At 70.4% G+C, this 55,418-nt stretch carries 63 protein-coding genes (1 of these 63 running past the window's edge); 53 read left to right on the top strand and 10 right to left on the bottom strand.

The window, feature by feature from the left end; translation table 11 throughout:
* Window positions 1-84 carry the beginning of a hypothetical protein gene (locus tag NUV38_RS11610; protein WP_257729263.1) on the bottom strand. The gene continues 1,038 nt to the left of window position 1, outside the view, so the window shows 84 of its 1,122 coding nt (coding positions 1-84); it begins with the start codon at window positions 82-84; its stop codon lies beyond the left edge, outside the window.
* A 172-nt stretch (window positions 85-256) separates the two neighbouring features.
* Between NUV38_RS11610 and NUV38_RS11605 the strand changes: the two genes are divergently transcribed.
* The 32 genes from NUV38_RS11605 to NUV38_RS11450 all read left to right on the top strand — a co-directional run bounded on the left by NUV38_RS11605 (window position 257) and on the right by NUV38_RS11450 (window position 24,185).
* A complete protein-coding gene (locus tag NUV38_RS11605) occupies window positions 257-1,012 on the top strand; it encodes a GntR family transcriptional regulator (protein ID WP_257729262.1) in 756 nt (251 codons plus the stop codon).
* A complete protein-coding gene (locus tag NUV38_RS11600) occupies window positions 1,009-2,328 on the top strand; it encodes a hydroxyacid-oxoacid transhydrogenase (RefSeq protein ID WP_257729261.1) in 1,320 nt (439 codons plus the stop codon). Before NUV38_RS11605 ends, NUV38_RS11600 begins: the two co-directional genes overlap by 4 nt.
* Entirely contained in the window at window positions 2,322-5,189 is a 2,868-nt protein-coding gene (locus tag NUV38_RS11595) for an FAD-binding and (Fe-S)-binding domain-containing protein (RefSeq protein WP_257729260.1), read from the top strand. The genes NUV38_RS11600 and NUV38_RS11595 overlap by 7 nt, the downstream gene beginning before the upstream one ends.
* Window positions 5,190-5,678: 489 nt before the next feature.
* A complete protein-coding gene (gene rpsL / locus NUV38_RS11590) occupies window positions 5,679-6,053 on the top strand; it encodes a 30S ribosomal protein S12 (RefSeq protein ID WP_257729259.1) in 375 nt (124 codons plus the stop codon).
* Window positions 6,053-6,523 carry a 30S ribosomal protein S7 gene (rpsG, locus tag NUV38_RS11585; RefSeq protein ID WP_055964258.1) on the top strand — a complete coding sequence of 157 codons (471 nt, stop codon included), beginning with the start codon at window positions 6,053-6,055 and terminating at the stop codon, window positions 6,521-6,523. Before rpsL ends, rpsG begins: the two co-directional genes overlap by 1 nt.
* 71 nt (window positions 6,524-6,594) lie before the next feature.
* Window positions 6,595-8,706, top strand: coding sequence for an elongation factor G (gene fusA, locus NUV38_RS11580; RefSeq protein WP_257729258.1), 2,112 nt, complete (start codon window positions 6,595-6,597; stop codon window positions 8,704-8,706).
* Between the two features lie 107 nt (window positions 8,707-8,813).
* Window positions 8,814-10,007: an elongation factor Tu gene (tuf, locus tag NUV38_RS11575; protein WP_055964264.1), complete on the top strand. Its 1,194-nt coding sequence runs from the start codon at window positions 8,814-8,816 to the stop codon at window positions 10,005-10,007.
* A gap of 955 nt (window positions 10,008-10,962) precedes the next feature.
* A complete protein-coding gene (gene rpsJ, locus NUV38_RS11570) occupies window positions 10,963-11,271 on the top strand; it encodes a 30S ribosomal protein S10 (protein WP_055964267.1) in 309 nt (102 codons plus the stop codon).
* 16 nt (window positions 11,272-11,287) lie between these two features.
* The gene (gene rplC / locus NUV38_RS11565; RefSeq protein WP_257729257.1) at window positions 11,288-11,944 is read left to right on the top strand and encodes a 50S ribosomal protein L3; all 657 of its coding nucleotides are present in this window, start codon (window positions 11,288-11,290) and stop codon (window positions 11,942-11,944) included.
* Window positions 11,945-11,947: 3 nt separating this feature from the next.
* Entirely contained in the window at window positions 11,948-12,931 is a 984-nt protein-coding gene (gene rplD / locus NUV38_RS11560; protein WP_257729256.1) for a 50S ribosomal protein L4, read from the top strand.
* A gap of 2 nt (window positions 12,932-12,933) precedes the next feature.
* A complete protein-coding gene (rplW, locus tag NUV38_RS11555) occupies window positions 12,934-13,236 on the top strand; it encodes a 50S ribosomal protein L23 (protein WP_257729255.1) in 303 nt (100 codons plus the stop codon).
* Window positions 13,237-13,249: 13 nt separating this feature from the next.
* Window positions 13,250-14,077, top strand: a complete 828-nt coding sequence (gene rplB, locus NUV38_RS11550) for a 50S ribosomal protein L2 (protein WP_257729254.1) — start codon at window positions 13,250-13,252, stop codon at window positions 14,075-14,077.
* 32 nt (window positions 14,078-14,109) lie between these two features.
* Complete coding sequence (gene rpsS / locus NUV38_RS11545) at window positions 14,110-14,391, top strand: 30S ribosomal protein S19 (RefSeq protein WP_055964284.1); 282 nt, start codon at window positions 14,110-14,112, stop codon at window positions 14,389-14,391.
* The gene (rplV, locus tag NUV38_RS11540; RefSeq protein WP_257729253.1) at window positions 14,388-14,825 is read left to right on the top strand and encodes a 50S ribosomal protein L22; all 438 of its coding nucleotides are present in this window, start codon (window positions 14,388-14,390) and stop codon (window positions 14,823-14,825) included. Before rpsS ends, rplV begins: the two co-directional genes overlap by 4 nt.
* 1 nt (window position 14,826) lies before the next feature.
* Window positions 14,827-15,669, top strand: a complete 843-nt coding sequence (gene rpsC, locus NUV38_RS11535; RefSeq protein ID WP_257729252.1) for a 30S ribosomal protein S3 — start codon at window positions 14,827-14,829, stop codon at window positions 15,667-15,669.
* A complete protein-coding gene (rplP, locus tag NUV38_RS11530; protein ID WP_055964290.1) occupies window positions 15,669-16,091 on the top strand; it encodes a 50S ribosomal protein L16 in 423 nt (140 codons plus the stop codon). The genes rpsC and rplP overlap by 1 nt, the downstream gene beginning before the upstream one ends.
* A gap of 2 nt (window positions 16,092-16,093) precedes the next feature.
* Complete coding sequence (gene rpmC / locus NUV38_RS11525) at window positions 16,094-16,318, top strand: 50S ribosomal protein L29 (protein ID WP_055964293.1); 225 nt, start codon at window positions 16,094-16,096, stop codon at window positions 16,316-16,318.
* Window positions 16,315-16,620, top strand: coding sequence for a 30S ribosomal protein S17 (rpsQ, locus tag NUV38_RS11520; RefSeq protein ID WP_055964297.1), 306 nt, complete (start codon window positions 16,315-16,317; stop codon window positions 16,618-16,620). Before rpmC ends, rpsQ begins: the two co-directional genes overlap by 4 nt.
* 7 nt (window positions 16,621-16,627) lie before the next feature.
* Entirely contained in the window at window positions 16,628-16,996 is a 369-nt protein-coding gene (gene rplN, locus NUV38_RS11515) for a 50S ribosomal protein L14 (RefSeq protein WP_055964301.1), read from the top strand.
* 1 nt (window position 16,997) lies between these two features.
* Window positions 16,998-17,372 (top strand): 50S ribosomal protein L24, encoded by a 375-nt coding sequence (rplX, locus tag NUV38_RS11510; protein WP_257729251.1) that lies wholly within the window; start codon window positions 16,998-17,000, stop codon window positions 17,370-17,372.
* A gap of 2 nt (window positions 17,373-17,374) precedes the next feature.
* On the top strand, window positions 17,375-17,938 hold the full coding sequence (gene rplE, locus NUV38_RS11505; protein WP_257729250.1) for a 50S ribosomal protein L5: 564 nt from the start codon (window positions 17,375-17,377) through the stop codon (window positions 17,936-17,938).
* 1 nt (window position 17,939) lies between these two features.
* On the top strand, window positions 17,940-18,125 hold the full coding sequence (locus NUV38_RS11500; protein ID WP_055964310.1) for a type Z 30S ribosomal protein S14: 186 nt from the start codon (window positions 17,940-17,942) through the stop codon (window positions 18,123-18,125).
* Window positions 18,126-18,226: 101 nt separating this feature from the next.
* Window positions 18,227-18,634: a 30S ribosomal protein S8 gene (gene rpsH, locus NUV38_RS11495; protein ID WP_055964313.1), complete on the top strand. Its 408-nt coding sequence runs from the start codon at window positions 18,227-18,229 to the stop codon at window positions 18,632-18,634.
* A gap of 16 nt (window positions 18,635-18,650) precedes the next feature.
* Window positions 18,651-19,193 (top strand): 50S ribosomal protein L6, encoded by a 543-nt coding sequence (rplF, locus tag NUV38_RS11490; RefSeq protein WP_257729249.1) that lies wholly within the window; start codon window positions 18,651-18,653, stop codon window positions 19,191-19,193.
* Window positions 19,193-19,576 (top strand): 50S ribosomal protein L18, encoded by a 384-nt coding sequence (gene rplR, locus NUV38_RS11485; RefSeq protein ID WP_055964318.1) that lies wholly within the window; start codon window positions 19,193-19,195, stop codon window positions 19,574-19,576. The genes rplF and rplR overlap by 1 nt, the downstream gene beginning before the upstream one ends.
* Window positions 19,577-19,619: 43 nt before the next feature.
* The gene (gene rpsE, locus NUV38_RS11480) at window positions 19,620-20,237 is read left to right on the top strand and encodes a 30S ribosomal protein S5 (protein ID WP_257729248.1); all 618 of its coding nucleotides are present in this window, start codon (window positions 19,620-19,622) and stop codon (window positions 20,235-20,237) included.
* Window positions 20,237-20,419, top strand: coding sequence for a 50S ribosomal protein L30 (rpmD, locus tag NUV38_RS11475; protein ID WP_055964323.1), 183 nt, complete (start codon window positions 20,237-20,239; stop codon window positions 20,417-20,419). The genes rpsE and rpmD overlap by 1 nt, the downstream gene beginning before the upstream one ends.
* 1 nt (window position 20,420) lies before the next feature.
* Window positions 20,421-20,861, top strand: a complete 441-nt coding sequence (gene rplO / locus NUV38_RS11470; RefSeq protein WP_055964326.1) for a 50S ribosomal protein L15 — start codon at window positions 20,421-20,423, stop codon at window positions 20,859-20,861.
* A 214-nt stretch (window positions 20,862-21,075) separates the two neighbouring features.
* Window positions 21,076-22,380 (top strand): preprotein translocase subunit SecY, encoded by a 1,305-nt coding sequence (secY, locus tag NUV38_RS11465; protein ID WP_257729247.1) that lies wholly within the window; start codon window positions 21,076-21,078, stop codon window positions 22,378-22,380.
* On the top strand, window positions 22,377-22,943 hold the full coding sequence (locus tag NUV38_RS11460) for an adenylate kinase (protein ID WP_257729246.1): 567 nt from the start codon (window positions 22,377-22,379) through the stop codon (window positions 22,941-22,943). The genes secY and NUV38_RS11460 overlap by 4 nt, the downstream gene beginning before the upstream one ends.
* Window positions 22,944-22,965: 22 nt before the next feature.
* Window positions 22,966-23,802: a type I methionyl aminopeptidase gene (gene map / locus NUV38_RS11455; RefSeq protein WP_257729245.1), complete on the top strand. Its 837-nt coding sequence runs from the start codon at window positions 22,966-22,968 to the stop codon at window positions 23,800-23,802.
* Window positions 23,799-24,185: a hypothetical protein gene (locus tag NUV38_RS11450; protein WP_257729244.1), complete on the top strand. Its 387-nt coding sequence runs from the start codon at window positions 23,799-23,801 to the stop codon at window positions 24,183-24,185. Before map ends, NUV38_RS11450 begins: the two co-directional genes overlap by 4 nt.
* An 11-nt stretch (window positions 24,186-24,196) precedes the next feature.
* On the opposite strand, the gene NUV38_RS11445 is transcribed toward NUV38_RS11450, so the two are convergent.
* Window positions 24,197-26,089, bottom strand: a complete 1,893-nt coding sequence (locus NUV38_RS11445; RefSeq protein WP_257729243.1) for a CHAP domain-containing protein — start codon at window positions 26,087-26,089, stop codon at window positions 24,197-24,199.
* Window positions 26,090-26,201: 112 nt separating this feature from the next.
* On the opposite strand from NUV38_RS11445, the gene NUV38_RS11440 reads away from it, so the two are divergent.
* From NUV38_RS11440 to NUV38_RS11415, 6 genes are all read left to right on the top strand, one after another.
* On the top strand, window positions 26,202-26,762 hold the full coding sequence (locus NUV38_RS11440) for a TetR/AcrR family transcriptional regulator (RefSeq protein WP_257729242.1): 561 nt from the start codon (window positions 26,202-26,204) through the stop codon (window positions 26,760-26,762).
* A gap of 223 nt (window positions 26,763-26,985) precedes the next feature.
* The gene (locus NUV38_RS11435) at window positions 26,986-30,765 is read left to right on the top strand and encodes an HtaA domain-containing protein (RefSeq protein ID WP_257729241.1); all 3,780 of its coding nucleotides are present in this window, start codon (window positions 26,986-26,988) and stop codon (window positions 30,763-30,765) included.
* Window positions 30,762-31,925 carry a hemin ABC transporter substrate-binding protein gene (locus tag NUV38_RS11430; RefSeq protein ID WP_257729240.1) on the top strand — a complete coding sequence of 388 codons (1,164 nt, stop codon included), beginning with the start codon at window positions 30,762-30,764 and terminating at the stop codon, window positions 31,923-31,925. Before NUV38_RS11435 ends, NUV38_RS11430 begins: the two co-directional genes overlap by 4 nt.
* A gap of 10 nt (window positions 31,926-31,935) precedes the next feature.
* Window positions 31,936-33,021, top strand: coding sequence for an iron ABC transporter permease (locus NUV38_RS11425; RefSeq protein WP_257729239.1), 1,086 nt, complete (start codon window positions 31,936-31,938; stop codon window positions 33,019-33,021).
* Window positions 33,018-33,830 carry a heme ABC transporter ATP-binding protein gene (locus NUV38_RS11420; RefSeq protein WP_257729238.1) on the top strand — a complete coding sequence of 271 codons (813 nt, stop codon included), beginning with the start codon at window positions 33,018-33,020 and terminating at the stop codon, window positions 33,828-33,830. The genes NUV38_RS11425 and NUV38_RS11420 overlap by 4 nt, the downstream gene beginning before the upstream one ends.
* Window positions 33,831-33,867: 37 nt before the next feature.
* Window positions 33,868-34,512, top strand: a complete 645-nt coding sequence (locus NUV38_RS11415; RefSeq protein WP_257729237.1) for a heme oxygenase (biliverdin-producing) — start codon at window positions 33,868-33,870, stop codon at window positions 34,510-34,512.
* Between the two features lie 27 nt (window positions 34,513-34,539).
* On the opposite strand, the gene ddaH is transcribed toward NUV38_RS11415, so the two are convergent.
* Complete coding sequence (gene ddaH, locus NUV38_RS11410; protein WP_257729236.1) at window positions 34,540-35,415, bottom strand: dimethylargininase; 876 nt, start codon at window positions 35,413-35,415, stop codon at window positions 34,540-34,542.
* A 153-nt stretch (window positions 35,416-35,568) separates the two neighbouring features.
* Between ddaH and NUV38_RS11405 the strand changes: the two genes are divergently transcribed.
* A complete protein-coding gene (locus NUV38_RS11405) occupies window positions 35,569-36,009 on the top strand; it encodes an Lrp/AsnC family transcriptional regulator (RefSeq protein ID WP_055964351.1) in 441 nt (146 codons plus the stop codon).
* Window positions 36,010-36,021: 12 nt separating this feature from the next.
* Here the strand turns inward: NUV38_RS11405 and NUV38_RS11400 are convergent, their stop codons facing one another.
* A complete protein-coding gene (locus tag NUV38_RS11400) occupies window positions 36,022-36,735 on the bottom strand; it encodes a VOC family protein (protein ID WP_257729235.1) in 714 nt (237 codons plus the stop codon).
* A 231-nt stretch (window positions 36,736-36,966) separates the two neighbouring features.
* Between NUV38_RS11400 and infA the strand changes: the two genes are divergently transcribed.
* The 8 genes from infA (at window position 36,967) to NUV38_RS11360 (ending at window position 43,278) form a co-directional block, all read left to right on the top strand.
* Window positions 36,967-37,188: a translation initiation factor IF-1 gene (infA, locus tag NUV38_RS11395; protein WP_007078610.1), complete on the top strand. Its 222-nt coding sequence runs from the start codon at window positions 36,967-36,969 to the stop codon at window positions 37,186-37,188.
* Between the two features lie 72 nt (window positions 37,189-37,260).
* Window positions 37,261-37,374 (top strand): 50S ribosomal protein L36, encoded by a 114-nt coding sequence (rpmJ, locus tag NUV38_RS11390; protein ID WP_008361054.1) that lies wholly within the window; start codon window positions 37,261-37,263, stop codon window positions 37,372-37,374.
* Between the two features lie 185 nt (window positions 37,375-37,559).
* Window positions 37,560-37,928 (top strand): 30S ribosomal protein S13, encoded by a 369-nt coding sequence (rpsM, locus tag NUV38_RS11385; protein ID WP_055964358.1) that lies wholly within the window; start codon window positions 37,560-37,562, stop codon window positions 37,926-37,928.
* Between the two features lie 5 nt (window positions 37,929-37,933).
* Entirely contained in the window at window positions 37,934-38,332 is a 399-nt protein-coding gene (gene rpsK / locus NUV38_RS11380; RefSeq protein ID WP_257729234.1) for a 30S ribosomal protein S11, read from the top strand.
* A gap of 41 nt (window positions 38,333-38,373) precedes the next feature.
* Window positions 38,374-38,982 carry a 30S ribosomal protein S4 gene (gene rpsD / locus NUV38_RS11375; RefSeq protein ID WP_055964365.1) on the top strand — a complete coding sequence of 203 codons (609 nt, stop codon included), beginning with the start codon at window positions 38,374-38,376 and terminating at the stop codon, window positions 38,980-38,982.
* Between the two features lie 59 nt (window positions 38,983-39,041).
* Window positions 39,042-40,052 (top strand): DNA-directed RNA polymerase subunit alpha, encoded by a 1,011-nt coding sequence (locus NUV38_RS11370; protein WP_055964368.1) that lies wholly within the window; start codon window positions 39,042-39,044, stop codon window positions 40,050-40,052.
* A gap of 43 nt (window positions 40,053-40,095) precedes the next feature.
* Window positions 40,096-40,707, top strand: coding sequence for a 50S ribosomal protein L17 (gene rplQ, locus NUV38_RS11365; RefSeq protein ID WP_257729233.1), 612 nt, complete (start codon window positions 40,096-40,098; stop codon window positions 40,705-40,707).
* Window positions 40,708-40,866: 159 nt separating this feature from the next.
* Window positions 40,867-43,278: a S8 family serine peptidase gene (locus NUV38_RS11360; protein ID WP_257729232.1), complete on the top strand. Its 2,412-nt coding sequence runs from the start codon at window positions 40,867-40,869 to the stop codon at window positions 43,276-43,278.
* A 1-nt stretch (window position 43,279) separates the two neighbouring features.
* On the opposite strand, the gene NUV38_RS11355 is transcribed toward NUV38_RS11360, so the two are convergent.
* Together NUV38_RS11355 and NUV38_RS11350 are read right to left on the bottom strand one after the other, a co-directional pair.
* Window positions 43,280-43,873 carry a class I SAM-dependent methyltransferase gene (locus NUV38_RS11355; RefSeq protein WP_257729231.1) on the bottom strand — a complete coding sequence of 198 codons (594 nt, stop codon included), beginning with the start codon at window positions 43,871-43,873 and terminating at the stop codon, window positions 43,280-43,282.
* Window positions 43,874-43,928: 55 nt separating this feature from the next.
* Entirely contained in the window at window positions 43,929-44,774 is an 846-nt protein-coding gene (locus tag NUV38_RS11350) for an endo alpha-1,4 polygalactosaminidase (RefSeq protein WP_257729230.1), read from the bottom strand.
* A gap of 159 nt (window positions 44,775-44,933) precedes the next feature.
* Here NUV38_RS11350 and NUV38_RS11345 point away from each other — a divergent pair, with 159 nt between their 5' ends.
* On the top strand, window positions 44,934-45,773 hold the full coding sequence (locus tag NUV38_RS11345; RefSeq protein WP_257729229.1) for a DUF4394 domain-containing protein: 840 nt from the start codon (window positions 44,934-44,936) through the stop codon (window positions 45,771-45,773).
* A gap of 34 nt (window positions 45,774-45,807) precedes the next feature.
* Here NUV38_RS11345 and truA read toward each other — a convergent pair whose 3' ends face one another.
* Window positions 45,808-46,620: a tRNA pseudouridine(38-40) synthase TruA gene (gene truA, locus NUV38_RS11340; protein ID WP_257729228.1), complete on the bottom strand. Its 813-nt coding sequence runs from the start codon at window positions 46,618-46,620 to the stop codon at window positions 45,808-45,810.
* A gap of 29 nt (window positions 46,621-46,649) precedes the next feature.
* Here truA and NUV38_RS11335 point away from each other — a divergent pair, with 29 nt between their 5' ends.
* On the top strand, window positions 46,650-47,954 hold the full coding sequence (locus tag NUV38_RS11335; RefSeq protein ID WP_257729227.1) for a metallophosphoesterase family protein: 1,305 nt from the start codon (window positions 46,650-46,652) through the stop codon (window positions 47,952-47,954).
* 4 nt (window positions 47,955-47,958) lie between these two features.
* On the opposite strand, the gene NUV38_RS11330 is transcribed toward NUV38_RS11335, so the two are convergent.
* From NUV38_RS11330 to NUV38_RS11320, 3 genes are all read right to left on the bottom strand, one after another.
* A complete protein-coding gene (locus NUV38_RS11330) occupies window positions 47,959-49,506 on the bottom strand; it encodes a pilus assembly protein TadG-related protein (protein WP_257729226.1) in 1,548 nt (515 codons plus the stop codon).
* The gene (locus NUV38_RS11325) at window positions 49,503-50,003 is read right to left on the bottom strand and encodes a TadE family protein (RefSeq protein ID WP_257729225.1); all 501 of its coding nucleotides are present in this window, start codon (window positions 50,001-50,003) and stop codon (window positions 49,503-49,505) included. The genes NUV38_RS11330 and NUV38_RS11325 overlap by 4 nt, the downstream gene beginning before the upstream one ends.
* Before the next feature lie 288 nt (window positions 50,004-50,291).
* Window positions 50,292-51,617 carry a citrate synthase gene (locus NUV38_RS11320; protein WP_257729224.1) on the bottom strand — a complete coding sequence of 442 codons (1,326 nt, stop codon included), beginning with the start codon at window positions 51,615-51,617 and terminating at the stop codon, window positions 50,292-50,294.
* Between the two features lie 327 nt (window positions 51,618-51,944).
* On the opposite strand from NUV38_RS11320, the gene rplM reads away from it, so the two are divergent.
* Genes rplM through NUV38_RS11300 form a run of 4 tightly spaced genes read left to right on the top strand, consistent with a single transcriptional unit; the run spans window position 51,945 to window position 55,253 of the window.
* Window positions 51,945-52,388: a 50S ribosomal protein L13 gene (rplM, locus tag NUV38_RS11315; RefSeq protein ID WP_257729223.1), complete on the top strand. Its 444-nt coding sequence runs from the start codon at window positions 51,945-51,947 to the stop codon at window positions 52,386-52,388.
* A gap of 26 nt (window positions 52,389-52,414) precedes the next feature.
* A complete protein-coding gene (gene rpsI, locus NUV38_RS11310; protein ID WP_257729222.1) occupies window positions 52,415-52,903 on the top strand; it encodes a 30S ribosomal protein S9 in 489 nt (162 codons plus the stop codon).
* Between the two features lie 5 nt (window positions 52,904-52,908).
* Window positions 52,909-54,255 carry a phosphoglucosamine mutase gene (glmM, locus tag NUV38_RS11305; RefSeq protein ID WP_257729221.1) on the top strand — a complete coding sequence of 449 codons (1,347 nt, stop codon included), beginning with the start codon at window positions 52,909-52,911 and terminating at the stop codon, window positions 54,253-54,255.
* Between the two features lie 32 nt (window positions 54,256-54,287).
* Window positions 54,288-55,253, top strand: a complete 966-nt coding sequence (locus NUV38_RS11300) for a GNAT family N-acetyltransferase (protein WP_257729220.1) — start codon at window positions 54,288-54,290, stop codon at window positions 55,251-55,253.
* Window positions 55,254-55,418 lie beyond the last annotated feature (165 nt).

Here is a 55,418-nt window from a genome sequence, read left to right as displayed (position 1 = left end):
GTCGACGTCGGACTGGGACCGGGTCTCGCACGCGCCGAGCGTGAGCACGCCGACGAGGGCGAGCAGGGTCGCGGTCCGTCTCATGGGTCTCCTCGGGGCTGGGTCGAGCCCGGTGCGGGGGCGTGGCTCGACCGGTCCGGAGCGCGAACCGGTCCGTTCCATCCTGCCGCAGGCGCACAACGGTGCGCCTCCCAGGTCGACGCAGGCGCGGTAGGTTGGCGCGTCAGGTCCGGACACGGGGCGAGGAGGCGACGCGATGACCGCGCGCACGACGACCGCGGAGCGGGTGTTCGCCCGCCTGCGGGAGGAGATCCTGACCGGTCGGATGGCACCGGGGTCCCAGCACTCGATCTACCGGCTCGCCGACGAGCTCGAGGTCTCCCGCACGCCCGTGCGCGAGGCCGTGCTCCGTCTGGCCGACGCCGGGCTCGTCACGGTCGAGCGGAACCGCGGACTCCGGGTACGGGGCGTCACGGTCCAGGACGTGCTGGAGGTCTTCGACCTGCGCCTGCTGCTGGAGGTCCCCGCCGCGGCGTTCGCCGCACGTCACGCCGACGCCGACCAGTGCGCCGCTCTGCAGGGTCACCTGGCGGCGATGGGGCAGGCGGCCCGGGCCGGGGACGAGCAGGCGTTCGACGGCCATGACCGGGACCTGCACGCCGCCCTGCACGCCGTGAGTGGGAACAGCAGGCTGGGGGAGGAGGTGCTGGCGCTGCGTGCCTCCATCCAGGCGCGAGGAGCGGTGACCCTGCACCGGTCGCGGGGTGCGCAGGAGATCCTCGAGGAGCACACGCCCATCGTTGAGGCGGTCGTCGCCGGTGACGTCCGGGGCGCGGCGGTGCTCATGCGCGACCACCTGGTGCACACCGCTGAGCTGCTCGCGCGCCAGCTGGACCCGGACGTCGACGTCGCGGCCTGGAGGACGCGGACGGCCTCGTTCGTCGTCAGTAGCATGCTACTGTCGGAGGACATCTCCCGATCATCGGATCCCGGCCGACAGGAGCGGACATGAGCCACGGTGCGAGCGAGTTCGCCCCCGACCACCCCGAGACCGTCTTCACCTACGGTGCTCCCGGCCTCAAGATGGGCGTCGGCGCCCGCCACGAGCTCGGCCACGACCTGGCCGTGCTGGGCGCGCGGCGCGTGCTGCTGGTGACCGACCCCGGCGTGGCCGCCACGGGCGCGCCCGCCGAGATCGCCGAGCGCGTCGGTCGCGACGGGATCGACGTCGTGACCTTCGACGGGAGCCGGGTGGAGCCCACCGACGCGAGCCTGCTCGAGGCCATCTCCTTCGCGCGTGCGAACGGCCCGTTCGACGCCGTGCTCGCGGTGGGCGGCGGCAGCAGCATCGACACCGCCAAGGCCGTCGACCTGATGCTCACCAACGACGGCGAGCTCATGGACTACGTGAACGCCCCCGTGGGCGGCGGCCGCGCCCCGGCCAACCCGCTGCTTCCCCTCGTGGCCGTGCCGACCACCACCGGCACGGGCAGCGAGAGCACGACCATCTGCGTCCTCGACGTGGTGAGCCAGCACGTCAAGACCGGCATCTCCCACCCCCGGCTGCGACCGACGCTCGCCGTCGTGGACCCCGAGCTGACCCTGACCCAGCCGGCGAACGTGACCGCCGCGTCCGGGCTCGACATCCTGTGCCACGCGCTGGAGAGCTACACGGCTCGGCCCTACGCGTCGTACGAGGCCAAGTCCGCCGACCAGCGGGTCCCCTACTGCGGCTCGAACCCGATCTCCGACGTCTGGTCCGAGCGCGCGCTCGCCCTCATGGCCACGTCCTTCCGTCGCGCCGTGACCCACGGCGGCGACCTCGAGGCACGCACCCAGGTGGCCACGGCCGCCACCTTCGCCGGGCTCGGGTTCGGCAACGCGGGCGTGCACATCCCGCACGCGAACGCGTACCCGATCGCCGGGCAGGTCCGTGAGTTCCGTCCTGACCACTACCCGGCCGACGACGGTGCCTCCGGCCACGCCGGTCTCGTGCCGCACGGGATGGCGGTGTCCCTCACGGCGCCCGCCGCGTTCCGGTTCACCTTCGACGCCGCCCCCGACCGCCACGTGCGCGCCGCCCGTCTGCTCGACCCCGACGCCGTGATGACCGACGACCCGGCCGACCTGCTGCCGCAGGTGCTCACGGCGGTCATGCGCGACGTCGGCATCCCCGCCGGCCTCGCCGCCGTCGGGTTCGGCGCCGCCGACCTCGACCCGCTGGTCGAGGGCGCGATGAAGCAGCAGCGCCTCCTCGCCACGGCCCCGCGCGAGGTCACCGAGGACGACGTCGCGGGGATCCTCGACGCCTCGCTCGAGCTGTGGTGAGCCTCGAGGCGCCGCCGACGGCCGGGAGCGCCTCCGCGACCGACGTGGTGGCCGAGCTGCGCCGCCGCGGCGTCGTCGACGTCGACGACTCGACGACCACGCGGGCCCTCTACAGCACCGACGCCTCGCTCTACCGCGTGGTGCCGCAGGTGGTCGTGCGGCCGCGCGCGGTCGACGAGGTGCTCGCCGTCCTCGACGCGTCGCGCGCCACCGGGGTGCCGGTCACGTCCCGCGGTGCCGGCACCTCCATCGCCGGCAACGCCGTCGGCACCGGGATCGTGGTCGACTTCGCCAAGCACCTCGACCGGGTGCACGAGGTCGACGTCGAGCGGCGGGTCGCACGGGTCGACCCGGGTGTGGTGCACGCGTCTCTGCAGAAGGTCGCGGCTCCCCAGGGGCTGCGCTTCGGGCCCGACCCGTCCACGCACACCCGCTGCACGATCGGCGGCATGATCGGCAACAACGCGTGCGGCAACCGTGCCCTCGGGTACGGCCGCAGCTCCGACAACGTGGCGGCGCTGGACCTCGCCACCGGCACGGGGGAGCGCCTGGTGGTGGGCCGCGACGTCACCGCGACGTCGCCCACCCTCGACCGGCTGCGCGACGTCGTCGCGACCGACCTCGCGACCGTGCGCACCGAGCTCGGCCGCTTCGGCCGCCAGGTCTCCGGGTACAGCCTCGAGCACCTGCTGCCCGAGCGAGGCTTCGACGTCGCGTCCTTCATGGCCGGTTCCGAGGGCACGCTCGGCGTGCTGCTCGGCGCCACCGTCGACCTCGTTCCCACGCCGCGCCACGTGCACCTCGTCGTGCTGGGGTACGGGTCGATGGCCGAGGCCGGGGACGACGTGCCCACCATGCTTCCGCACGGTCCGATCGCCTGCGAGGGCCTCGGCGCGCGGATCATCGAGGTCTACCGGGCCGCCAAGGGAGCCGCGGGCGTGCCCGAGTACCCCCGCGGCGGCGGCTTCCTCTACGTGGAGCTGGCCGGCGACGACCCCGCCGAGCTCGCGGCCCAGGCCGACCGGGTGGTGGCCGACTCGGCCGCACTGGCCCACCGCCACGTGACGTCGGTGGCCGAGCAGGCAGCGTTCTGGCGGATCCGCGAGGAGGGTGCCGGACTCGCGTCACGCATCTGGGACCGCCCCGCGCTCTCCGGCTGGGAGGACGCCGCGGTGCCGCCCGCGAGCGTCGGCGCCTACCTGCGCGACTTCGACGCCCTGCTCCAGCAGCACGACCTGCACGGGGAGCCCTACGGCCACCTCGGCGACGGCTGCGTGCACGTGCGGATCGACTTCCCGATCTCCGAGCCCGGCGGTCCGGCCGGGTACCGGGCCTTCATCGAGGACGCCGCCCGCCTCACCGCGTCGCACGGCGGCTCCTTCTCGGGCGAGCACGGCGACGGCCGGGCCCGCTCGGAGCTGCTGCCGCTCATGTACTCCGCCCCGGCGCTCGCGCTCTTCCGCGGGGTCAAGCACGTGCTCGACCCCGACGACCTGCTCAACCCCGGCGTCCTCGTTGATCCCGATCCCATCGACGGTTCGCTCCGCGCGCAGGGCAAGGGCTGGGCCGCCGGCCTCCAAGGCACGCGTCGTGGCCTGCGTCTGCTGCACGACGACGGCGACCTTGGTGCTGCGGTGCACCGCTGCACCGGCGTGGGCAAGTGCCTCGCCGACAACGCCGCGTCCCACGGCGTCATGTGTCCGTCGTTCCAGGCGACACGTGACGAGAAGGACTCCACCCGTGGCCGGGCCCGTGTGCTGCAGGAGATGGTCGACGGACGTCTCGTCACCGGCGGCTACCGCGCGCCGGAGGTGCACGAGGCGCTCGACCTCTGCCTCTCCTGCAAGGGCTGCCTGAACGACTGCCCCACCGGCATCGACATGGCCACCTACAAGTCCGAGGTCCTGCACCAGACCTATCGGGGCCGGATCCGTCCCCGCAGCCACTACGTGCTCGGCAAGCTGCCCTTCTGGGCGAGGCTCACCTCTCCGGTGGCTCGCCTGGCGAACCTCGCGCTGCGCGTGCCCGGACTCGCGCACGTGGCGCGCTGGGTGGCGGGCGTCGACCAGCGTCGCAGCCTGCCCGCCTTCGCGACCCAGCGCTTCAGCCGGGCGGCGCGACCGCTGCTCACGGCGCGGTCCGAGGTCTCTCGCGACGAGCGACCGCGCGTGGCGATCTGGGCCGACTCCTTCACCGAGTACTTCTCCACGTCGGGTGGCCTGGCCGCCGTCCGGCTCCTGGAGTCGGCCGGCTACCGGGTCGAGGTCGTGCAGAAGCAGTCGTGCTGCGGGCTCACGTGGATCACGACCGGCCAGCTCGACACCGCCCGCGAGCTGGTCGAGCGCACCGTGGCCGTGCTGCACGAGTACGTCGCCGCCGGCGTGCCGGTGGTCGGCCTCGAGCCCTCGTGCCTCGCCGTGCTGCGGTCCGACGCCGTGGAGCTGACCGACGACCCGCGGGCCGTCGAGGTCGCGGCGGGGGTGCACACCGTGGCCGAGCTGCTGGCGCGGACCGACGGCTGGGAGCCGCCGGACCTGAGGGGCACCGAGGTCGTCGTCCAGCCGCACTGCCACCAGTCGTCGGTGCTCGGCTTCGAGGCCGACATGGACCTGCTCGGCCGGACCGGGGCCACGGTCACGAGGCTGTCGGGCTGCTGCGGCCTGGCCGGCAACTTCGGGGTCGAGCGCGGCCACTACGAGGTGTCGGTGGCGGTCGCGGAGCAGCAGCTGATGCCCGCCGTCCGCGCGATGGGGGAGGGCGCGGTCGTCCTGGCCGACGGCTTCTCCTGCCGCACCCAGCTCGACGACCTGGCCGACGTGCCGGCGATCCACCTGACCGAGCTGCTCGCGCCGGGGGAGTAGGTCGCCTCGCCCTGCAGGGATTCTCCTTCTGAGTGGGACGGTCCACGAGAAGGGAGAATCCCTGCCCTGCCGAGGGGGTCCGGGCTCGCCACGGTGCTTCCTTCGCCCGGCACGGCCCTCGCGAAGGAAGAAGCATGTGCGGATCACGCAGAGAGGAAGCATCGTGGCGCAGCCGGGCCGCGGCCCGGGAGCCCGACCGACCTCGTACCCTCCGCCCGGTCGAGGCCTTTCGGAGCCTGACCTCGCTCGGCGCCGAGGCGGCGCAGCCGCAGGACGAGTCCGAGCCGACGCAGTCGCACGACGCGACCCCGCCGGGGCGGCCCGGCGACGGGGAACCCCGCGATTTGCTCGGGCGTTGTGGTGGAAGGTACTGTTGAGTGCTGTGCCTGGATCTGCCAGGCCGCTGCGCGCATCCCGCCACCCAGCACCAGTTCGGCGGCGAGTGCAGCACGACTCAGAGTCCTTCTCGCCTGAAGAAAGAAGTCCGTAGTGCCCACGATCAACCAGCTGGTCCGCAAGGGCCGCCAGACCAAGGTGACCAAGACCAGCACGCCGGCACTCAAGGGTTCGCCCCAGCGCCGCGGTGTCTGCACCCGCGTCTACACCACGACCCCGAAGAAGCCGAACTCGGCGCTTCGCAAGGTCGCTCGTGTGCGTCTGTCTTCCGGTACCGAGGTCACCGCGTACATCCCCGGTGAGGGCCACAACCTCCAGGAGCACTCCATCGTGCTCGTGCGTGGTGGTCGTGTGAAGGACCTCCCGGGTGTGCGCTACAAGATCGTTCGCGGCTCCCTCGACACGCAGGGTGTCAAGGGTCGCAAGCAGGCTCGCAGCCGCTACGGCGCGAAGAAGGAGAAGAGCTAATGCCTCGCAAGGGTCCCGCGCCCAAGCGCATCCCCGAGACCGACCCGGTCTACAACAACCAGCTCGTCACGATGCTGATCAACAAGATCCTCGTCGACGGCAAGAAGCAGACCGCACAGCGCATCGTCTACACCGCGCTCGAGGGCACCCGCGACAAGTCGGGCACCGACCCGGTCGTCACCCTCAAGCGCGCGCTCGACAACGTCAAGCCCGCCCTCGAGGTCAAGTCCCGCCGCGTCGGTGGTGCGACCTACCAGGTCCCGATCGAGGTCCGCCCCGCTCGTCAGACCACCCTCGCCCTGCGCTGGCTGGTCAAGTACTCGAGCGAGCGTCGCGAGAAGACGATGGCCGAGCGCCTCATGAACGAGCTCCTCGACGCCAGCAACGGCCTCGGCGGCAGCGTCAAGAAGCGCGAGGACACGCACAAGATGGCCGAGGCCAACCGCGCCTTCGCCCACTACCGCTGGTAGCCGGTTCGCCGGAGCACCCCGGTGCTCCGGCGACAGAACATCCAAGACTTCCGAAGGAAAGCTGAAGCCACGTGGCAACCGACATCACCACCGACCTGACCCGGGTCCGCAACATCGGCATCATGGCGCACATCGACGCCGGCAAGACCACCACCACCGAGCGGATCCTGTTCTACACCGGCATCACCTACAAGATCGGTGAGGTCCACGACGGCGGCGCCACCATGGACTGGATGGAGCAGGAGCAGGAGCGCGGCATCACCATCACGTCCGCCGCGACGACCTGCTGGTGGAAGGACCACCAGATCAACATCATCGACACGCCCGGCCACGTCGACTTCACGGTCGAGGTCGAGCGCTCGCTGCGCGTCCTCGACGGTGCCGTCGCCGTGTTCGACGGTGTCGCCGGCGTCGAGCCGCAGTCCGAGACCGTGTGGCGCCAGGCCGACAAGTACGGCGTCCCGCGCATGTGCTTCGTCAACAAGCTCGACCGCACGGGCGCATCGTTCGACTTCTGCGTCAAGACCATCCGCGAGCGCCTCGGCGCCACGCCGCTGGTCCTGCAGCTGCCCATCGGTGCCGAGAGCGACTTCCTCGGCGTCGTCGACCTCGTCGGCATGCGTGCCCTCACGTGGCGCGGCGAGACGACGATCGGTGAGGACTACACGGTCGAGGAGATCCCGGCCGAGCTCGCCGACGCCGCAGCCGAGGGTCGCGAGGCCCTCCTGGAGACGCTGTCCGACGTCGACGACGCGATCGCCGAGAAGTTCCTCGACGGCGAGGACATCGGCGTCGACGAGCTGAAGGCCGCGATCCGTCGCGCCACCCTGGCCGCCGAGCTCAACCCGGTGCTGTGCGGCACGGCGTTCAAGAACAAGGGCGTCCAGCCCCTGCTCGACGCCGTCGTCGACTTCCTGCCGTCCCCGATCGACGTGGGCGACGTCAAGGGCCACGACGCCAAGGACGAGTCCGTCGAGGACACCCGCCCGCCGTCGGAGGACGCGCCGTTCGCCGGCCTGGCGTTCAAGATCGCCACGGACCCGCACCTGGGCAAGCTGACCTTCGTCCGCGTGTACTCCGGTCGCCTGGAGTCGGGCACCTCGGTGCTCAACGTGACCAAGGGCCGCAAGGAGCGGATCGGCAAGGTCTACCAGATGCACGCCAACAAGCGTGAGGAGATCGCGTCGGTCGGCGCCGGCCAGATCGTGGCCGTCATGGGCCTCAAGGACACGACCACGGGCGAGACGCTGGCCGACTCGGCCAAGCCGATCGTGCTCGAGTCGATGACCTTCCCCGACCCGGTCATCCAGGTCGCCATCGAGCCCAAGACCAAGAGCGACCAGGAGAAGCTCGGCGTCGCCATCCAGAAGCTCGCCGAGGAGGACCCGACGTTCCAGGTCCACACCGACGAGGAGACCGGACAGACGATCATCGCCGGCATGGGCGAGCTCCACCTCGACATCCTCGTGGACCGCATGAAGCGCGAGTTCAAGGTCGAGGCCAACGTCGGCAAGCCGCAGGTCGCGTACCGCGAGACCATCAAGAAGACGGTCACCGGTCACAGCTACACCCACAAGAAGCAGACCGGTGGCTCCGGCCAGTTCGCCAAGGTCGTCATCGGCGTGGCCCCCAACGGCCCCGACGCCGGCGGCGAGGGCGGCTACGAGTTCCACAACGAGGTCACCGGTGGTCGCGTGCCGAAGGAGTACATCCCCTCGGTCGACGCCGGCGGTCAGGCAGCCATGGAGTTCGGCGTGCTCGCCGGCTACCCCATGGTCGACGTCAAGTTCACCCTGGAGGACGGCGCGTACCATGACGTCGACTCCAGCGAGCTTGCGTTCAAGCTGGCCGGCAACATGGCCTTCAAGGAGGCCGCACGCAAGGCCGACCCGGCTCTGCTCGAGCCGATGTTCGCCGTCGAGGTCACGACGCCCGAGGACTACATGGGCGACGTGATCGGCGACCTCAACTCCCGCCGTGGACAGGTCCAGGCGATGGAGGAGGGCTACGGCGGTGCCAAGCTGATCAAGGCACTGGTACCGCTGTCCGAGATGTTCGGCTATGTGGGCGACCTGAGGTCCAAGACCTCGGGGCGTGCCTCGTACTCGATGCAGTTCGACTCCTACGCCGAGGTTCCCAAGGCCGTGGCGGAGGAGATCATCAAGAAGGCCCGCGGCGAGTAACGCTCGGCGTCATCGGTAAGGTGGCCTAGGTCTCCCCGCGGGACTCGACGGCTTTCAGATCCGGCAACATTCCAGACACGGCAACTCACAACCCAGAAGGAGCCCCAGTGGCTAAGGCGAAGTTCGAGCGGACCAAGCCGCACATGAACATCGGCACCATCGGTCACATCGACCACGGTAAGACGACGCTGACCGCGGCGATCACCAAGGTGCTGCACGACAAGTACCCCGACCTGAACGAGGCCTCGGCCTTCGACCAGATCGACAAGGCTCCCGAGGAGCGTCAGCGCGGCATCACGATCTCGATCGCGCACGTGGAGTACCAGACGGAGAACCGTCACTACGCCCACGTCGACTGCCCCGGCCACGCCGACTACGTCAAGAACATGATCACCGGCGCGGCTCAGATGGACGGCGCGATCCTCGTGGTCGCCGCCACCGACGGCCCGATGCCGCAGACCCGTGAGCACGTCCTCCTGGCCCGCCAGGTCGGCGTCCCCGCCATGGTGGTCGCGCTCAACAAGTGCGACATGGTCGACGACGAGGAGATCCTGGAGCTCGTCGAGCTCGAGGTCCGCGAGCTGCTCAGCGACCAGGAGTTCGACGGCGACAACGTCCCCGTCGTCAAGGTCGCGGCTCACCCGGCGCTGCAGGGCGACGCCAAGTGGGGCGAGTCGATCCTCGAGCTCATGAACGCGGTCGACGAGTACATCCCGCTGCCCCCGCGTGAGACGGACAAGCCGTTCCTCATGCCGGTCGAGGACGTCTTCACGATCACCGGTCGTGGCACCGTCATCACCGGTCGTATCGAGCGCGGCATCGTCAAGGTCAACGAGACCGTCGACATCGTCGGCATCCGTGAGACCAAGCAGACGACGACCGTCACGGGCATCGAGATGTTCCGCAAGCTGCTCGACGAGGGCCAGGCCGGCGAGAACGTCGGACTGCTCCTGCGTGGCACGAAGCGTGAGGACGTCGAGCGCGGCATGGTCATCATCGCGCCCGGTTCCACCACGCCGCACACGGAGTTCGAGGGCCAGGTCTACATCCTGTCCAAGGAGGAGGGTGGCCGTCACACGCCGTTCTTCAACAACTACCGTCCGCAGTTCTACTTCCGCACCACGGACGTCACCGGCGTCGTCACGCTGCCCGAGGGCACCGAGATGGTCATGCCCGGCGACAACACCGAGATGAGCGTCGAGCTGATCCAGCCGATCGCCATGGAGGAGGGCCTGCGCTTCGCCATCCGCGAGGGCGGCCGCACCGTCGGCGCCGGCCGTGTCACCAAGATCAACAAGTGATCTGACGACACACCAGCACTGCTGAGCGTTGCCCCTCGGACCTTCGGGTCCGGGGGGCTTCGTCGTTCCCTCGACCTGCCGCTGCGCTGCCCCCGCCCCTGCTCGTCCTGCTGCTGCGCCGCCTCGGCTCCTCGTCGGCTCGGCCTCCGAGAGGGCCTCGACCGGGCGGTGGGGTGCACCGTCGGCTGGGCTCTCGGGGCTTGGTCGGGTGAGAGGTAGATGGCGCGCGGATACGACGTCGCTATCCGCGCGCCACCTACCTCTGGGTGTCCGGTAGCGCGCGCCACCTACCTCTCACCCACCAGGCCCGCCCCTTCCCACTGGGCGGTAGGAGAGCCACCGAATTCCGGGGACGGAGGTTGGTGAGAGACCTCATCCGCGGGGAATGAGGTGTCAGGCCTACCTCCGCCCCGCCGATTCCGTGCCCCACCTACCGCCAGATCCGGCCAGACCCCGAGACCCCGAGCCGAGGCGCACCCAGGTCCCCGGTCGAGGCCCCTTTCGGAGCGCAGGACGACGAGAAGCTGCGCCGACGCAGCCGCAGGACGACGCCAAGCCGCGCCGACGCAGCAGCAGGACGGGAAGGACGCGAGGTGTCGCAGCCGCGGGCGCGAAGGGCCGCGGGGGGCGATTTGTGTTTGCGGGGGAGTCTCTGTCAGACTAGTGCGGTTGCTCCGGCCGTATTGCTGGGGCGCGCTTGCCCGGAACTCACGCCGGGACCGACGGGTGCGCCGCACGGTGAACGGCCTGGCTGCTGGAAACGTAGGAGACGCGGACTCGTCAGAGGCCGCGGCCCGGGACCGGCGGTCCAACCACCCAACTCCAGAAGGTTCGCGCACGCTCGTGGTCAACTCCGCGACACGCCCGACCTCGGGGGCGGAGGGGAGCGATCCCCTCCAGGGAGAACCAGCCCCAGGGGCACACCAAGCTGACGAAGAGTAAGGACGACCAGAGCATGGCGGGACAGAAGATCCGTATCCGGCTCAAGGCCTACGACCACGAGGTGATCGACACCTCGGCGCGCAAGATCGTCGACACGGTCACGCGCACCGGAGCCTCCGTGGCCGGCCCCGTGCCCCTGCCGACCGAGAAGAACGTGTACTGCGTGATCCGGTCGCCGCACAAGTACAAGGACAGCCGCGAGCACTTCGAGATGCGTACGCACAAGCGGCTCATCGACATCATCGACCCGACGCCGAAGACCGTCGACTCGCTCATGCGACTCGACCTGCCGGCCGGTGTCGACATCGAGATCAAGCTCTGAGGGAGGACCTGAACACATGAGCACCTCCTCCACCGTCAACGCGCGCGGCCTCCTGGGCCGCAAGCTCGGCATGACCCAGGTCTGGGACGCCGAGGGCAAGATCGTGCCCGTCACGGTCCTGGCTGCCGAGACCAACGTCGTCACGCAGATCCGCACGCCCGAGACCGACGGCTACAGCGCCGTCCAGATCGGCTTCGGCGAGATCGACGGACGCAAGGTCAACAAGCCCGAGGCCGGTCACTTCGCGAAGGCCGGCGTCACGCCGCGTCGTCACGTCGTCGAGATCCGCACCGAGGCCATCGCCGACTACGCCCTGGGCCAGGAGATCTCCCCGGAGATCTTCGCCGCGGGCGACGAGGTCGACGTCACCGCCACGAGCAAGGGCAAGGGCTTCGCCGGCGTCATGAAGCGTCACGGCTTCTCCGGCGTCGGAGCCTCCCACGGCGCGCACCGCAACCACCGCAAGCCCGGCTCGATCGGTGGCTGCGCCACCCCGGGTCGCGTCTTCAAGGGCCTGCGCATGGCCGGCCACATGGGCGCCGAGACCGTCACCACCCAGAACCTGACCGTCCACGCCGTGGATGCCGCCAAGGGCGTCATCCTCGTCAAGGGCGCGGTCCCCGGCCCCAAGGGTGGACTCGTCGTGGTCCGCTCTGCCGCGAAGGGAGCCTGATCCATGGCCGTCAAGACCATCGATGCCGCGCTGCCCGTCGACATCTTCGGCGTGCAGACGAACATCCCCCTGATCCACCAGGTCGTCACCGCCCAGCTCGCCGCCGCCCGTCAGGGCACGCACGACGTCAAGTCGCGTGGCGAGGTGTCCGGTGGTGGCAAGAAGCCCTACCGCCAGAAGGGAACCGGCCGCGCCCGCCAGGGCTCGATCCGCGCACCCCAGTACAACGGTGGTGGCATCGTGCACGGCCCGACGCCGCGCAGCTACGACCAGCGCACCCCCAAGAAGATGAAGGCCGCCGCCCTGCGCGGTGCCCTCTCGGACCGGGCCCGCTCGGGACGTCTGCACGTGGTCGAGTCGCTCGTCACCGGTGAGGTGCCCTCCACCAAGGCCGCCGTCGCCGCGATCGCCGAGCTCACCGCGCGTCGCCGCGTGCTCGTGGTCGTCAAGCGCGAGGACGCGCTGACGGCCAAGAGCCTGCGCAACGTCACCGACCTCGTCGTGCTGACCTTCGACCAGCTGAACACGTACGACGTCGTGCTGAGCGACGACGTGATCTTCACGCAGGCCGCGTTCGAGGCCTTCGTCGAGGCGCGTTCGGCCGAGGGCACCGAGACCGTCGCGCTGAGCGCCGCGGTCGTCGAGGCCGACGCCAAGCCGGCCGCGAAGGCGAAGAAGGCCCCGGCGAAGAAGGCTCCGGCGAAGAAGGCGGAGGCCGCCAAGGTCGACGCCGAGCCCGCCGAGAAGGTCGAGGCCCCGGCCGCCGACGCGACCGAGGGTGCGACCAAGACGCAGCCCTACGGTCCCGGCTCCAAGGCCCCGCTCAAGAGCGGCAACGCCCCCAAGGGTCACGAGATCAAGGGCAACGCCGACTCGATGAAGTACCACACCGCGGACAGCCCCTGGTACGACCAGACGGTCGCCGAGGTCTGGTTCGACACCGAGGAGACCGCGCAGGCCGCCGGTTTCACGAAGGCTGGTGAGTGAGCATGAGCACCCTGCACAAGGACCACCGCGACGTCCTGATCGCGCCCGTCGTCTCCGAGAAGACGTACGCGCTCATCGACGACAACAAGTACACGTTCCTGGTGCGTCCGGACGCGAACAAGACGGAGATCAAGATCGCCGTCGAGACCGTGTTCGGCGTCAAGGTGACGGCCGTCAACACGATCAACCGCAAGGGCAAGACGCGTCGCACCCGCAACGGTGAGGGCAAGCGCAAGGACACCAAGCGGGCCATCGTGAGCGTCGCCGCCGGCCAGAGCATCGACATCTTCTCGAGCCCGAGCTGAGGACTGACCAGACATGGCTATTCGCAAGTACAAGCCGACCACGCCGGGCCGTCGAGGCTCCAGCGTCGCCGACTTCGCCGAGATCACCCGCACCACGCCGGAGAAGTCCCTCGTGGAGCCGCTGCCCAAGAAGGGCGGCCGCAACAACCAGGGACGCATCACCACGCGTCACCAGGGTGGCGGTCACAAGCGGGCCTACCGCGTGATCGACTTCAAGCGCTACGACAAGGACGGCGTGCCGGCCAAGGTCGCTCACATCGAGTACGACCCCAACCGCACCGCGCGCATCGCGCTGCTGCACTACGCCGACGGCGAGAAGCGCTACATCATCGCGCCTGACGGCATCCGTCAGGGCCAGGCCGTCGAGGCCGGTCCGACCGCCGACATCAAGGTGGGCAACAACCTGCCGCTGCGCAACATCCCCGTCGGTACCCAGATCCACGCCGTGGAGCTGCGTCCCGGTGGTGGCGCCAAGATGGGTCGGTCCGCCGGAGTGCGTGTCCAGCTCGTCGCCAAGGAGGGTTCGCGCGCCCAGGTGCGTCTGCCCTCCGGCGAGATGCGCTACGTCGACGTCCGCTGCCGCGCCACGATCGGCGAGGTCGGCAACGCCGAGCAGTCCAACATCAACTGGGGCAAGGCAGGACGCAACCGCTGGAAGGGCAAGCGCCCGACCGTCCGTGGTGTCGCCATGAACCCGATCGACCACCCGCACGGCGGTGGCGAGGGCAAGACGTCCGGTGGACGTCACCCCGTCTCCCCGTGGGGCAAGCCCGAGGGCCGTACGCGCAAGCGCAAGGCCAGCGACCAGATGATCGTCCGCCGCCGCAAGTCCGGCCGCTGAGCTACGACGAGCTCAGGAACCAGGAGTAGAGAATGCCCCGTAGTTTGAAGAAGGGTCCCTTCGTCGACGGCCACCTCGAGAAGAAGGTGGACGCTCAGAACGAGGCCGGAACCCACACCGTGATCAAGACCTGGTCGCGTCGCTCGATGATCCTGCCGTCCTTCATCGGACACACGGTCGCCGTGCACGACGGCCGCAAGCACGTCCCGGTGTTCATCACCGACGCGATGGTCGGGCACAAGCTGGGCGAGTTCGCCCCCACCCGCACCTTCCGCGGTCACGAGAAGGACGATCGAAAGGCCAAGAGGCGATGAGTGCAGCCACCCGAGACAACGTCAGCGCGCGCCGCGAGCGCCTGCTGGGCGACGCACCGGGCGCGTTCGCCGTGGCCCGCTTCGTGCGGGTCACGCCGCAGAAGGCGCGCCGTGTCGGCGACCTGGTCCGCGGCATGGACACCGACGAGGCCCTCGCGATCCTGCGGTTCGCCCCGCAGGCCGTCGCGTCGAACTTCTACAAGCTCGTGGAGTCCGCCGTCGCGAACGCCGAGACCACCGAGGGCCTGGACGCGTCCGACCTCGTGATCTCCGTCGTGCACGTCGACGAGGGGCCGACCATGAAGCGTTGGCGTCCGCGCGCCAAGGGTGCGGCCAACCGCATCCTCAAGCGCACGAGCCACCTGACCGTCGTCGTGCAGCCGTCCGCTGACGTGCCGCAGTCGCGCAAGAACTCGAAGAAGGGCGGTCGCTGACATGGGCCAGAAGATCAACCCGCACGGCTTCCGACTCGGCATCTCGACCGACCACAAGAGCCGCTGGTACGCCGACAAGCTGTACAGCAGCTACGTCGGTGAGGACGTCAAGATCCGCAAGCTGCTGACCAAGGGCATGGATCGCGCCGGCATCAGCCGCGTGGAGATCGAGCGCACGCGTGACCGCGTCCGCGTCGACATCCACACCGCGCGTCCGGGCATCGTCATCGGTCGCCGCGGCGCCGAGGCCGACCGCATCCGCGGTGAGCTCGAGAAGCTCACCGGCAAGCAGGTGCAGCTCAACATCCTCGAGGTCAAGCAGCCCGAGCTCGACGCCCAGCTCGTCGCCCAGGGTGTCGCCGAGCAGCTGAGCGGCCGCGTGCAGTTCCGTCGCGCGATGCGCAAGGCGATGCAGACGACCATGCGCTCCGGTGCCAAGGGCATCCGGATCCAGTGCTCGGGTCGTCTCGGCGGCGCCGAGATGAGCCGCTCGGAGTTCTACCGCGAGGGCCGCGTGCCCCTGCACACGCTCCGCGCCGACGTCGACTACGGCTTCTACGAGGCCAAGACCACCTTCGGTCGCATCGGCGTCAAGGTGTGGATCTACAAGGGTGAGGTCGCCGGTACCCGCGCCGAGCGCGAGGCCGAGACCGCGCGTCGCGCCGCCGCCCCCGGCAGCCGCCGCCCCCAGCGCGGGCGTCGTCCCGCACGTGACGACCAGGCCGGCCAGGCCCCGGCAGCACAGGGTGCTGCGCAGGCCCCGGCCGAGCAGGCCGCACCCGCAGCCGAGGCAGCTCCTGCCACGGCCGCCGCGGGCGCTGCCACCGAAGGAGGGCAGTCCTGATGTTGATGCCTCGTAGGGTCAAGTACCGCAAGCAGCACCACCCCAAGCGCCGTGGCATGGCCAAGGGCGGCACGGAGCTGGCGTTCGGCGACTTCGGCATCCAGGCGGTCGAGGGTCACTACGTGACCAACCGCCAGATCGAGTCCGCTCGTATCGCCATGACGCGTCACATCAAGCGTGGCGGCAAGGTGTGGATCAACATCTACCCCGACCGCCCGCTGACCAAGAAGCCGGCCGAGACCCGCATGGGCTCGGGCAAGGGCTCGCCCGAGTGGTGGGTCGCGAACGTCAAGCCCGGACGCGTCATGTTCGAGCTGTCGGGCGTGACCGAGGAGGTCGCCCGTGAGGCGATGCGCCGCGCCATCCACAAGCTGCCGATGAAGGCCCGCTTCATCACCCGCGACACCGAGGGAGGGTTCTGAGCATGGCTGCGAAGACCACTGCCGCAGAGCTGCGCGGCCTCGATGCCGAGGCTCTGGAGACCAAGCTGCGCGAGGCCAAGGAAGAGCTGTTCAACCTGCGCTTCCAGAACGCCACGGGCCAGCTCGACAACACCGCTCGCCTGAAGACCGTCCGTCGCGACATCGCCCGCATCTACACGGTGCTGACCGAGCGCGAGCTGGGCATCATCGAGGCGGTCGAGGCATGAGCACCAGCGAGAAGGACACCGTGACCACCACGAACGACACCCCCAGCAGCGACCGCAACTACCGCAAGGTGCGCGAGGGACTCGTCACGAGCGACAAGATGGACAAGACCGTCGTCGTCATCGTCGAGGACCGCGTCAAGCACGCCCTGTACGGCAAGGTGCTGCGTCGCAACGTGAAGCTCAAGGCGCACGACGAGGCCAACGCGGCCGGCGTCGGCGACCGTGTGCTCATCCAGGAGACCCGCCCGCTGTCGGCCACCAAGCGCTGGCGCGTCGTGGAGATCCTCGAGAAGGCGAAGTGAGAGACAGATGATTCAGCAGGAGTCGCGACTCAAGGTCGCCGACAACACCGGTGCGAAGGAGATCCTCTGCATCCGCGTTCTCGGCGGATCGGGTCGACGCTACGCCGGCATCGGCGACACCATCGTCGCCACCGTCAAGGACGCCATCCCCGGCGGCAACGTCAAGAAGGGCGACGTCGTCAAGGCCGTCATCGTGCGCACCGTCAAGGAGCGCCGTCGTCCGGACGGCTCGTACATCAAGTTCGACGAGAACGCCGCGGTCATCCTGAAGACCGACGGCGATCCGCGTGGAACGCGCATCTTCGGCCCCGTGGGCCGCGAGCTGCGCGACAAGAAGTTCATGCGGATCATCTCGCTCGCCCCGGAGGTGCTCTGACATGACCAGCAACAAGAAGCCGACGCTGTCGATCCGCAAGGGTGACCAGGTCAAGGTCATCGCCGGTGCCGACAAGGGCGTCGAGGGCAAGGTCATCGAGGTGATCGCCGAGCGCAACCGCGTCATCGTCGAGGGCGTGAACCGCATCAAGCGGCACACGCGCGCCGGCGCCGACGGCAGCCAGGGCGGCATCATCACGCGTGAGGCCCCGATCCACGTCTCGAACGTGATGCTCGTGGTCGACGTCGACGGTGACAAGACCACCACGCGCGTGGCCTACCGCCGCGACGACGTGACCAAGAACCGTGCAGACGGTTCCAGCTACGAGGCCCAGCGCAGCGTGCGCGTGTCCTCCAAGACCGGAAAGGAGATCTGAGCATGGCTGAGACCACCACTGCCGCTCCGCGGCTGAAGGCCAAGTACCGCGAGGAGATCCTCCCGGCCCTGCGCGAGGAGTTCGACCACGCGAACGTCATGCAGGTGCCCGGGCTGACGAAGATCGTCGTCAACATGGGTGTCGGCGAGGCAGCTCGCGACGGCAAGCTCATCGAGGGCGCGATCCGCGACCTCACCGCCATCACGGGCCAGAAGCCGCAGGTGACCAAGGCGCGCAAGTCGATCGCCCAGTTCAAGCTGCGTGAGGGCATGCCGATCGGCGCGCACGTCACGCTGCGCGGCGACCGCATGTGGGAGTTCCTCGACCGTCTGCTGACGCTCGCCCTCCCGCGCATCCGCGACTTCCGTGGTCTGAACGGCAAGCAGTTCGACGGCCGCGGCAACTACACCTTCGGTCTCACCGAGCAGGTCATGTTCCACGAGATCGACCAGGACAAGATCGATCGCTCGCGTGGCATGGACATCACCATCGTCACCACGGCCATCAACGACGACGAGGGTCGCGCGCTGCTGAAGCGGCTCGGCTTCCCCTTCAAGGAGAACTGACATGGCGAAGACCGGCCTGAAGATCAAGGCGGCCCGCAAGCCCAAGTTCGCGGTCCGTGGCTACACGCGCTGCCAGCGCTGCGGCCGACCCCGCTCGGTGTACAAGAAGTTCGGCCTGTGCCGCATCTGCCTGCGCGAGATGGCGCACCGCGGCGAGCTGCCGGGCGTGACCAAGAGCAGCTGGTAATCCACCAACCCTCACGACCGTCGTAGGTCCTCCCTCACCCGCATGGCACACCGCCTGGGGGCACGGGATGCGAAACCGCGGCAGGAACGGAACACATCACCATGACCATGACCGATCCGATCGCGGATCTGCTCACGCGGATCCGCAACGGCAACCAGGCGTTCCACGACGAGGTGTCGGCGCCGTACTCCAAGCTGAAGGAGGGCGTCCTCGCCCTGCTCAAGCAGGAGGGCTACATCACCGACTACCGCGTCATCGAGCCCGCTGAGGGCGAGGTGGCCAAGAACCTGCAGATCACCCTCAAGTACGGCCCCCAGCGCGAGCGCTCGATCGCCGGCATCCGCCGCATCAGCAAGCCGGGCCTGCGGGTGTACGCCAAGTCCACGAACCTGCCGAAGGTGCTCGGCGGACTCGGTGTCGCCATCATCTCGACCAGCCAGGGCCTGCTGACCGATCGTCAGGCCACGACCAAGGGTGTAGGCGGAGAAGTCCTCGCCTACGTCTGGTGAGGGAGGAGACGAACACATGTCGCGCATCGGCAAGCTGCCCGTCGCCGTCCCGTCCGGCGTCGAGGTCACCATCGAAGGCCAGGACGTCCGCGTCAAGGGCCCCAAGGGCGAGCTGTCCCACACGGTCGCCGACCCCATCACGGTCGCCCGTGGTGAGGACGGCAGCCTCGAGGTCAACCGTCCCGACGACGAGCGCAGGAGCAAGGCCCTCCACGGGCTGAGCCGCACGCTCATCAACAACATGGTCGTCGGCGTCACCGACGGCTACGAGAAGAAGCTCGAGATCGTCGGCGTCGGCTACCGCGTCCTCTCCAAGGGCCCGACGGAGCTCGAGTTCGCGCTCGGCTTCAGCCACCCCGTGGTCGTCAAGGCCCCCGAGGGCATCACGTTCAACGTGGAGGCCCCCACCAAGTTCTCGGTCATCGGCATCGACAAGCAGTCGGTCGGCGAGGTCGCCGCGAACATCCGCAAGATCCGCAAGCCCGAGCCCTACAAGGGCAAGGGCGTCCGTTACGCCGGCGAGCGCGTGCTGCGCAAGGCTGGAAAGGCTGGTAAGTGATGGCCGTCTCCATCAAGCAGTCCAAGGGTCGCTCCGCCCGCGCCACGTCGCGCGCGCGGCGCCAGATCCGCGGTCGCAAGAAGCTCCACGGCTCGCCCGAGCGTCCTCGTCTCGTCGTGACCCGGTCCAGCAAGCACATCGTGGCCCAGGTCGTGAACGACCTCGAGGGACACACGCTGGCCTCGGCCTCGACCCTCGAGGCCGACCTGCGGTCCTTCGAGGGCGACAAGACCGCCAAGGCGAAGAAGGTCGGCGAGCTCGTGGCCGACCGGGCGAAGGCCGCCGGCATCGAGAGCGTCGTCTTCGACCGCGCGGGCAACCGGTACGCCGGTCGTGTCGCGGCGCTGGCCGACGGTGCGCGTGAAGGCGGGCTGGAGTTCTGATGACCCACAACATCAACGACAACGACGACATGGGGAGTGCCGCATGAGCGCCCAGCAGAACCGCCGAGGAGGCGGAGACCGTCGCGGTGGTCGAGGCGACCGCGGCGGCGACAAGTCCAACTACATCGAGAAGGTCGTCACGATCAACCGTGTCGCCAAGGTGGTCAAGGGTGGACGTCGCTTCAGCTTCACCGCCCTGGTGATCGTCGGCGACGGTGACGGCCAGGTCGGCATCGGCTACGGCAAGGCCAAGGAGGTCCCCACGGCGATCTCCAAGGGTGTCGAGGAGGCGAAGAAGAACTTCTTCCGCGTCCCGCGCATCCAGGGCACCATCCCGCACCCGGTGACGGGCGAGAAGGCGGCCGGTGTCGTCTTCCTGCGTCCGGCATCGCCCGGTACCGGCGTCATCGCCGGTGGCCCGGTGCGCGCGGTGCTCGAGGCCGCCGGCGTCCACGACGTGCTGAGCAAGTCGCTCGGCTCCTCGAACTCCATCAACATCGTCCACGCGACGGTGGCGGCCCTCAAGGGCCTGGAGTCGCCCGAGATGGTCGCGCAGCGTCGCGGCCTGTCGGTCGAGGACGTCGCACCCGCCGCACTGCTCAAGGCGCAGGCCGAGGGCATCAAGGAGGCGCAGAACGCGCCCGTCGAGGCTGGTGTCTGATGGCACGTCTCGAGATCACCCAGGTTCGTTCGGCGATCGGTCGCCAGCAGAACCAGCGCCACACGTTGCGGTCGCTGGGTCTCAAGCGCATCGGTGACGTCGTCGTCAAGGAAGACCGTCCCGAGATCCGTGGCATGGCTGAGACCATCCCGCACCTCGTGGACGTCAAGGAGGTTGACTGACATGGCGCTGAAGCTCCACCACCTGCGCCCCGCCCCCGGTGCCAAGACCGCGAAGACCCGTGTGGGTCGCGGTGAGGGCTCCAAGGGCAAGACCGCCGGCCGCGGTACCAAGGGCACCAAGGCCCGTTACCAGGTGCCGGCCGGCTTCGAGGGTGGCCAGATCCCCCTCCACATGCGCCTGCCCAAGCTGAAGGGCTTCAAGAACCCCTTCCGTGAGGAGTACCAGGTCGTCAACGTCGAGCGGATCGGCACCCTCTTCCCCGAGGGTGGCGCCATCGACGTCGACGCGCTGGTCGAGGCCGGGGCGGTCCGCAAGGGCCACCTGGTCAAGGTGCTCGGCGAGGGCGACCTCTCGGTCGCCGTCCAGGTCACGGCTCACAAGTTCTCCGGTTCGGCCCGCAGCAAGATCGAGGCCGCCGGCGGCAGCGCGACCGAGCTCTGAATGACGCTCTGACGCACGACGGCGAGGCTCTCGGACCCTTCGGGTCCACTCGAGAGCCTCGCCGTCGTTCGTCGTCCGGCACCTCGTGCCGAGGCAGACGCCGTGACGGCGCGGGACGACCGTCCTGCAACCACCGGGCAACGGCTGACCTGCGAGAACTGACTGTTAGAGTCGCGGGGGCCCGTACGGGTTCCACGATCGAGGAGGACATCAGGTGCTCAGCGCCTTCGTGAACGCGTTCAAGACGCCTGACCTGCGGCGCAAGCTGCTGTTCGTGCTGGGCGTCATCGTGCTGTTCCGTCTCGGTTCGACCCTGCCGGCTCCCGGCATCAACGTCAGCAACGTCCAGCGCTGCGTGGACCTCGCCGCCCAGGGCGAGAACAGCAGCCTGTTCGCGCTCATCAACGTCTTCTCCGGTGGCGCGCTCCTGCAGCTGACGGTCTTCGCGCTCGGCATCATGCCGTACATCACCGCGAGCATCATCCTGCAGCTGCTCGTCGTGGTGATCCCCAGGCTCGAGGCCCTCAAGAAGGAGGGCCAGTCCGGCCAGGCGAAGATCACGCAGTACACCCGCTACCTCACGCTGGGTCTGGCCGTGCTCCAGGCGACCGGCATCGTGGCCCTGGCGCGCAGCGGACAGCTGTTCGGTGGCGTCGACTGCGGCGACCTGCTCTACCGCCAGGACAGCATCCTGGCCTTCCTGCTCATCGTGCTCGTCATGGTCTCCGGCACCGCCGTCATCATGTGGCTCGGCGAGCTCATCACCGACCGCGGCGTCGGCAACGGCATGTCGATCCTGATCTTCACGCAGGTCGTCGCCACGTTCCCCGGCGCGATGTGGCTGATCAAGGAGCAGAAGGGCTGGGCGACGTTCTCCGCGGTCGTGGCCGTCGGCCTCGTGATCGTCGCGGCGGTCATCTTCATCGAGCAGGCCCAGCGACGCATCCCGGTCCAGTACGCCAAGCGCATGGTCGGGCGTCGCATGTTCGGCGGCTCGTCGACCTACATCCCGCTCAAGGTCAACCAGGCCGGCATCATCCCGGTCATCTTCGCCTCGAGCCTGCTGTACCTGCCGGCCCTCTACGCCCAGTTCCGTCCGGACGGCGTGGGCGCGGTCTGGATCAACGACCACTTCGTGCGGGGCGACCACCCGTACTACATGATCACGTACTTCGCGCTGATCGTGTTCTTCGCCTACTTCTACGTCGCGATCACCTTCAACCCCGAAGAGGTCGCCGACAACATGAAGAAGTACGGCGGGTTCATCCCGGGCATCCGCGCGGGTCGTCCCACGCAGGACTACCTGGCCTACGTGCTGAGCCGCATCACGGCACCCGGCGCCGTGTACCTGGGCATGGTCGCGCTCATCCCGATGATCGCGGTCGCCCTCCTCGGCGCCAGCCAGAACTTCCCGTTCGGCGGCACCTCGATCCTCATCATCGTGGGCGTCGGCCTCGACACGGTGAAGCAGATCGAGAGCCAGCTCCAGCAGCGCAACTACGAAGGGTTCCTGCGGTGACGCGACTTCTCATCATGGGTCCGCCCGGTGCGGGCAAGGGGACGCAGGCGGCCACGCTCGCCCAGCGCATCAGCGGCGCGCACATCTCGACCGGTGACATCTTCCGGGCCAACGTGCAGCAGCAGACCGAGCTGGGCAGGACGGCGCAGCGCTACATGGACGCCGGGGAGTACGTGCCCGACGAGGTCACGAACGCCATGGTCAAGGATCGGCTGGCCCAGGACGACGCGCGCGACGCGTTCATCCTGGACGGCTACCCGCGGACGGTCGAGCAGGTCTCGACCCTCGACGCGATCCTCGCCGACCTGGGCTCCGAGCTCGACCACGTGCTGGTGCTGACGGTGGACCACGAGGAGCTGATCGGTCGGCTGCTGAAGCGGGCCGAGACCAGCGGGCGCGCCGACGACACCGAGGACGTCATCCGGCACCGCCAGGAGGTCTACATCGCCGAGACCGCGCCGTTGCTGCCGGTCTACCGCGAGCGAGGGCTGCTGCGCGAGGTCGACGGCATGGGAACGGTCGACGAGGTCGAGGCGCGCATCGACGCCGCGCTCGGTCTCTGACCGCTCGGTCCGGGACGCGTCCGTGTTCGGCCGGGGCATCGAGCTCAAGAGCCCGGAGCAGGTCGTCGCGATGCGGCGCGCCGGGCTCGTGGTCGCACACGCGCTCGACGCGGTCGAGGCCGCGATCGCGCCCGGCGTGACCACCGCCGAGCTGGACGCGTTGGCGCACGACACGATCCGGTCGCACGGTGCCACCTCCAACTTCCTGCACTACGGCGCGGAACCGGGCGTTCCCGGCTTCCCGGGCGTCATCTGCACCTCGGTCAACGACGAGGTCGTGCACGGCATCCCGGGCCCGCGCGTCCTGCGCGACGGCGACGTCATCTCCGTCGACTGCGGAGCCATCGTCGACGGGTGGCACGGCGACGCGGCCATCACCGTCGAGGTGGGTGAGGTGCGACCGGAGGTGCGCACGCTCGTGGCCGAGACCGAGCGTGCCCTGTGGGCGGGGATCGCCGCGGGGGCACCCGGACGTCGCGTGGGCGACATCAGCCATGCCATCGAGCGCAGCGTCCGGTCCGCCGGGCCCTACGGCATCGCCGACGGGTACACCGGCCACGGCATCGGCACCGCCATGCACCAGGCACCCGACGTGCCGAACGTCGGCCGGCCCGGCAAGGGTCCGAAGATCGTGCCCGGACTCGTGCTCGCCGTCGAGCCGATGGTCACGCTCGGTTCGCCGGACAACCGCACGACCGAGGACCAGTGGACCGTCGTGACGGTGGACGGCTCGTGGGCCGCGCACTGGGAGCACACGGTGACGTGGACCGAGGAGGGGGCCTGGGTGCTGACCGCGCTCGACGGCGGCCGCGCCCAGCTCGCGGCGCTCGGGGTCGCGTACGCCGGGGACGACGCATGAGGGGCGCGCGTCGTCTCGTCCCTGCGCTGCTCACCGGCGCCGTCCTCGCGCTGGTCGGAGCGTGCTCCGGTGGCCCCGACGGCTCGGGCGACCCGGCCGCAGCGGTGGAGACGATGATGCGAGCGCTCGACGCGGGTGACTGCGAGGCCGTGAAGGATGTGGTGCTGACGCCGTCGGAGATCGACTGCGGCTTCGTGACGGACCTCGGCGGCATGTTCGCCGACGAGGGCCTCGAGCTCGACGAGGTGGACTTCACCGTGACGGAGTCGTCCGGCGACCAGGCCACGGTCGAGATCGACTGGAACGACGGCGACCCGAACGAGTCCTACGAGGTCCAGCGGGTCGATGGCACGTGGAAGGTCCTGTTCGACAGCGCGGCCTGAGTTCCGGGGTTCTAGCGGGTGATGGGTGCTGTGAGGCGGGTCGACCAGCGTGCCTTGGTGGAGTAGCCCGGGGCCTTGCCGGTGACGATGACTCGCACCCGCTGACCGAGCTGCTTGCCGGTGAGCACGAAGCTCGCGCGTGTAGCGCCAGCGATCGCCCGACCGTCGGCGTACCAGCGGTAGGTCAACGTCGCCTTGGGTGACCACGGCTCGGTGGTGGCCCGCAACGTGGCGCCCACCTTCTCGCGGCCAGTGAAGCTAGGGGGAGTGGCCCGGTCGAACGTCCCCGCGGCCAGGGGCGCAGTGCGTCGCGCGGACACGGTGCTGGCGGTCGCGAACCCCGGTCGGCGACCGGTGACGACGACATGAATCTGTCGACCGCGATGCGCCGGCGTCGGTACGAATGTGGCAGACGTGGCGCCCGGTACCAGGGTTCTGTCGGCGTACCAGCGGTAGCTGAGCACGGCATCTGGTGACCACGGACGTGTCGTGGCCGTGAGTGGAGCTCCCACGCGCTCGGCTCCCGAGATCTCGGGGCGGAAGGTGCTGGTGAATCGACCGGATAGAACGGGAGCCGTCGCGGAGGTCCCGTGGATCGTCGACGGGACGTAGCCGGGCCGGACTCCGGTGATCCTGACACTGATCCGTCGCCCCTGATCTTCGGGTGCGATGGTGTAGGTCGGGGCTGTGGCCCCGGCGAGCGGACGGTCGTCGGCGTACCACTGGTACTGGAGGTCGGCCGCAGGTGACCATGCCGGTGTGATGGCCGTGAGGACCGACCCTACGCGCGGGGCGCCTTGCACGACCGCTGCAGGAGTCGTCGTGAAACGCCCCTCGCGTACAGGGCCGGTCGCGGCTGCGGAGGCCAGCGCCCGGGTCGTGTACCCGGGGCGTTTGCCGACCGCGTGGACGACGACGGAGCGGCCAAGCTGCTCCGGCGTGAGGGTGAACGTGCGGTCGTTGGCGCCGACGATCCGCTCGCCGTCGGCATACCAGCGATAGGTCATGTCGGCGCCGGGACTCCAGACGGGCGTGACCGCCTGGAGGGCGGACCCGACGGCTTCCTCTCCCGCGATGGTCGGACGGTAGGCCTTGAGCTCGCCAGGCGCGATGGCCGCTGTGGTGGCTGCCGAAGCCAGCGTCTTGGACGGATACCCCGCACGGCTCCCTGTGACACGGACGTGAATCTTCTTGCCCACGTCGTCGGGGGTCAGACGGTAGGTGGCCGCGACGGCCCCCTGAATGGGAGTTCCGTCAGCGAACCACTGGTAGGTCAACCGGGCCGCAGGAGTCCATGACGCCGTGGCCGCAGTGAGCAGGCCGTCGACCCTCTCCGCCCCGGAGAACGTCGGGCGCGAGGTGCTCGCGAACTCGGGCGTGGTGTCGGGGTCGGCGAAGTGGATGAACCCGTCGGGCCACCCGGATCCGGACTTGGTGATCCGGCGGTGGTCGAAGGTGCGTCCCCAGTTGGACTCCGAGACGATGATCTCGGTGGGGGAGGCCACCTTCTCGACGTAGGCGACGTGGTTGCCCGTCTTGCCCCACCAGGCCACGGAGCCCACCGTCGGCGTCTTGTCGGTGACCGAGGCCATCGCCGTGCCCCAGTCGCGCGCGTTGCCCACGCCCGACTTCGGTCGGACGTTGGGCATCCCGTTGGTGGTGACCAGCCGGTAGGCGACGTAGTTCGTGCAGTTCGTCCCGGTGTACATGCGCCAGTAGCTGGTCTTCTGCTTCGTCTCGTAGCCGAAGTGGTCGTAGCCGGCGCGCTTGCAGGAGGAGTATCCCGAGCACAGCAGGCTCGAGCCGGCCTGAGCCGTCGTGCCCGTGGACACGATGAGGGCGCCCACCACGGCGAGGGAGGCGGCGAAAGATAGCAGCGCGGTCAGCACCCGAGATTGCGACACGCCGAGCAGCGTACGTGATTTTCGGGACTCGTGGGGCGGAAGTGACGTGGGAGGCCGACGGACCCCCGTGTCTCCAGCCGGTGTCGGGGGTTCGTTCCCGTAGGTTTGGCCCGTGCCCAAGATCACCGGAGGCTCCTTGGAGGAGCACCGCGCCCAGACGCGGCAGGCGGTCTTCGACGCGCTCGTCAGGCTCCTGGACCGCATGTCCTTCGACGCGATCCGCATGGCCGACCTCGCGGCCGAGGCGGGGGTGGGCCGCACGGCGATCTACAACCACTTCCGCGACAAGGATGCCGTCATCGTGGAGTTCGCCAGCTCCGAGACGAGCACCTACCTGGAGCGACTGAACGGGGTGCTGGCCGACGCCGGGACGCCCCGCGAGCGACTGCGCGCCTACGTCCGGCACCACATCGACACCCAGGGAGAGCAGCACTTCGGCTTCGGCCCGGACGTCTATGGCCAGCTCGGGCCGGAGTCCCGGCTCGCGATCCGGGACCACGTCCTCGAGATCGAGGGCGTCGTGCGGACGATCCTGGCCGACGGTGTCGCGACGGGCGACTTCCGTGAGATCGACATCGACCAGGTCATGCGGCTGGTGCAGGCCTGCCTGCAGCCTCGCAACGTCGACGCCGACACCGTCGTGGACTTCGTGCAGCGGGCGCTTCTCGCCTGAGGCCCCGCGGTCGCTCGACGATGTGATCCACGCCATGTCGTCGGTTGAAGACACCTTGTCATCATTGTGGTCTACTTAGGCTCGCCTAGCCTATTTTAGGCATGCCTAACCACAGCGAGGTCCGATGCACCCCCGATCGTCCCGACGCGGCTCTGCCCGTGCCGTCCTTCCCCTGCTCCTGAGCCTTCTCCTCCCGGCGGCCCTTCTGGCGCCGACGAGCGCGGTGGCCGCCGAGGTCTCCCTCGCCGCGACGGTGGAGGAGTCGACCCCGACCCGGCTCGCGATCGACGTCGCGGGTGAGGGGTACTCGCGCGAGGCGCCGGGCATCTATGTGGGCCTCGCCCCACGCGGTGGGGCGAGCGTGGTCGACGCGAGCGCCTACGTCCACACGGTCTTCGTCCGTCCGGCCCAGATCGGTGACGGGGGTCGGTTCTCGACGACGCTCGAGCTCGGCGCCGACGAGATCGCGCAGCTCGACGCCTCGAAGGCGTACGCCGTCTACACGTTCAAGGCGCACGGCCAGGCGGTGTCCGACCCGTCGCAGAACGCGGAGGTCCCCGTCGACCTCGACGTCGCGACACTCGTCGAGCCCGAGGAGCCCGCCGAGCCTGAGACCCCGACCGAGCCGGAGACCCCGACCGAGCCGGAGACGCCGACCGAGCCGGAGACGCCGACGGAGCCGGAGACGCCGACGGAGCCGGTCGAGCCCGAGGCGCCTGCGCCGTCGGTGTCGGTGTCGCGGTCGGAGTTCTCGGCCGCGGGTGCGGCGACGGTGACGGTCGAGGGCAGGAACTTCGATCCTGCGTCGGCGACGGGGGTGCGTCCGCCGCTGGCGGGCAGGCCTGCTGGTGCCTACGTGGTGGTGGGCAAGTTCGCCGACGTGTGGCAGCCGTCCAAGGGTGCTGCGTCCTCGTCGCGGGTGAACTCCTCGCAGAAGTGGGCGGTCTCGGCGGCTGACATGGGCGCGATCGGTGGTGCCGGTGGTGGTGCGGTCGAGCTTCGTCCCGACGGGTCGTTCACGGCGGAGCTGACGGTCGACAAGGCTGCGCTGGACGCCAAGGCCACGGCCGAGTCGCTGAGGAACTACGGGATCTACACCTACGCGGGATCGGGTGCGTCCGTCGCGGCCTACGAGACCGCCACCCCGATCACGTTCACGAAGCCTGCGCCGTCGGTGTCGGTGTCGCGGTCGGAGTTCTCGGCCGCGGGTGCGGCGACGGTGACGGTCGAGGGCAGGAACTTCGATCCTGCGTCGGCGACGGGGGTGCGTCCGCCGCTGGCGGGCAGGCCTGCTGGTGCCTACGTGGTGGTGGGCAAGTTCGCCGACGTGTGGCAGCCGTCCAAGGGTGCGGCGTCCTCGTCGCGGGTGAACTCCTCGCAGAAGTGGGCGGTCACGGCGGCTGACATGGGGGCGATCGGTGGTGCCGGTGGTGGTGCGGTCGAGCTTCGTCCCGACGGGTCGTTCACGGCGGAGCTGACGGTCGACAAGGCTGCGCTGGACGCCAAGGCCGCGGCCGAGTCGCTGAGGAACTACGGGATCTACACCTACGCGGGATCGGGCGCGAACGTCGCGGCCTACGAGACCGCCACCCCGATCACGTTCACCGAGCCCGGTGTCCTCACCCCGACGCTCGACGTGGAGGTCGTCGAGCAGGTCGAGGGCAGCCTCGAGGTCGACGTCGAGGGCTTCGGGTACGCCACGACGGGGCCGGGGGTCTACCTCGGCATCTCCGAGTCCGGGGGTGCCAGCCCCACGGACGTCGGCGCCTACCGGGGCGCGGTCTTCGTGCCGAGCACGACCATGGGCGTGGGGGGCACCTTCACGCGGACGCTGACCCTCGACGCCGACGACATCGCGACGCTCGACGCCACGCAGCAGTACTCGGTGTACTCGCTGAAGGCGCACGGGCAGGCGGCCACCGATCCGTCCCAGACGGTCGAGGTGCCCATCGACATCGACGTCTCCGCCCTCGCGCCGGCGCCCGAGCCGAAGGGTGCGCAGCTGGGGGTGGAGGTCGTCGAGCAGAGGAAGGGCAGCCTGAAGGTCGATGTCGAGGGCTCCGGGTACGCGACGACCTCCCCGGGCGTCTACGTCGGGATCTCCGAGTCCGGTGGCGCCAGCGCCACGGACGCCGGTGCGTACCGTGGCGCGATCTGGGTCCAGGCCTCCTCCATGGGCGAGGGCGGCACGTTCGAGCGGATGATCGAGCTCGACGCAGCCGCGATCGCGACCCTCGACCCGACCGAGGACTACTCGGTCTACTCGCTCAAGGCGCACGGCGTGCCCGACCCCGGCGCGACGCAGAGCGTCGAGAAGGCGATCGACATCGACGTCGCCGTCCTGCAGGGCGGCGACGTGACCACGCCGACGCCGACCGACCCGGACCCCGGCGCCGGTCCTGGTGCCGGCTCGGGCACAGGCGGCAAGGTCGACGCACCGAGGACGAGCGGGTCGCTGCGCTGGGGCGTGAAGGCCGCGTTCCGCAGCTACGTGACCGGCCCCATTGCCAACGGCCGGGTCTCGGTGTCGCGTGGGGCCTCGGCCTCGGCCTCGGGCGGGAGCTACCGCTTCTACCAGAAGTCGACCGCCGCGTCCGGGGCCGAGGCTCGCGGTGCGACGCGCTACGGCGGCACCGTGCGCTTCACGGGCCACTCCGGTGCGCTCGACCTCTCCCTCGCCGACCCCACGGTCACGGTCCGTGCGGGCCGGGTCGGGACGCTCTCGGCGGTGATGGCGGGCCGCCGCATCGACGTGGGATCGGTGGACCTGGCACGCGCCTCCAGGTCGACGAAGGCGGGAGCGGTCACGTACTCGGGTGCGCCCGTGCGCCTCACGGCCGCGGGTGCCCGCGCCTTCCAGGGGTTCTACTCCGCCGGCGAGGCGATGGACCCGGTGACCTTCACGGTCGGCAGGGACGGAGGTGCGGCGCCCGGTGGTGGCACCGTGGCCGCCGCCGCGAGGACGAGCGGCTTCGTCCCCCCGGCGGTCCCGCCCGCCACGACGGGCGTCACGCTCGACCTGGCCGACGGCGACACCGTCCGCGCCGGTGATCGCCTGACGGCGAGCGCGTCCGGGTTCCGGCCCGGCGAGACCGACATCGCCGTCGTGGTCTACTCCACGCCGGTCGTGCTGGAGCGCTCGCTCACCGCCGACGCCCAGGGCCGCACCACGTGGAGCGGCGTCCTGCCGGGGGATCTCGAGCCGGGCGAGCACACGCTCACCTTCCAGGGCTCGGTCAGCCGCGGAGCGGTGTTCACCGTCTCCGAGGAGGAGGCCGAGCGCTGCGAGGTCGCCGACGCCACCCTCACCTGGGGGGTGAAGGAGTCGTTCCGGTCCTACGTGTCCGGGTCCATCGCCAACGGCGACTGGACCACGTCGGGCGACGCGTCCTACGAGACGCCCGAGTTCGGCTTCTCGGAGGGCTCCGGCTCCTTCGATGCGAAGACGACCGAGGGCGACGTGGCCTTCGACGGCGCGATCCGGTTCACGGGCCATTCCGGTGCCCTCGAGGTCGTGCTCGAGGACCCGGTGGTCCGGTTCACCGACGCCGACACGGCGGTCCTGCTGCTCGACGTGACCGCGGGCGATCGCGAGGCGGCCGAGTCCGGCGGCGACGCGGCTCCCACCACGACCGAGGACGTGCCGTTCGTCGAGCTCGACCTGTCCGACGCCGAGGTCGAGCGGTCCGACGACGGGACCCGGTACACCGTGACCGACGCGCCGGCGGTGCTCACCGAGCAGGGGCACGGGGTGTTCGGCACCTACGAGGCGGGGACGACGTTCGACCCGCTCGACCTCGCCGTCACCACGGCGGCGGACTGTGCCGGGACGGAGGAGGAGGCAGCCGCGTCCCCGGCGGACACCTCCGAGGCGGCCGGTCTGGTCGACACCTCGTCCGACGGCGGGGTCCCGGTCTGGTGGGTCGTGGTGGCCGCGGCGCTCGCGCTCGTCCTCGGCTTCGGCCTGTCGAGCCTGCGTCGCCGCGTGGGCGGTCCGCGGTGACCGGGCCCGCCCAGGGTCTCGGCCCGCGGCCGGCCGGCCGGCGGACCCGCCGTCCCGTCCTCACGCTCGTGGTGGCGGGGTTGGTCGTGGTCGGGCTCGTGCTGTCCGCCGGGTGCGCGGGGCCGGGCGCAGCGGACGGGGCCACCGACGCGGACGGAGCCGACACGGTCCCGCTCGAGCAGGTGCAGGCCGTCGACGACCCGAAGGGCTGGGAGGGCCCGAGCACCGCCGTGCTCGCCGACCGGTCCGTCGATCCCGTGGTCGAGGATCCCGCGCCGAACCTCCCCGTCACCGTGGTCTCGCACGACCGCGCCGGCGAGCGTGAGGTCGAGGTGACCGACACCGACCGGGTGCTCGCCCTCGACATCTCCGGCACGCTCGCCGCGACGGTCTGGGGCCTCGGCCTCGGTGACCGTCTCGTCGGGCGCGACGTCTCGACGACGTTCCCCGGAGCCGAGGACCTGCCCGTCGTCACGAGCGACGGCCACTCCCTCAACGCCGAGGCGGTGCTGAGGTCGCGGCCCACGCTCGTCGTCACCGACGGGTCGATCGGCCCGCGCGACGTCGTGGAGCAGCTCCGGGACGCCGGGGTCACCGTCGTCTTCGTGGAGAACCAGGCGTCCTTCGACGGCGCCCAGGACCTCGCCCGCGACGTCGCCGCGGTGCTCGGTGTCCCCGACGCCGGTGAGCGGCTCGCCGAGCGCATCGCCGCGCAGCTCGACGACGTCCGCGCGCAGGTCGACCGGCTCGCCCCGGCCGCCGCCGAGGACCGGCTGTCGATGGTCTTCCTCTACCTGCGGGGCTCCGCCGGCGTCTACTACCTGCTCGGTGAGGAGTCCGGTGCGGGAGACCTGGTGCGGGGGCTCGGCGGCGTCGACGTCGCCGCCGAGCTCGGCTGGAAGGACATGCAGCCCCTCACCGACGAGGCGGTCCTCGCGGCCGATCCGGACCTGGTGATCGTCATGTCGCACGGGCTCGACTCGGTCGGTGGTGTCGACGCGCTCCTCGCCGACAAGACGACGCTCGCGCTCACCTCCGCCGGACGGAACCGACGCTTCGTCGACATGGCCGACGGTGACGTGCTGTCGTTCGGTCCGCGGTCGGCCGGCGTCCTCGATGCGCTCGCGCGTGCCGTGTACGCCCCGCGGGGCCCGGCATGAGTGGCACCGGATGACCGCCACTCAGGTGCGCGAGCGGACCCCCGCCGCGACCAGCGCGACGCCTCGCACCCGCACGACGGTGGTGGTCGCGACCCTGGTCGCGGCGCTGCTCGTCGGCGTCGTGGTCTCCGCCCTCGTCGGACAGCTCGACGTCTCCGCCCGCGCGGTCGTCGGGACCGTCCTCGACGGTGTGGGTGTGCGCACGACGTGGCGTCCGGAGGAGGACCTCCTCGTCGACGCGCTCTGGTACGTCCGGTTCCCCCGGGTCGCCATGTGCGTCGTCGTCGGAGCGGCGCTCGCGGTGGCGGGGGCGATGATGCAGGCCGTCTTCGGCAACCCGCTGGCCGAGCCCGGGGTCGTCGGGGTCTCGGCAGGAGCCGCCCTCGGGGCCGCCGTGGCGATCGCGACGGGCATCACCGTCGGTGGGGGAGGGGCGGTGGCGCTGCTCGCCTTCCTGGGTGGTCTCGTGGCGACGGTCTTCGTGTACACGACGGCGCGGAGCGCGGGACGCACGGAGGTGGTGACGCTGCTGCTGACCGGCATCGCCGTCAACGCCTTCGCGGGTGCGGGCCTCGCGCTCGTGCTCTTCGCCGGCGACACCGGCTCGCGCGAGCAGATCGTGTTCTGGCAGCTCGGCTCGATGAACGGGTCCCGCTGGTCGGAGGTGCTGGTGGTGGCCGTCGTGACGGTGCCCAGCGTGATCTTCGCCCTCGCCGCGGCCCGCCGCTACGACCTGCTCGCGCTCGGCGAGCGCTCGGCCTCCCACCTCGGCGTGCGGGTCGAGCGGCTCAGGATCGTCTCCATCGCGGTCATGGCGCTGCTGACCGGGGTGGCCGTGGCCTTCACGGGGATCATCGCGTTCGTCGGGCTCGTGGTGCCGCACGCGCTGCGGATGGTCCTGGGCCCGGCCCATCGGGCACTTCTGCTCGGGAGCGTGCTCGCCGGTGCCGTGCTCCTGGTCTGGGCCGACGTGCTGGCGAGGACGATCGTGACCGGGGCCGACCTGCCGATCGGGTTGCTGACGTCGGTCGTCGGGGGGCCGTTCTTCCTGCACCTCGTGCGGCGCGCCCGCACGCGAGCCGGGGGCTGGGCATGACGGTCGACGCGGTCGTCTCCGTGCGGGGGGTCTCGTGCCGCCTGGGTGGGCGCGAGGTGCTCCACGACGTCGACCTCGACGTGCGAGCCGGCACGCTCGTGGTGGTCGTCGGACCCAACGGCGCGGGAAAGTCCACGCTGCTCTCGGTGGTCTCGGGCGACCTCGCGGCCACCGCTGGGACCGTGACGCTCGACGGCCGGCCCCTGGCCGACTGGACTCCCGTCGAGCTCGCGCGACGGCGCGCGGTCCTCGGCCAGTCCCACGACGTGAGCTTCGGCTTCACGGTGGCCGAGGTCGTGGCGATGGGGCGCTACCCGTGGACGTCCCGCGACGACGTGGCGGCCGACGCCGACCTGGTCGCCTGGGCACTCGAGCGCACGGACACCGCGCACCTGGCCGAGCGGTCGTTCCGCCAGCTCTCGGGAGGCGAGCGCGCCCGTGTCTCGCTGGCGCGGGTCCTGGCACAGGACACGGACCTGGTCCTGCTGGACGAGCCGACGGCGGCCCTCGACCTCCGCCACCAGGAGGAGGTGCTGGTGCTGGCCCGCGGGCTGGCCCGGGCCGGACGCACGGTGGTCGTCGTGGCGCACGACCTCTCCCTCGCTTCCGCCCATGCCGACGAGCTGGTGGTGGTGGCCGAGGGAACGGTCGCGGCCCACGGCACGCCCGCCGAGGTCCTGACGGCCGACCTGGTCGGCCGGACCTACGGACTCCCGGTGGAGGTCCACCGGGTGGGGGACCGTCTCGCCGTCGTGCCGACCGCTGCCACCGCCCGTCCAGATGATGACATTCCGTCACCACGATCATGACAATGTGTCACGATAAGACCCGACGAAAGGGCTCCCCATGACGATCGCCGAACCCGACACCACCCCGCTCTCGCGCCTCCTGCGCGAGGGCTCCCAGGCCGAGCACCAGGCCGCCGAGGGCTCGTCGTTCATGACCGAGCTCCTCGCGGGCCGGGTGAACGCCCGCGGGTACGCCGACTACCTGGCGCGGCTGGGTCGGGTCTACGGCGCGCTCGAGTCGCTCGGCCGTGCCCTCGCGGGCGACCCCGTCGCCGACGCGGTGCTCGATCCGGCGCTCGAGCGCTCGCCCTCGATCGACGCGGACCAGGCCCACTGGGGCGTCGGCCACGCGGCGACGCCGGCCACCGACGCGTACGTGGCACGCATCGTGAGCACCGCCGCCTCGCCGGCGCGGTTCGTGGCGCACCACTACACCCGGTACCTCGGCGACCTCTCCGGCGGCCGCATCATCGGACGGCTCCTGGAGCAGACCTTCGAGCGGCCGGACGGTCTCGCGTTCTACGCGTTCCCCGGCATCCCGAAGCCCAAGCCCTACAAGGACGCCTACCGCGCTCGGCTCGACGGCCTCGCCCTGACGGCGCAGGAGAAGCTCGACGTGCTGGCCGAGGTCAAGACGGTCTTCGGGCTGAACGGCGCGCTGTTCGAGGAGCTCACCGCCGACCTCGACGCCTACCGACGCTGAGGCTCACCGCCGAGGAGTGGCTCGGTCTCAGGCGTGGTGCTCCTGGGTGCAGCACTTGACGCTGCCGCCGGCCTTGAGCAGCTCGCTCACGTCGACGAGGACGGGCTCGTAGCCGTGGTCGGCCACCTGCCTCGCGAGGCGGGTGGCCTGGGACGGCAGGACCACGTGGTGGCCGTCGCTCACCGCGTTGAGGCCCAGGACCAGCGCGTCGGCCTCGCTGCACTCGATGGCGTCGGGGAACAGCTGACGCAGGGTGCGGCGGCTGTGCGGCGAGAAGGCCGACGGCAGGTAGGCGATGTCGGCCGGAGCCTCGCCGTGGCCGTCGTCGAGCACGGCGAGGGCGGTGTCGAGGTGGTAGAAGCGCGGGTCGACCAGCTCCAGGCTCACGACGGGCCGGTCGAGTGCGGCGGCCGCCTCCACGTGGGCGTGCAGGCTCGTGCGGAAGCCGGTGCCGGCGAGGATCATCGAGGCGAGCACCAGGAAGTCGCCCTCGCCCTCGTTGGTGTGGGTGGGCTCGACGACCTCGATGCCCTGCTCCCTCAGCCGCGCGGCGTGGAGCGCGGCCTCGGCCTGGCGCTCGACGTGGCGGAACCGGGCGCCGTAGGCGCGTCCGCCGACGACCAGGGCGCCGTTGGCGGCGAACACCATGTCGGGCAGGCCGGCGGCAGGCTCCAGCAGGCCCACGCGGTGCCCGAGCTCGCGATACGTCTCGACGAGCGTCTGCCACTGCGCGACGGCGCGGTCGCGGTCGACGTGGGTGCCCGGCTGCATCCAGGCGTTGATCGCATAGGTGACGTCGAAGTGGGTGGGTGCGCACATCAGGTACGAACGGGTGCGGGCGGTGCGCGCGGTGACGCTCTCGACGGTCGGGCGGGTGGGGGTGCGGGTGTCGAGCACGGTCACGAGGGCCTCCTGCGGTGGTCGACGGTGCGTGATCACGCAATGAATCAAGCGTAGCGGCGGGCGTTGGTGAACGAGGACTTCGAAACTGCACGTCGGCACGCAGGAATCCGACGAATCCGACTCGCGTGCGGAGATCTGTTGCACGATGAGGACATGGACGACCTCGATCGCCGCATCATCGACCACCTCGTGCGAGACGGACGGGCGGGATACGCCCGCATCGCCGCCGACGTGGGGCTCTCGGCGCCCGCGGTGAAGCGCCGCATGGACCGCCTCGTCGACGACGGCGTGATCAAGGGCTTCACCGCCGTCGTGGATCCCGACCTGATGGGCTGGTCGGTCGAGGCGTACGTGGAGGTGCACTGCCGGGGCACGATCACGCCCGAGGCGCTCGGCGAGGCGTTCGCGAAGGTGCCGGAGGTCCACGCGGCCGCCACGGTGTCGGGACAGGCCGACGCGATGCTGCGCATCGTCGCGCGCGACGTCCGTGACCTCGAGCGGGCGCTCGAACGGGTCCGCATGGAGGTCGACAACGTCGACCACACCGACACCGCGATCGTGCTCTCCAGGCTGATCGACCGCTACACCGGCTGAGGAGGCGGCCGATCAGGCGGGCGGGGCGACGCCGAGCAGGCACACCTCGTTGCCCGACGCGTCGGCGCACACCGTCCACGGCAGTCCCGGTGCGGGCTGGGGGAGGACGGTGCCGCCGAGGTCGCGGACGAGGTCGAGGGGGGTGGCGTCGTCGGGACCGGGACGCACGTCGAGGTGCAGCGTCGACTTCCCGCGGCGGGGCTCGGGCTCAGGGCACAGCTCCAGCAGCGGTCCCGCGCCCGACGGGTGGGCCAGGGCGTGGGGATCGGACGTGGGCGCCCACCCGGTGACGCCGGCCCAGAAGCGCGCCTCCCGGTCGGGGTCGGCGCAGTCGAGGGGGAGCGCGGCCACCGGGCCGGAGCCGGCGCGGTAGACGGGGCGGTCCTCCATGACGCAGAACGCGTTGCCGTCGGGGTCCGCGAGCACCACCCAGGGGACGTCGCCCTGGCCGATGTCGACGCGCCGGGCACCGAGCCCCACGAGACGCTCGACGACGGCGTCCTGCTGCTCGGCGCCCCGCAGGTCGAGGTGGAGCCGCTGGGGGACGCCGGCGGGCGTGGAGGCGGGCGGGAAGCAGAGGTCGAGGAACAGGTCCGGCGCGAGGTGCAGGCGCGCCTCGAGGCCGTCGTCGTCCTCGGTCAGCACGTCGGCGCCGAGCGCCTCGGCCCAGAAGTGGCCGAGGGCCCTCGGACCCGGGGAGTCCCAGACGATGTTCTCGAGCCGCATGGCGCCATCCTGCCCGAGGTGCGGCACCGGGACCCGATTTGAACCAAGGGGCCCCGCCGACGTAGACTTACCTGTCGGCCTGATTCGGGCATCACGACCCCCTGCCCTCGGAGGTTCATCCCTCAGGGTTCAGTCCTCGCGGTTCACGCCGCGCGGAACGGCTCCTCGGAGTCGAGGGTGCCGTCGCGTGCGTCGGCCGACACAGACGATCAAACCGAGAAGCTGAGGTCCATGGCGAAAAAAGAAGGCGTCATCGAGATGGAGGGTGCTGTCGTCGAGGCACTCCCGAACGCGATGTTCCGGGTCGAGCTGGCCAACGGCCACAAGGTCCTGGCGCACATCAGCGGCAAGATGCGCCAGCACTACATCCGCATCCTCCCCGAGGATCGGGTCGTGGTGGAGCTGTCGCCGTACGACCTCAGCCGTGGACGGATCGTCTACCGCTACAAGTGACCCGGCCCAGGCCGGAGCACGAGACAACTGCACACCGATACACGTTCAGACTGAAGAAGAGAGAGCTTCTCGATGAAGGTCAACCCGAGCGTGAAGAAGATCTGTGACAAGTGCAAGGTGATCCGTCGCCACGGCCGCGTCATGGTGATCTGCGAGAACCCCCGGCACAAGCAGCGCCAGGGCTGATCGCACTTCTTCACAGCGACACACTGAACATCTGATGGCTCCCGCGCCTCCTCCCACGAGGCGGACGCGGGTCACCCCCGGCGCAGAGGCCGGGGCCCGGCTCAGGAACCCACCATGGGAGTCCTGGAGGCAGCCGGGACGCCCCAGGTGACGACACCTCTGCCGAACCGGAAGGAACTGCCACCATGGCACGCCTCGTCGGAGTCGATCTCCCGCGCGACAAGCGCATCGAGATCGCACTCACCTACATCTTCGGCGTCGGGCGCACCCGCGCCGCCGACACCCTCGCCGCCACCGGCATCAGCCCGGACGTCCGCGTCCACGAGCTGAACGACGACCAGCTCGTCGCGCTGCGTGACCACATCGAGGCCAACTATCAGGTCGAGGGCGACCTGCGCCGTGAGGTCACGGCCGACATCCGTCGCAAGATGGAGATCGGTTCGTACCAGGGCCGTCGCCACCGTGCGCACCTGCCCGTCCGCGGCCAGCGCACCAAGACCAACGCGCGCACCCGCAAGGGCCCGAAGCGCACCGTCGCCGGAAAGAAGAAGTGATCTAGATGCCTCCCAAGAGTGCCGGCACCAAGAAGGTGCGCCGCAAGGAGAAGAAGAACGTCGTTCAGGGCCAGGCCCACATCAAGAGCACGTTCAACAACACGCACGTGACGATCACCGACCCCAGTGGTGGAGTGATCGCGTGGGCCTCCGGCGGAACCGTCGGCTTCAAGGGCTCGCGCAAGTCCACGCCCTTCGCGGCGGGCATGGCGGCCGAGGCCGCCGGTCGCCAGGCGATGGAGCACGGGATGAAGAAGGTCGACGTCTTCGTGAAGGGCCCGGGTTCGGGCCGCGAGACGGCGATCCGGTCGCTGAGCGGGGTCGGCCTCGAGGTCGGCACCATCTCCGACGTGACCCCGAGCCCCCACAACGGCTGCCGTCCCCCCAAGCACCGTCGTCTCTGATCCCAGCGATCAGAGTCCGCGAAGAATCCAGGAGTTAGATCATGGCCCGTTACACCGGACCTCTCACCAAGAAGTCGCGCCGCCTCGGCGTCGACCTCGTCGGTGGCGACGCCGCGTTCGAGCGTCGTCCCTACCCCCCGGGCATGCACGGTCGTGCCCGCATCAAGGAGTCGGAGTACCGCACCCAGCTGCAGGAGAAGCAGAAGGCGCGCTACACCTACGGCGTCCTCGAGAAGCAGTTCCGCAAGTACTACGAGAACGCGCACCGCAAGCCCGGCAAGACCGGTGACAACCTGCTGAGCCTGCTCGAGAGCCGGCTCGACAACGTCGTCTACCGTGCCGGCCTGGCCCGCACCCGTCGCCACGCGCGCCAGCTCGTGACGCACGGTCACTTCATCGTCAACGGCGTGAAGACGAACATCCCGTCCTTCCAGGTCAGCAAGCACGACATCATCGATGTCAAGCCCAAGAGCCTGGAGACGACGCCGTTCATCGTCGCCCGTGAGACGCACGACAAGGACACCGTTCCCGGCTGGCTCGACGTCGATCCCGATCGTGGTCGGATCCTGGTGCACCAGCGCCCGGTCCGCGAGCAGATCACCGTCCCCATCCAGGAGCAGCTGATCGTGGAGTTCTACTCCAAGATCTGATCGCCCCCGTTCCACTGAGCCGGTCCTTCAAATAGCGGGAGGACCGGAAAGGAAGTTCCATGCTCATCGCACAGCGCCCCGTCCTGACCGAAGAGGTCGTCGCCGACAACCGTTCGCGGTTCGTCATCGAGCCTCTCGAGCCCGGCTTCGGCTACACCCTCGGCAACTCGCTGCGTCGCACGCTCCTCAGCTCCATCCCGGGCGCGTCGGTCACGTCGATCAAGATCGACGGCATCCAGCACGAGTTCTCCACCGTCCCCGGTGTCACCGAGGACGTCACCGAGATCATCCTCAACCTGAAGAACCTGGTCGTCTCCTCCGAGCACGACGAGCCGTTCGTCATGGTGCTGCGCAAGCAGGGTGCCGGTGTGGCCACCGCGGCCGACATCGAGGCCCCCGCGGGCGTCGAGGTCCACAACCCCGACCTGCACATCGCCACGCTGAACGACAAGGCCAGCCTGGAGATCGAGCTCGTCGTGGAGCGTGGCCGTGGCTACGTCTCGGCGGTGCAGAACAAGACCGGCGACGAGGAGATCGGCCGCATGCCGATCGACTCGATCTACAGCCCCGTCCTCAAGGTCACCTACAAGGTCGAGGCCACCCGAGTCGAGCAGCGCACCGACTTCGACAAGCTGATCATCGACGTCGAGACGAAGTCGTCCATGGCGCCGCGTGACGCGATCGCGTCGGCCGGCTCGACCCTGGTCGAGCTGTTCGGCCTGGCGCGTGAGCTCAACGTCGAGGCCGAGGGCATCGACATCGGCCCCTCGCCCGTCGACGAGCAGCTCGCCGCCGACCTCGCCCTGCCGATCGAGGACCTCAACTTCACGGTCCGCTCGTACAACTGCCTCAAGCGAGAGGGCATCCACTCCGTGGGTGAGCTCATCACGCGCTCGGAGCAGGACCTGCTCGACATCCGCAACTTCGGCTCGAAGTCGATCGACGAGGTCAAGGCCAAGCTGGCCGAGATGGGCCTGGCCCTCAAGGACAGCCCGGCCGGGTTCGACCCGTCGGCCGTGCTCGACTCCTACGACGACGACGCCAGCTTCGCCGAGGACGAGCAGTACTGAGCTGCTCGCTCATCGACCTGTTCACTGACCTGGAGACAGACACATGCCCACGCCCACCAAGGGAGCCCGCCTCGGCGGCAGCCCGTCGCACCAGCGCCTGATCCTGGCCAACCTCGCGACGGCTCTGTTCGAGCACGGCCGGATCACCACCACCGAGGCCAAGGCCCGCCGTCTGCGGCCCTACGCCGAGCAGCTCATCACCAAGGCCAAGACGGACACGGTGGCCAACCGCCGCCAGGTCGTCAAGGTCGTGCGTGACAAGAGCGTCCTGCACACCCTGTTCACCGAGATCGGTCCCGCCATGGCGAGCCGTCCCGGCGGCTACACGCGCATCACGAAGATCGGTCCGCGCAAGGGCGACAACGCCCCCATGGCCGTCATCGAGATCGTCGAGGCCAAGGAGTTCGCCGCGCAGGCGACCGCTCCTGCGGCTGCACCCGCCCCGGCCCCGGCCGAGGACGAGTCCCCCGCAAGCGGGAGGGACCCCCACCCCGCGGTGAACGCGTCCGAGGACTCCGCCGAGGTCGAGACCGACGTCGTCGCCGGTGCTCCGGCCACGGAGTCCGAGACCGAGCCCGCGACGTCCGACGACGTCGAGGCCGCGGCCGAGGCCGTCGAGGAGCCCGCCACCGACGAAGGCACCGACAAGGCCTGACCAGGCCGTCGCCGAACGACCCCCACCCCACTGCGGGCGGGGGTCGTTCGTCGTTCCTGGCCATTTTCCTCGTCTTCCCACGCGGAGCCGCTCGCCGGCCGTAGGGTCGGGCGGGGCGCACCGCTCGGTGCGCCCGTCGTCGTGCTCGAGGGAGTGGTCGTGGTCAGGTCCGGTGTGGTCATGCTCGCGGGAGGTGCCGTCCTGGCTGCCTTGCTGCCCGCCGCGGCGGTCGCCGCTCCGCAGGTGGAGGAGGTCGCGTCGGAGGTCGAGCTCGCTGGTCCCACGGCGCCGGCCGTGGCCCGTGGCCTCGTGGTCAAGACGCGATCCGGTGCCGACACGGTGCGCCGCGCGGTCGAGCGCTCGGTCGACGGGGACGTGGCGGTGGACGCGCCGCAGCGCCTCGCCGGCAGCGTGTCCGTCGTGGACTTCGACGCGGTCGTGCCGCTGGAGCAGGCGGCCGAGGCAGCCGCGGACGTCGCCGCGCGTCCCGACGTCGAGTGGGCTGTCCCGAACGGCCGGGTTCGCGCGGCCGAAGCGTCGCCCGTCCCGGTGAACGACCCGCTGTTCGGCAGACAGCACCCGTTGTGGGACGCCAAGGCCACCAGCGCCGGTGGCTACAGCGTCAAGGCGCCGGTCGCCTGGAGGTCGACGAGCGGCAAGGGAGTCGTGGTCGCGGTGCTCGACACCGGGATCCGGTCCAACCACCCCGACCTGGCGAATCGTCTGGTCGCGGGCTACGACATGATCGGCGCCGACCAGGACGCGGACGGCGGGCCGCTGCCGTCGAAGAGCCCCTACCGCTACTACACGGCGAACGACGGCGACGGCCGGGACTCGAACCCGTCCGACCCCGGCGACTGGATCCCGAAGGGGGACACCTACTGCTACGGAGAGAAGACGCCGGCGTTGGAGGCCAGCTCCTGGCACGGCACCCACGTCGCCGGCCTGGTGGCCGCCCAGCGTGGCAACAAGATCGGCATCTCCGGAGTCGCACCCGACGCCCGTGTCCAGCCCGTGCGGGTCCTCGGCCGCTGCGGCGGCTGGGACTCCGACATCTTCGCCGGCATGGAGTGGGCGTCCGGTGGCACGGTGTCCGGGGCACGCGCCAACGCGACCCCCGCGCAGGTCATGAACCTCTCGCTCGGGGGCAACCTCGAGGACGTGCCCGAGCCTGACCGCACGTTCCTGCTGGGCCAGTACTGCGCGGCCTACGGTGACATCGCGCGGCGCGCACTCGAGCGCGGCACCGTCACCGTCGCGGCCGCGGGCAACGAGCTCGGCTCGGCCGACTGGTCCGTCCCGGCAGCGTGCCCCGACGTCATCTCCGTGGCGGCCACGAGCCGCAAGGGTCGTGCCGCGTTCTACACGAACCGGGGCTCGACGGTCGACGTGGCCGCCCCCGGCGGCGACTACGTCGTCGACGGCGACGGCGGAGGTGCGCTGTCGACCGTCGACCTCGGCACGACGAAGCCGTCGAAGTCCGGCTACGTGGAGTACATGGGCACGAGCATGGCGGCGCCGGTCGTCGCAGGGGCGGTCGCGCTGCTCCGCTCCTCCGGCGTGCCGGCCGGTCGCGTCGAGATCGCCCTCGACAACATGCTGAGCCCCTTCGCGCCCCGGTCGACCGCCGACACGGTGGTGAGGTACCCGATCCGGATGCCGGACGGGTCGACCAGGCGGGTGGACCTGAACTGCGACGCCTCCTGCGGTGCCGGGATCGTCGATCTCGGTCGGGCGCCCCTGCCGGTCGCGAGGCCGGCCGTGTCCGGGCCGGTGACCGTCGGCAGCGTGCTCGAGACGACGTACGGCACCTGGACCGCGCGCCAGGACGTGCTGCGCATCGAGTGGCTGCGCGACGGTGCACCGATCCCCGGCGCGGAGAGCCCGTCCTACACGCTCGTGGAGGAGGACCGCGGGGCGCGCATCTCCGTCCGCGTCTCGCCGAACCTGGCCGGCTTCGACGAGGTCCGCTCCGTCTCGGCGCAGACCGAGCGGATCGGCGTGGACGTCACCACCTCGGCGCCCACCTCGTCGACCTACGGGGCGTCCGTCGCACTCGGCGCGGTGGTCCGTGACCAGGGTGGGCCGATGGCGGGCCGGCTCGTCACCTTCCGCAGCGGCGACACGGTGCTGGGCTCGAGCGAGACCGACCAGGACGGCACGGTGTCGGTGCGGGTGCCGCCGCGCGTGTTGCGTGCCGGCGCTCGTCCCGTCGTCGCCGAGGTGGTCGTCGAGGACCAGACCTGGACGTCGGCCGCCCGCACCGTGACCGTCGCGAAGGCGCGCTCGTCGATCACGCAGTCGGTGCCCTCCACCGTCAGTCGGAAGAAGCGGGCGAAGCTCACCGCCGCCGTCAAGGTCGCCGGCGTCACGCACCCCACCGGTCAGCTGCGGGTGTACGACGGCTCGAAGCGCATCGCGACGGTGAACCTGTCGTCGACGGGTGCGGGCAGGCGGGTCGTGCTGCTGCCTCTGCTGAAGAAGGGCAAGCACCGGATCAAGACGGTCTACGTCGGGACCACCGACATCACCGGCAGGACCTCCAGCACGCGGACGGTGACCTCGAAGTAGCTCAGCCCCGGCGCACGGTCAGCACGCGGAAGCCCTTGCTGCTGGCCGTGCGCTCGGTGGGCCACCCCTGGTCGGTGAGCCAGCGCTGGAGACTGTCGGCGCCGAGGTTCTTGCCGACCACCAGGCGGGCGTGACCGTCGTCGCTGAGCCGTGCCAGCCAGTGCAGGAGCAGGTCGTGCAGGGCCTGCTTGCCGATGCGGATCGGCGGGTTCGACCACAGGGCGTCGAACCGCAGGTCGGCGGGGACCTCGTCGGGGGCGGCCACGTGCACGCGGTCGGCCGCGCCGGTCGCCGCGGCGTTCAGGCGGGTGAGCTCGCGGGCGCGCTCGTTCACGTCGACCGCCCAGACGGTCGCGGAGGGTGACGCGGCAGCGACCGCACAGCTGATCGGCCCCCACCCGCACCCGAGGTCGAGCACCGTGCCGCTCGGCGGACCAGCCGAGTCGAGCAGGATCTGCGTGGCGTGGTCGAGGTGGTCGGCGGAGAAGACGCCGCCACTCGTGGTGCACGTGAGCGTGTGCTGCCAGGCGTCGAAGCGCACGGTCCGGCGGTCGTCGGCCCCGGAGGGTCGGTCGTCGAAGTAGTGCCCGGTCACGCCCTCATCCTCGCAGCAGACGTCGGGCGGCTCGGTCGGTGGCCGGGCGTCGGCGTCAGCAGTGCTGGAACACGTGGCCGCGCGTGCCGCGAGGCACGACGTCGCGGTCACGGAGCGTGATGGGGTGGTCGCCGGCTCGCTGGCGGCAGGCCCGCGCGTAGGCCGCACGACCGTTGTCGGTGTACTCGATCTCGACCACGCCGCGCCCGTACAGCCGCGTGTAGTCGCCGCACTCGCGGTACACCTCGCACTCCTCGGCCACCGCGAAGTCGAAGCCGAGGGCGCGGCCGTCGATCTCGGGCGTGTTCTTCTGCGCGATCGCCAGCCCCGTCGCGTGGGCGGCGCGCACGAGCCCCTTCGCCGTCGCCGTCGTCTGTGCCCGGGTGAGCAGCGAGCGCGAGCGGGTCCAGGCGTCGAGGTTGTCGGCCTCGATCGCGTCGTACCCGGCCTTCGCGCACCCGCGGAACCAGCCGGAGACGATCGTGACGATGGCGGCGCGCTTCGCGGCGGTGCGCTGGTCCAGCAGCACCTCGTCGGGCCAGCCCGGGTCGCGCACGAGGGCGCCCTGGCGCTTCAGCAGCAACGTCGGGTGGTGCTTCTTCCACCAGCCGAGCTGTCCGGGCTGCGTCTGGAAGGCGTTGACGTAGCAGACCGAGTACCGGCTGGGATCGGGCTTCTCGGTGCGGTCGCGCACGACCACCGTGACGTCGGACGCCGGGCGGTAGGCGCCACCGAGCTGGTAGTCCACGACCGCGCCGGACAGCAGCGACGGCGGTCTCGCGGAGGGAGCGGGCGACGTCGGGGTCCGAGCCCCGTGGGCCGAGCACGCTCCGAGGACGAGCAGGCACACCACGAGCCGGACGATGTCACCGGGACGGCGGGAAAGCAGGAGGCGGAGCACCCATCCACGGTAGTCCCAGCAGCCCGCGGACGGATGGCTCCGGGACGACGTCAGCAGACCTGGTCGCGAAAGTCCGGGAGGTGACCCATCCTTCCGGATGAGCGTGACGAACGACACGTAATACGCCGGCACCGTGTCGGTGACGATTCTGGAGGATCCATGCGCACGTCCATCAAGACCTCGCTCTCCCTCGCCGCCGCAGCCGCTCTGGCGACCGGCGCTCTCGCCGCGATGTCGGGCGGTGCGCAAGCCGCGCCGCAGGCCGGGGACCGCGCCTTCGTGCTGAACGGTGCGGGCAACACCCTGCGTGTCATCCCGCTCACCAGCCCCACCCGCCAGGCGACCGTCGGTGTCATCTCCGGCCTGCAGGAGGGCGACTCCAAGATCGTCGGCATCGACCAGCGTCCCGCCAACAAGCTCATCTACGGTCTGGGGGACGGTGGCGGTCTCTACGCCCTCAACCGCTTCACGGCCAAGGCCACGAAGGTCGGCGACCTCAAGATCGAGCTCGAGGGCGAGTCCTTCGGCGTCGACTTCAACCCGGCCGCGGACGCGCTGCGCATCGTCTCGAACACCGGCCAGAACCTGCGCCACCCCATGTCCACCCAGGCCACGGTCGCCGATAAGGATTTGGCGCTGTCGGGCAACGACTTCGTGGTCACCGGTGCTGCCTACACCAACAACGACGACTCGGCCGACACCTCCACCCAGCTGTTCGACATCGAGAACGCGCAGGATCAGCTTGTCCTGCAGGTCCCGCCGAATGACGGGGTGCTTGTGCCGATCGGCAAGCTCGGCCTGGCGATCGACAACGACGCGTCCGGCTTCGATATCCTCAGCCGCACGGCCGGTGGCCGTACGGTCTCGAACACCGGATACGCCGCGCTGAAGGTCGACGGGACTCCCAGCCTGTACGAGATCGACCTCTCCACGGGCAAGGCCACCCGCATCGGCGGCCTGAACTTCGGCGCCTCCGACCTCGCGGTCGAGAACCGCTGATTTGCTCCTTCACCAGTCGACGGACCCCTCGCTCTCACGGAGTGGGGGGTTCGTCGCGTCGGCGACGCGCCTGCGCGGTTCGGGCAACCAGGCCGGCGTCGTCGGGGTACACGACCTCCTCGAGCACCAGCCCGTGGGCGGGCATCACCTTCACGCGGGGATCGCGCTCGCCGGTCCGCAGCACGTCGCGCGCCCAGGACGGATCGTGCCGACCCTCGCCGACGGCCACGAGCGCACCCATGAGGGCGCGCACCATGGAGTGGCAGAACGCGTCGGCGCGCACGGTGGTGACGAGGAGCCCGTCGGTGGGGGAGCGGTTCGTCGTCAGCTCGAGCAGGGTCCGGATCGTCGTGGCGCCCTCGCGGCGGCGGCAGAACGCGGCGAAGTCGTGCTCCCCGGTCAGCAGCACGCCGGCGGCGTTCATCGCCTCGACGTCGAGCGGCTTCGGCCACGCGACCACGTGCGCCCGGACCAGCGGGTCGAGCCGTGCGGGCTGGTCCTGGAGTCGATAGGCGTAGCGGCGCTCCACCGCGGCGAACCGCGCGTCGAACCCGTCCGGCGCGGCGGTGACCGCGTGCACGACGACGTCGTCGGGCAGGATCCGACGAAGCCGACGGGCCAGCTGCTCGGGCTGCACGGTGTCGTCGAGGTCCACGTGGGCCACCTGGCCGCGGGCGTGCACCCCGGCATCGGTGCGGCCCGCGCACGTCAGCGAGGGCCGGTCCTCGAGCCTCAGGACGGTTTCGATCGCCGTCTCGACGGTCTCCTGCACGGTGCGCAGGCCGGGCTGGGTGGCCCAGCCCCGGAACCCTGCGCCGTCGTAGGAGAGATCGAGTCGCAGTCGCACGCGGCCACCGTAGTGCCTACGGTGGACCGGTGAGGACGGGACCGGTGCTGCTGGCGACCAGCGCCCTGCTGGTGGGCGGTTGCTCCGCCGTGCCGGTGGAGGACCGTCCCGAGCAGGTCGTCGAGGCCGACGCCGCACCGGCTGCCGGCACCGGGACCCCGCCGACGGCCGTCGTGCTGACCCCGGCGGCGACCTCGGCCTCGCAGGTCGTCACGTGGCGCTCGGTGAAGGCGTGGGGCAACCAGCGCGTCGTCGCGCAGCCGGTCGGTGGCGGCACCCAGGTGCGCGCGGCGGCCCGGCGCAAGGCCGCGACGAGCGTGCGCGACAGCGGTTCGGCCCGCCCGGCCTACACCGCGACGCTGACCGGGCTGAAGCCCGGCACGCGCTACCGCTACCGGGTCCTCAGCGACGGCGGGAGCACGGGCGACCACCACTTCACGACTCCGACGGCCGAGCTGGAGCCCTGGACGTTCCTCACCCTCGGCGACACCCAGGTGGCCAACGCCGACCGACCCGCCGCCATCGTCAGGGCCGCGGTGAAGCGCTTCCCCTCGGCCAACCTGGTCCTGCACGCCGGCGACGTGGTGAACCACCCATGGGTCCACCAGGAGTGGGTGGACCTCATGGCCGCACTCGCCCCGGTGCGGACGACCCGCAACGTGGTGGCCTCCATCGGCAACCACGAGCAGTGCATCCTCGTGCGGGACTGCCGCTCGGGCGACGCGCAGGGCTTCCGCACCTACTTCTCGTCGCCTTCCAACGGCGTACGCGGCCAGCGGCCCACCTGGTACCGCTTCGACCAGCAGGGCGTCCGGTTCGTGGTGCTCGACTCCTTCGGCTCCGACCTGGCGGCCCAGGCCCGCTTCCTGGACGCGCAGCTGCAGGACAACCCGAACCGGTGGAGCGTCGTGCTGCTGCACGCGGGTCCCTTCGCGTCGCGGGCGGACCGCACCAACAGCGCCGTCTTCTCGACGGTCCTGCCCGTCATCGAGAAGCACGACGTCGACCTCGTGCTCAGCGGTCACGACCACGTCTTCAGCAGCGGCTACCGGGGGGACCCCGACAGCACGGTGTTCGCGACCTCGGTGTCCGGCCCCAAGTTCTACGAGATCTCGCGCGCCGACTGGGACCGTCGGGGAGCCACCCGCGCGCGGTGGGCCGAGAGGATCAGCACCTACCAGGTGGTCGACGTCGGCCAGGACACGCTGCGGTTCCGCTCGATCGTCGCCTCCAAGGGCTCCGGCGCGACGCCGTCGATCGCCTACGGCGCGGCCCTCGACGACGTGACGATCACCAAGGACGCCGACGGCGACAAGTCCGTCACCCGACGCTGAGCGCTCAGCCGGCCAGGCGGACGGCGTTGCACGAGGGCTTGCTGAGCATCATCACGTCCATCCTGTTGACCTCCATGCCGAGGAGCCGGAGGACGGGCTGGAGGATCGCGTCCACGGTGCCGGTCAGGGCGTTGACGATGTTGAGGACCGGGTTGATCAAGATGTTCAGCGGGTTGAGGAGACCGCCCAGACCGCTGACGTCGGCGCGCAGGATGAGTCGAGACATCCCGCCGTAGATCTCGGTGTGGTCCGGTGCGGGCGGGTAGTTGAAGTCCCGTTCGACGGTGGGGTGCCGGGAGTAGGGCTCGATGGACAGGCCCACCTTCACGAGGCTGAGTCCCAAGGCCTTCACCGCGAGCTCGGCGTCGCCCGCGTCGCGGTAGCCGCCCACGGTCGCGAGTCCGACGGTCCCCTTCACGCGGGTCCGCTGCGGGTTGGAGCACGAGATCTGCGTCAGCTCGGCCTCCCCCGACGCCACCCGCACACTCATGCGGATCGCGGCGGAGGTGAGTCCGAGCGCGTTGACCCCGGTGTCGAGGTCGAGCCTGACCTGCGCCGACTTCGCCTTCACCCCGACCTTCCCGCACGCGATCTGCGGCGGTTCGGTGATCACCAGGTCGATGGTCGAGCTCGACAGCCCCAGCGGGAGCGTGATGCCGAGCTGGTCGACCCGCAGCGCGTTGGTGCCGTTGGCCGCCACGATGGAGCCACCGACCAGGTCCAGCGCATTGACGCTCGCCGTCAGGGCCGCGCGACCGGTGGAGTCGACGGCGAGGATCTTTCCGACGTCGACCCGCAGGCCCGTCGCCCGGCCCGCGATGCTCTCCAGGAGGGTCGCACGGACCAGGTCGCCCTGGTTGCGCACCACGGACGCCGAGGCCAGCAGGAAGTCCTGCAGGGTGACGTCGAGCGTGGTCAGCTCCTGCGGCGTGCCGACACCGAGCGCCGCCGCGAGGTCCACGAGTGGGACCTGCACGTTCTTGAGGCTCACGATGCCGGCGTAGCCCAGGACGTCGAGCCCGTTGACCTTGATGACGCGGTCGAGCAGGGAACCGAGCGCGCCGTTGCTGCTGTTGAGCACGACAGCCTTCGTGCCGGCGGAGAAGCAGACGGCTGCGTCGGAGCGAGCTCCGACCGCTGACCGGCTGGCCGACCCCGAGTCGTTCCCGATCACGGGGGCGAAGGCGTAGTCCACGGTCGTGGCGGCGGTGATCCGCACCGCGTCGCAACCGTTGGTGCCCGAGCCGGCGACGAAGGTGCCGGTGGAGCTGAGGTGGCCCGGGGTCACGACCAGCGGCGACGTCGTGCCGACCCGGCGGCCCTGGCGGGCCAGGCTCGCGTCCGCCGCGGCCTGGAGCGTGGACGTGGTGCAGGTCGGCAGCTTGCGTGCGGCGTCGAGGGCGACCACGTCGGCGATCGCCTGCATGTCGCGCGCGGCGACTCGCTGGACACCGAGGTCGGTCGCGAAGGCGGTGAAGCCGACCACGACCACCATGATGAGCGCGGTCAGGGGCAGGATGGCGCCCCCCTCGTCGTGGCGTCGCCGCCTCACGAGCTCACCTCGCTGGTCGTGGTGTAGCCGATCGTGGACGGAAGGGTGATGCCGAGCCCGGGGAAGGACGGGATCAGGGGGTGGGCGCGGTAGTCGTGGCTGATCGCGATCCGAGCGCACTGCGTGGTCGAGCCGGTCGCGCACGCCGTGGTGGAGACGCCGCACGTGCCGACCGTGGTGCCGTCGTGGGTCAGCGTGCCCGCCGAGGTGCAGGTGACGCCGTAGGAGGAGAGCGAGCGGTTGATCGCCGCGCGGGCCCGATCGGCCGGCACCGACGACCCCGTGGGGGAGACCGAGACGGCCATGGCACGGGCGCCCTCGGCCGCGGCCTGGCTGATGCCCTGGCGGTAGCTCAGCATCCAGCCGTAGCTGATGACGCCGAACAGCAGCGCGACGAAGATCGGCAGCACGAGGGCGAACTCGACCGCAGCAGCACCGTCGTCGCGGCGCCGGGGCGATCTTCCGTCGTCCGTGCGCGTCCGTCGTGGTCCGACCATCACGATGCTCCCTCGACCCGTGACCTGTCGGCACCGCCCTGCGCAGGACCGACGTGAAAGCTCCCTCCCCGTCCCGGAACTCCCGTCCGGTCGAGGCTTTCGTCCTGGAATCTAGCGTGACGAAAGGCCCCCTGTCCCTGGAATCAGGGAACAGGGGGCTGGGCTGGCTCTCCGCCCGTGGCCCGGAACCCCCGCCGGGCTGGCTCTCCGCCCGTGGCCCGGAACCCCCGCCGGGCGGAGACGAGAAAACCCCCGCCGAGGCGGGGGTTCACTCGCGTGCGTGAGGCGTCAGGCCCAGCGCTGCTCCGCGGGCACGAACTCGAGGGTCCGGTCACCGGTGTAGATCTGCTTCGGGCGCGCGATCTTCTGCTCCTTGTCGTCGACCAGCTCCAGCCACTGGGCCAGCCAGCCCGGCGTGCGGCCGATCGCGAACAGCACCGTGAACATCTCCGGCGGGAACTGCAGCGCCTCGTAGATGAGCCCGGAGTAGAAGTCGACGTTGGGGTAGAGCTTGCGGGAGACGAAGTAGTCGTCCTCCAGCGCGATCTTCTCCAGCTCCTGGGCGATCTCGAGCAGCGGGTTGACGCCCGTGACCTCGAAGACGTCGTCGCACGCCTTCTTGATGATCTTGGCGCGCGGGTCGTAGTTCTTGTAGACGCGGTGACCGAAGCCCATGAGCTTCTCGTCGCCGTTCTTCACGCCCTCGATGAACTCCGGGATCTTGTCCTTCGTCCCGATCCGCTTGAGCATGCGCAGCACGGCCTCGTTGGCGCCGCCGTGCAGGGGTCCGTAGAGCGCTGCGATGCCGGCCGAGACCGCCGAGTAGGGGTCGACCTGGCTCGAGCCGACCGAGCGCACCGCGTTGGTCGAGCAGTTCTGCTCGTGGTCGGCGTGCAGGATCAGCAGCACGTCGAGGGCCTTGGCCAGGCGCGGGTCCGGGTCGTACTTCGGCTCGCTCATCTTGAACAGCATCGACAGGAAGTTCTCCGTGTAGGAGAGCTCGTTGTCGGGGTAGACGTACGGCTTGCCCTGCGCGTGGCGGAACGACCAGGCGCCGAGCGTCGGCATCTTGGCGATCATGCGCACGATCTGCTCGCGTCGGACGTCGGGGTCGTGGATGGCCCGCGCCTCGGGGTAGAACGTCGAGAGGGCGCCGACGCTCGACAGCAGCATGCCCATGGGGTGCGCGTCGTAGCGGAAGCCCTGCATGAGGCTCTTGAGGTTCTCGTGCACGAACGTGTGGAACGTGATGTCGTGCACCCACTGGTCGTGCTGCTCCTTCGTGGGCAGCTCGCCGTGGATGAGCAGGTACGCGACCTCCAGGAACGTGGAGGACTCCGCGAGCTGCTCGATCGGGTACCCGCGGTACTCGAGGATGCCCTTCTCGCCGTCGATGAAGGTGACGGCGCTGCGGGTCGACGCGGTGTTGGTGAACCCGGGGTCGTACACGGCGATGCCGGGGTCGTCCTCGGTCTTGCCGATCTTGCCGAGGTCGGATGCGCGGACGGTGCCGTCGGTGATCTCGAGCTCGTACTCGTCGCCCGTCCGGTTGTCGCGGACGGTCAGGGTCTGGTCGGTCACGATGGGTCTCCTGTGACGTGCTGAACGGGTCATTGATGTGGCCCCGGACTCATCTCCAACCTAGTGCGGCCCCCCGAGACACGCACGGCTGGGTCTCGAGGAGCGAGCGCGGGGACGCCCCGACGTCCGGCCACGCCCACCCGTTTTGACCGCGTGAGGCCACGCCGGTTACTCTTGGACGTCGTTGTGCCCTGCATGCGCGATCGCCTCCCGGCGGTCCTGCGCCGAAGGCCAGGCGGCCTGTGCCCCCGGACTCGACGGCCACCGGAGAACGTGTGGTCCGCCCGCGGTCCGGATGTGCAGCGACAACGACCCAGATCCAGCTAGTGCCACCCAGAACCACAACGAGAAGGTCACGCCGTGCCTACGTACAGCCCCAAGCCTGCTGACATCAGCCATCAGTGGCACGTCATCGATGCTCAGGACGTCGTCCTGGGCCGTCTTGCCGTGTCGGCCGCGCACCTGCTGCGCGGCAAGCACAAGGCGACCTTCGCCCCGCACGTCGACGGTGGTGACTTCGTCGTCATCATCAACGCCGACAAGGTGGCGCTGACCGGCAACAAGCGCACCGACAAGCCTGTCTACCGCCACAGCGGCTACCCGGGTGGGCTCAAGCAGATCGCGTACGGCGACCTGCTCGAGAAGGACGCCCGCAAGGCCATCGAGAAGTCCGTGCGCGGCATGCTGCCGAAGAACCGCCTCGGCGACAAGATCATCAAGAAGCTGAAGGTCTACGCCGGCCCGGAGCACCCGCACGCCGCGCAGCAGCCCCAGCCGTACGAGATCAAGCAGATCTCCCAGTGAGCACCCGAGCAGAAGAGACGAGCACCGTGGCTGACACCACCGAGACCGACGTCCCCACCACCACCGACGGCGTCTACACCTCCGAGACCTCGCCGTCCGCGGAGATCGCGACGAGCAAGTCCGTCGTGGCCCCCGGCGCGGCCACCGGCCGCCGCAAGGAGGCGGTCGCCCGTGTGCGCATCGTCCCCGGCTCCGGTCAGTGGACCGTCAACGGCAAGCCGCTCGAGGAGTTCCTCCCGAACAAGCTGCACCAGCAGATCGCCAAGGAGGCCCTGGCGGCCACCGGCCTCGAGGGCAGCTTCGACGTCGTGGCCCGCGTCACCGGTGGCGGCATGACCGGCCAGGCCGGCGCACTGCGCCTCGGCGTGGCCCGTGCCCTCAACGGCATCGACGAGGAGGTCAACCGTCCGCTGCTGAAGAAGGCCGGACTGCTGACCCGCGACGCTCGCATCAAGGAGCGCAAGAAGGCCGGCCTCAAGAAGGCCCGTAAGGCTCCTCAGTACAGCAAGCGCTGATTCCGTTGGGCCGGATCTTCGGCACCGACGGGGTACGAGGCCTCGCCAACCGCGACCTGACCGCCGAGCTCGCGCTCGACCTGTCGGTCGCGGCGGCACATGTGCTCGGCGAGGCCGGGGCGTTCGCCGACAGCCGGCCCACGGCCGTCGTGGCCCGCGACCCGCGCGCCTCGGGGGAGTTCCTCGAGGCGGCGATCGTCGCGGGGCTCGCGTCGGCCGGTGTCGACGTGCATCGGCTCGGCGTCGTCCCCACCCCGGGCGCCGCCTTCCTCACCGCCGAGCTCGACGCCGACATGGGCGTCATGATCTCCGCGAGCCACAACGCGATGCCCGACAACGGCATCAAGTTCCTGGCGCGCGGTGGACACAAGCTCGACGACGCGATCGAGATCGCTATCGAGCAACGCCTGCAGGAGCCGTGGGAGCGCCCGGTCGGGGCCGGCGTCGGACGCGTCGGCGACAGCCACGTGGGCGTCAGCTCCTACGTCAAGCACCTGGTGAGCACCGTTCCCGAGCGGCTCGAGGGTCTCAAGATCGTGCTCGACTGCGCCAACGGTGCCGCCTTCCACGTGGGCCCCACCGCGTTCGCCGAGCTCGGTGCCGAGGTCGTCACGATCCACGACGAGCCCGACGGCCTCAACATCAACGAGGACTGCGGGTCCACGCACCTCGGTGACCTGCAGGCCGCGGTCGTGCGGCACGGCGCCGACGCCGGCTTCGCGTTCGACGGCGATGCCGACCGCTGCCTCGCGGTCGACGTCGAGGGCCGTGTGGTCGACGGCGACCAGATCCTCGCCGTCCTGGCACTCGCTCGGCAGCAGGCCGGCACGCTCGAGGACGACACGGTGGTCGCCACCGTCATGAGCAACCTCGGCTTCGTGCAGGCCATGGAGGCGGCGGGCCTGCGCGTCCTGCAGACGGCAGTGGGCGACCGCTACGTCCTCGAGGCCATGCGCGCCGGTGGGTACACGCTCGGTGGCGAGCAGTCAGGTCACGTCATCATGGCCGACCACGCGACGACCGGCGACGGGGTGCTCACCGCACTGCACCTCGCGGCGCGCATGCGTGCGACGGGCCGGTCGTTGGCCGACCTCGGCTCGGTCATGCAGCGGCTCCCGCAGGTGCTGGTCAACGTCCCCGACGTCGACAAGTCGCGGGTCGACACCGACCCCGTGCTCCAGGGCGAGCTGGTCGCCGCCAACGGCGCCCTCGACGGCCGCGGTCGCATCCTGCTGCGTCCCTCCGGCACGGAGCCCCTGGTGCGCGTCATGGTCGAGGCCCCGTCGCTCGACGAGGCCACGTCGGTGGCCGAACGACTCGCCGACATCGTGCGCCGCACCCTCGGGGTCTGATCGGCCCGCTCGCCGCGCGGTAGCGTCGGCCCGTGCAGATCCGTCGGGTGGACCTCGCAGACGACGAGCAGTACGCCGCGTTCCACGCGGTCTACGCCCGCAGCCACGGCGAGCCCTTCGACGAGCCCTGGGGGTTCGCGGAGAAGCGCACCAACCTCACGAGCGACCCGTATGCCGAGCACGTGGTGCTCGCCGGCGTCGTCGACGACGCGGTGGTGGGCGGGGCGTGGGTCTCCTTCCCCCAGCAGGACAACCGCACGCTCGCGTACCTGCACGTCTTCGTCGACCCCGGTCGGCGTCGTGCCGGGCTCGGCAGCGCACTGCTGCGCGCCGTCGAGGAGCGGGCCCGGGCCGAGGGTCGGGTCAACGCCTTCGCCGAGGCGTCGTGGTCGGTGCACGACGAGGCCGGCGCGGGGTCGGTGTTCGCCGCCCTGCACGGGTACCGCGTCGACCTGCTCGACGCGATCCGCGAGCTGCGCCTCCCGGCCGCGCCGCCGCAGGCGCCGTGGCGCGACGGGTACACCGCGGTCGCGTGGCGGCACTGCCCCGAGGAGTGGGTCGACCAGTACGCCGTGCTCCGCGCGCTCATCCTGGCGGAGGCCCCGTCGGGTGACGTCGGCATCGGGCCGGAGCACTTCGACGCCGCGCGGGTGCGCCACGAAGAGGCACGGTGGCTCGAGCAGGGCCGGGTCGGGCAGACGGTCGCGGCGATCGCGCCCGACGGCACGCTCGCCGGGCACACCCAGCTCGTGGTGCCCGACCACGGCGAGACCGCCTACCAGTGGGACACCCTCGTGCTCCCGGCCCACCGCGGCCACGGCCTCGGCCTGGCCATGAAGGTGGCCGCCCTGGACGAGGCGTCCGACCTGCTCGAGGGTCGCGCGCGGGTCACCACCTGGAACGCGGCCTCGAACACGCCGATGATCGCCGTCAACGAGGCCATCGGGTACCGGCAGGTGGCGTGGGCGGCCGAGCTGGTGAAGGGGCTGGGCGGCTGATCCTCGATGGCTGTCGGGTCGTCGCGTGGCTGCGCTTCCGCGGGTGGGTCTTCTCCTGCGGCTGCGTCGCTCGGGGTGGGTCTTCTCCTGCGGCTGCGCTTCCGCGGGTGGGTCTTGTCCTGCGGCTGCGTCGCTGTGGCTGCGAGGCGGGTCGGTCTCCGAAAG

The organism is Aeromicrobium sp. 50.2.37, assembly GCF_024655735.1.
Lineage (GTDB): Bacteria > Actinomycetota > Actinomycetes > Propionibacteriales > Nocardioidaceae > Aeromicrobium.
This window is presented reverse-complemented; position numbering and strand designations above follow the sequence as displayed.

Excerpts from the sequence above, each read along its gene's own strand:
- NUV38_RS11405 (WP_055964351.1), top strand. The coding sequence starts at position 35,569 with ATGGACGACCTCGATCGCCGCATCATCGACCACCTCGTGCGAGACGGA.
- infA (WP_007078610.1), top strand. The coding sequence starts at position 36,967 with ATGGCGAAAAAAGAAGGCGTCATCGAGATGGAGGGTGCTGTCGTCGAG.
- NUV38_RS11600 (WP_257729261.1), top strand. The coding sequence starts at position 1,009 with ATGAGCCACGGTGCGAGCGAGTTCGCCCCCGACCACCCCGAGACCGTC.
- rplC (WP_257729257.1), top strand. The coding sequence starts at position 11,288 with ATGAGCACCTCCTCCACCGTCAACGCGCGCGGCCTCCTGGGCCGCAAG.
- rplD (WP_257729256.1), top strand. The coding sequence starts at position 11,948 with ATGGCCGTCAAGACCATCGATGCCGCGCTGCCCGTCGACATCTTCGGC.
- rplX (WP_257729251.1), top strand. The coding sequence starts at position 16,998 with ATGACCAGCAACAAGAAGCCGACGCTGTCGATCCGCAAGGGTGACCAG.
- NUV38_RS11500 (WP_055964310.1), top strand. The coding sequence starts at position 17,940 with ATGGCGAAGACCGGCCTGAAGATCAAGGCGGCCCGCAAGCCCAAGTTC.
- rpsC (WP_257729252.1), top strand. The coding sequence starts at position 14,827 with ATGGGCCAGAAGATCAACCCGCACGGCTTCCGACTCGGCATCTCGACC.
- rpsH (WP_055964313.1), top strand. The coding sequence starts at position 18,227 with ATGACCATGACCGATCCGATCGCGGATCTGCTCACGCGGATCCGCAAC.
- NUV38_RS11415 (WP_257729237.1), top strand. The coding sequence starts at position 33,868 with ATGACGATCGCCGAACCCGACACCACCCCGCTCTCGCGCCTCCTGCGC.
- rplW (WP_257729255.1), top strand. The coding sequence starts at position 12,934 with ATGAGCACCCTGCACAAGGACCACCGCGACGTCCTGATCGCGCCCGTC.
- rplQ (WP_257729233.1), top strand. The coding sequence starts at position 40,096 with ATGCCCACGCCCACCAAGGGAGCCCGCCTCGGCGGCAGCCCGTCGCAC.
- rpmC (WP_055964293.1), top strand. The coding sequence starts at position 16,094 with ATGGCTGCGAAGACCACTGCCGCAGAGCTGCGCGGCCTCGATGCCGAG.
- rpsQ (WP_055964297.1), top strand. The coding sequence starts at position 16,315 with ATGAGCACCAGCGAGAAGGACACCGTGACCACCACGAACGACACCCCC.
- rpsK (WP_257729234.1), top strand. The coding sequence starts at position 37,934 with ATGCCTCCCAAGAGTGCCGGCACCAAGAAGGTGCGCCGCAAGGAGAAG.
- NUV38_RS11370 (WP_055964368.1), top strand. The coding sequence starts at position 39,042 with ATGCTCATCGCACAGCGCCCCGTCCTGACCGAAGAGGTCGTCGCCGAC.
- rpsS (WP_055964284.1), top strand. The coding sequence starts at position 14,110 with ATGCCCCGTAGTTTGAAGAAGGGTCCCTTCGTCGACGGCCACCTCGAG.
- rplO (WP_055964326.1), top strand. The coding sequence starts at position 20,421 with ATGGCGCTGAAGCTCCACCACCTGCGCCCCGCCCCCGGTGCCAAGACC.
- NUV38_RS11425 (WP_257729239.1), top strand. The coding sequence starts at position 31,936 with ATGACCGCCACTCAGGTGCGCGAGCGGACCCCCGCCGCGACCAGCGCG.
- rpsJ (WP_055964267.1), top strand. The coding sequence starts at position 10,963 with ATGGCGGGACAGAAGATCCGTATCCGGCTCAAGGCCTACGACCACGAG.
- rpsE (WP_257729248.1), top strand. The coding sequence starts at position 19,620 with ATGAGCGCCCAGCAGAACCGCCGAGGAGGCGGAGACCGTCGCGGTGGT.
- rplN (WP_055964301.1), top strand. The coding sequence starts at position 16,628 with ATGATTCAGCAGGAGTCGCGACTCAAGGTCGCCGACAACACCGGTGCG.
- rpmD (WP_055964323.1), top strand. The coding sequence starts at position 20,237 with ATGGCACGTCTCGAGATCACCCAGGTTCGTTCGGCGATCGGTCGCCAG.
- rplF (WP_257729249.1), top strand. The coding sequence starts at position 18,651 with ATGTCGCGCATCGGCAAGCTGCCCGTCGCCGTCCCGTCCGGCGTCGAG.
- NUV38_RS11320 (WP_257729224.1), bottom strand. The coding sequence starts at position 51,617 with ATGACCCGTTCAGCACGTCACAGGAGACCCATCGTGACCGACCAGACC.
- rplE (WP_257729250.1), top strand. The coding sequence starts at position 17,375 with ATGGCTGAGACCACCACTGCCGCTCCGCGGCTGAAGGCCAAGTACCGC.
- rplV (WP_257729253.1), top strand. The coding sequence starts at position 14,388 with ATGAGTGCAGCCACCCGAGACAACGTCAGCGCGCGCCGCGAGCGCCTG.
- NUV38_RS11450 (WP_257729244.1), top strand. The coding sequence starts at position 23,799 with ATGAGGGGCGCGCGTCGTCTCGTCCCTGCGCTGCTCACCGGCGCCGTC.
- rplB (WP_257729254.1), top strand. The coding sequence starts at position 13,250 with ATGGCTATTCGCAAGTACAAGCCGACCACGCCGGGCCGTCGAGGCTCC.
- rplR (WP_055964318.1), top strand. The coding sequence starts at position 19,193 with ATGGCCGTCTCCATCAAGCAGTCCAAGGGTCGCTCCGCCCGCGCCACG.
- NUV38_RS11605 (WP_257729262.1), top strand. The coding sequence starts at position 257 with ATGACCGCGCGCACGACGACCGCGGAGCGGGTGTTCGCCCGCCTGCGG.
- rpsG (WP_055964258.1), top strand. The coding sequence starts at position 6,053 with ATGCCTCGCAAGGGTCCCGCGCCCAAGCGCATCCCCGAGACCGACCCG.
- NUV38_RS11325 (WP_257729225.1), bottom strand. The coding sequence starts at position 50,003 with ATGGTCGGACCACGACGGACGCGCACGGACGACGGAAGATCGCCCCGG.
- rplP (WP_055964290.1), top strand. The coding sequence starts at position 15,669 with ATGTTGATGCCTCGTAGGGTCAAGTACCGCAAGCAGCACCACCCCAAG.
- rpsM (WP_055964358.1), top strand. The coding sequence starts at position 37,560 with ATGGCACGCCTCGTCGGAGTCGATCTCCCGCGCGACAAGCGCATCGAG.
- rpsD (WP_055964365.1), top strand. The coding sequence starts at position 38,374 with ATGGCCCGTTACACCGGACCTCTCACCAAGAAGTCGCGCCGCCTCGGC.
- NUV38_RS11345 (WP_257729229.1), top strand. The coding sequence starts at position 44,934 with ATGCGCACGTCCATCAAGACCTCGCTCTCCCTCGCCGCCGCAGCCGCT.
- NUV38_RS11400 (WP_257729235.1), bottom strand. The coding sequence starts at position 36,735 with ATGCGGCTCGAGAACATCGTCTGGGACTCCCCGGGTCCGAGGGCCCTC.
- NUV38_RS11420 (WP_257729238.1), top strand. The coding sequence starts at position 33,018 with ATGACGGTCGACGCGGTCGTCTCCGTGCGGGGGGTCTCGTGCCGCCTG.
- rpmJ (WP_008361054.1), top strand. The coding sequence starts at position 37,261 with ATGAAGGTCAACCCGAGCGTGAAGAAGATCTGTGACAAGTGCAAGGTG.